The 57,671-nt window shown below is 62.7% G+C and carries 46 protein-coding genes (2 of these 46 cut by a window edge); 19 read left to right on the forward strand and 27 right to left on the reverse strand.

Features of this window, described 5'->3' with window-relative positions; translation table 11 throughout:
- Positions 1-213 carry the start of an MFS transporter gene (locus YH3_RS13210; protein ID WP_064443558.1) on the reverse strand. It extends 1,233 nt beyond the left edge of the window, so 213 of the gene's 1,446 nt are visible here — the first part of the coding sequence; its start codon is at positions 211-213; its stop codon lies beyond the left edge, outside the window.
- A gap of 173 nt (positions 214-386) precedes the next feature.
- On the opposite strand from YH3_RS13210, the gene YH3_RS13215 reads away from it, so the two are divergent.
- The 4 genes from YH3_RS13215 (at position 387) to YH3_RS13230 (ending at position 5,089) form a co-directional block, all read left to right on the forward strand.
- Entirely contained in the window at positions 387-1,046 is a 660-nt protein-coding gene (locus YH3_RS13215) for a response regulator (protein ID WP_050654977.1), read from the forward strand.
- Entirely contained in the window at positions 1,043-2,737 is a 1,695-nt protein-coding gene (locus tag YH3_RS13220; protein WP_030536202.1) for a two-component system sensor protein, read from the forward strand. The genes YH3_RS13215 and YH3_RS13220 overlap by 4 nt, the downstream gene beginning before the upstream one ends.
- 74 nt (positions 2,738-2,811) lie before the next feature.
- On the forward strand, positions 2,812-3,489 hold the full coding sequence (locus tag YH3_RS13225) for a GAP family protein (RefSeq protein WP_039973162.1): 678 nt from the start codon (positions 2,812-2,814) through the stop codon (positions 3,487-3,489).
- A gap of 25 nt (positions 3,490-3,514) precedes the next feature.
- On the forward strand, positions 3,515-5,089 hold the full coding sequence (locus tag YH3_RS13230; protein ID WP_007730260.1) for a carboxylesterase/lipase family protein: 1,575 nt from the start codon (positions 3,515-3,517) through the stop codon (positions 5,087-5,089).
- 4 nt (positions 5,090-5,093) lie between these two features.
- Here YH3_RS13230 and YH3_RS13235 read toward each other — a convergent pair whose 3' ends face one another.
- A complete protein-coding gene (locus YH3_RS13235) occupies positions 5,094-7,052 on the reverse strand; it encodes a BTAD domain-containing putative transcriptional regulator (protein ID WP_039973148.1) in 1,959 nt (652 codons plus the stop codon).
- A 130-nt stretch (positions 7,053-7,182) separates the two neighbouring features.
- On the opposite strand from YH3_RS13235, the gene YH3_RS13240 reads away from it, so the two are divergent.
- Positions 7,183-8,061, forward strand: a complete 879-nt coding sequence (locus tag YH3_RS13240) for an alpha/beta fold hydrolase (protein ID WP_064443559.1) — start codon at positions 7,183-7,185, stop codon at positions 8,059-8,061.
- A gap of 71 nt (positions 8,062-8,132) precedes the next feature.
- Entirely contained in the window at positions 8,133-8,618 is a 486-nt protein-coding gene (locus YH3_RS13245; RefSeq protein ID WP_007730263.1) for a hypothetical protein, read from the forward strand.
- Between the two features lie 32 nt (positions 8,619-8,650).
- Here the strand turns inward: YH3_RS13245 and YH3_RS13250 are convergent, their stop codons facing one another.
- Positions 8,651-9,628, reverse strand: coding sequence for an ABC transporter substrate-binding protein (locus YH3_RS13250; protein WP_003942949.1), 978 nt, complete (start codon positions 9,626-9,628; stop codon positions 8,651-8,653).
- Positions 9,629-9,872: 244 nt separating this feature from the next.
- On the opposite strand from YH3_RS13250, the gene YH3_RS13255 reads away from it, so the two are divergent.
- The 3 genes from YH3_RS13255 to YH3_RS13265 are packed head-to-tail and all read left to right on the forward strand — an operon-like array spanning position 9,873 to position 13,771.
- On the forward strand, positions 9,873-11,426 hold the full coding sequence (locus YH3_RS13255) for an MBL fold metallo-hydrolase (RefSeq protein WP_003942885.1): 1,554 nt from the start codon (positions 9,873-9,875) through the stop codon (positions 11,424-11,426).
- Positions 11,427-11,440: 14 nt separating this feature from the next.
- Positions 11,441-12,106 (forward strand): YoaK family protein, encoded by a 666-nt coding sequence (locus tag YH3_RS13260; protein WP_054781194.1) that lies wholly within the window; start codon positions 11,441-11,443, stop codon positions 12,104-12,106.
- A gap of 39 nt (positions 12,107-12,145) precedes the next feature.
- Positions 12,146-13,771: a sodium:proton antiporter gene (locus YH3_RS13265; protein WP_064113578.1), complete on the forward strand. Its 1,626-nt coding sequence runs from the start codon at positions 12,146-12,148 to the stop codon at positions 13,769-13,771.
- On the opposite strand, the gene YH3_RS13270 is transcribed toward YH3_RS13265, so the two are convergent.
- On the reverse strand, positions 13,772-14,209 hold the full coding sequence (locus tag YH3_RS13270; RefSeq protein WP_064443560.1) for a DUF2867 domain-containing protein: 438 nt from the start codon (positions 14,207-14,209) through the stop codon (positions 13,772-13,774). It abuts the gene before it with no gap.
- Positions 14,210-14,262: 53 nt separating this feature from the next.
- Between YH3_RS13270 and YH3_RS13275 the strand changes: the two genes are divergently transcribed.
- Both YH3_RS13275 and YH3_RS37145 read left to right on the forward strand, forming a co-directional pair.
- Entirely contained in the window at positions 14,263-14,835 is a 573-nt protein-coding gene (locus YH3_RS13275; protein WP_064443561.1) for a TetR/AcrR family transcriptional regulator, read from the forward strand.
- 179 nt (positions 14,836-15,014) lie between these two features.
- Complete coding sequence (locus tag YH3_RS37145; protein WP_274522688.1) at positions 15,015-15,143, forward strand: hypothetical protein; 129 nt, start codon at positions 15,015-15,017, stop codon at positions 15,141-15,143.
- A gap of 61 nt (positions 15,144-15,204) precedes the next feature.
- Here the strand turns inward: YH3_RS37145 and YH3_RS13280 are convergent, their stop codons facing one another.
- On the reverse strand, positions 15,205-16,089 hold the full coding sequence (locus tag YH3_RS13280) for an SDR family oxidoreductase (protein WP_064443562.1): 885 nt from the start codon (positions 16,087-16,089) through the stop codon (positions 15,205-15,207).
- 56 nt (positions 16,090-16,145) lie between these two features.
- On the opposite strand from YH3_RS13280, the gene YH3_RS13285 reads away from it, so the two are divergent.
- Positions 16,146-16,472: a helix-turn-helix domain-containing protein gene (locus YH3_RS13285; protein ID WP_019745900.1), complete on the forward strand. Its 327-nt coding sequence runs from the start codon at positions 16,146-16,148 to the stop codon at positions 16,470-16,472.
- 8 nt (positions 16,473-16,480) lie between these two features.
- Here the strand turns inward: YH3_RS13285 and YH3_RS13290 are convergent, their stop codons facing one another.
- The 6 genes from YH3_RS13290 to YH3_RS13315 form a co-directional block, all read right to left on the reverse strand.
- Positions 16,481-17,542 carry an alpha/beta hydrolase gene (locus YH3_RS13290; protein ID WP_082920588.1) on the reverse strand — a complete coding sequence of 354 codons (1,062 nt, stop codon included), beginning with the start codon at positions 17,540-17,542 and terminating at the stop codon, positions 16,481-16,483.
- An 83-nt stretch (positions 17,543-17,625) separates the two neighbouring features.
- Positions 17,626-19,095 (reverse strand): cellulase family glycosylhydrolase, encoded by a 1,470-nt coding sequence (locus YH3_RS13295; RefSeq protein ID WP_047272457.1) that lies wholly within the window; start codon positions 19,093-19,095, stop codon positions 17,626-17,628.
- 80 nt (positions 19,096-19,175) lie between these two features.
- Positions 19,176-21,299 carry a phosphocholine-specific phospholipase C gene (locus YH3_RS13300; protein ID WP_064443563.1) on the reverse strand — a complete coding sequence of 708 codons (2,124 nt, stop codon included), beginning with the start codon at positions 21,297-21,299 and terminating at the stop codon, positions 19,176-19,178.
- A 104-nt stretch (positions 21,300-21,403) separates the two neighbouring features.
- A complete protein-coding gene (locus YH3_RS13305) occupies positions 21,404-23,182 on the reverse strand; it encodes an Ig-like domain-containing protein (protein ID WP_054188279.1) in 1,779 nt (592 codons plus the stop codon).
- Entirely contained in the window at positions 23,179-24,321 is a 1,143-nt protein-coding gene (locus YH3_RS13310) for an Ig-like domain-containing protein (RefSeq protein WP_042451633.1), read from the reverse strand. Before YH3_RS13310 ends, YH3_RS13305 begins: the two co-directional genes overlap by 4 nt.
- A gap of 269 nt (positions 24,322-24,590) precedes the next feature.
- Complete coding sequence (locus tag YH3_RS13315) at positions 24,591-26,528, reverse strand: O-acetyl-ADP-ribose deacetylase (RefSeq protein WP_064443564.1); 1,938 nt, start codon at positions 26,526-26,528, stop codon at positions 24,591-24,593.
- Between the two features lie 78 nt (positions 26,529-26,606).
- Here YH3_RS13315 and YH3_RS13320 point away from each other — a divergent pair, with 78 nt between their 5' ends.
- The 3 genes from YH3_RS13320 to YH3_RS13330 all read left to right on the forward strand — a co-directional run bounded on the left by YH3_RS13320 (position 26,607) and on the right by YH3_RS13330 (position 28,949).
- Positions 26,607-27,287, forward strand: coding sequence for an NUDIX hydrolase (locus YH3_RS13320; protein WP_064443565.1), 681 nt, complete (start codon positions 26,607-26,609; stop codon positions 27,285-27,287).
- Positions 27,288-27,348: 61 nt separating this feature from the next.
- A complete protein-coding gene (locus YH3_RS13325) occupies positions 27,349-28,473 on the forward strand; it encodes a dihydrodipicolinate reductase (protein WP_030536189.1) in 1,125 nt (374 codons plus the stop codon).
- A complete protein-coding gene (locus YH3_RS13330; protein WP_003943220.1) occupies positions 28,470-28,949 on the forward strand; it encodes a carboxymuconolactone decarboxylase family protein in 480 nt (159 codons plus the stop codon). The genes YH3_RS13325 and YH3_RS13330 overlap by 4 nt, the downstream gene beginning before the upstream one ends.
- Before the next feature lies 1 nt (position 28,950).
- On the opposite strand, the gene YH3_RS13335 is transcribed toward YH3_RS13330, so the two are convergent.
- The 6 genes from YH3_RS13335 to YH3_RS13360 are packed head-to-tail and all read right to left on the reverse strand — an operon-like array spanning position 28,951 to position 36,728.
- Positions 28,951-29,739, reverse strand: a complete 789-nt coding sequence (locus tag YH3_RS13335) for an SDR family NAD(P)-dependent oxidoreductase (RefSeq protein ID WP_030536188.1) — start codon at positions 29,737-29,739, stop codon at positions 28,951-28,953.
- Positions 29,729-31,474 carry an amidohydrolase family protein gene (locus tag YH3_RS13340; RefSeq protein WP_064443566.1) on the reverse strand — a complete coding sequence of 582 codons (1,746 nt, stop codon included), beginning with the start codon at positions 31,472-31,474 and terminating at the stop codon, positions 29,729-29,731. Before YH3_RS13340 ends, YH3_RS13335 begins: the two co-directional genes overlap by 11 nt.
- Positions 31,471-33,132, reverse strand: coding sequence for a class I adenylate-forming enzyme family protein (locus YH3_RS13345; protein ID WP_064443567.1), 1,662 nt, complete (start codon positions 33,130-33,132; stop codon positions 31,471-31,473). Before YH3_RS13345 ends, YH3_RS13340 begins: the two co-directional genes overlap by 4 nt.
- 19 nt (positions 33,133-33,151) lie before the next feature.
- A complete protein-coding gene (locus YH3_RS13350; protein ID WP_030536186.1) occupies positions 33,152-34,192 on the reverse strand; it encodes an NAD(P)-dependent alcohol dehydrogenase in 1,041 nt (346 codons plus the stop codon).
- The gene (locus tag YH3_RS13355) at positions 34,189-35,343 is read right to left on the reverse strand and encodes an EstA family serine hydrolase (protein WP_042451628.1); all 1,155 of its coding nucleotides are present in this window, start codon (positions 35,341-35,343) and stop codon (positions 34,189-34,191) included. Before YH3_RS13355 ends, YH3_RS13350 begins: the two co-directional genes overlap by 4 nt.
- Positions 35,340-36,728: an NAD(P)/FAD-dependent oxidoreductase gene (locus YH3_RS13360; RefSeq protein ID WP_178377318.1), complete on the reverse strand. Its 1,389-nt coding sequence runs from the start codon at positions 36,726-36,728 to the stop codon at positions 35,340-35,342. The genes YH3_RS13355 and YH3_RS13360 overlap by 4 nt, the downstream gene beginning before the upstream one ends.
- Before the next feature lie 167 nt (positions 36,729-36,895).
- Here YH3_RS13360 and YH3_RS13365 point away from each other — a divergent pair, with 167 nt between their 5' ends.
- Complete coding sequence (locus YH3_RS13365; protein WP_003943145.1) at positions 36,896-37,552, forward strand: TetR/AcrR family transcriptional regulator; 657 nt, start codon at positions 36,896-36,898, stop codon at positions 37,550-37,552.
- Between the two features lie 3 nt (positions 37,553-37,555).
- On the opposite strand, the gene YH3_RS13370 is transcribed toward YH3_RS13365, so the two are convergent.
- The 3 genes from YH3_RS13370 to YH3_RS13380 all read right to left on the reverse strand — a co-directional run bounded on the left by YH3_RS13370 (position 37,556) and on the right by YH3_RS13380 (position 41,021).
- Positions 37,556-38,128: a TetR/AcrR family transcriptional regulator gene (locus YH3_RS13370; RefSeq protein WP_054825073.1), complete on the reverse strand. Its 573-nt coding sequence runs from the start codon at positions 38,126-38,128 to the stop codon at positions 37,556-37,558.
- Positions 38,129-38,164: 36 nt separating this feature from the next.
- Positions 38,165-39,280 (reverse strand): agmatine/peptidylarginine deiminase, encoded by a 1,116-nt coding sequence (locus tag YH3_RS13375; RefSeq protein WP_050654997.1) that lies wholly within the window; start codon positions 39,278-39,280, stop codon positions 38,165-38,167.
- Between the two features lie 157 nt (positions 39,281-39,437).
- On the reverse strand, positions 39,438-41,021 hold the full coding sequence (locus tag YH3_RS13380) for an AraC family transcriptional regulator (RefSeq protein ID WP_064443568.1): 1,584 nt from the start codon (positions 41,019-41,021) through the stop codon (positions 39,438-39,440).
- A 172-nt stretch (positions 41,022-41,193) separates the two neighbouring features.
- Here YH3_RS13380 and YH3_RS13385 point away from each other — a divergent pair, with 172 nt between their 5' ends.
- Together YH3_RS13385 and YH3_RS13390 are read left to right on the forward strand one after the other, a co-directional pair.
- On the forward strand, positions 41,194-42,024 hold the full coding sequence (locus YH3_RS13385) for a siderophore-interacting protein (RefSeq protein WP_064443569.1): 831 nt from the start codon (positions 41,194-41,196) through the stop codon (positions 42,022-42,024).
- Positions 42,025-42,078: 54 nt separating this feature from the next.
- Complete coding sequence (locus tag YH3_RS13390) at positions 42,079-43,164, forward strand: ABC transporter substrate-binding protein (RefSeq protein WP_050655000.1); 1,086 nt, start codon at positions 42,079-42,081, stop codon at positions 43,162-43,164.
- A 96-nt stretch (positions 43,165-43,260) separates the two neighbouring features.
- Here YH3_RS13390 and YH3_RS13395 read toward each other — a convergent pair whose 3' ends face one another.
- Positions 43,261-43,641: a hypothetical protein gene (locus YH3_RS13395; RefSeq protein WP_050655001.1), complete on the reverse strand. Its 381-nt coding sequence runs from the start codon at positions 43,639-43,641 to the stop codon at positions 43,261-43,263.
- A 654-nt stretch (positions 43,642-44,295) separates the two neighbouring features.
- On the opposite strand from YH3_RS13395, the gene YH3_RS13400 reads away from it, so the two are divergent.
- Positions 44,296-45,453 carry an acetyl-CoA C-acetyltransferase gene (locus tag YH3_RS13400; protein ID WP_030536178.1) on the forward strand — a complete coding sequence of 386 codons (1,158 nt, stop codon included), beginning with the start codon at positions 44,296-44,298 and terminating at the stop codon, positions 45,451-45,453.
- Between the two features lie 72 nt (positions 45,454-45,525).
- On the opposite strand, the gene YH3_RS13405 is transcribed toward YH3_RS13400, so the two are convergent.
- From YH3_RS13405 to YH3_RS13430, 6 genes are all read right to left on the reverse strand, one after another.
- Positions 45,526-47,073 carry an ABC transporter ATP-binding protein gene (locus YH3_RS13405; RefSeq protein ID WP_064443570.1) on the reverse strand — a complete coding sequence of 516 codons (1,548 nt, stop codon included), beginning with the start codon at positions 47,071-47,073 and terminating at the stop codon, positions 45,526-45,528.
- Positions 47,073-48,704 carry an ABC transporter ATP-binding protein gene (locus tag YH3_RS13410; RefSeq protein WP_042451615.1) on the reverse strand — a complete coding sequence of 544 codons (1,632 nt, stop codon included), beginning with the start codon at positions 48,702-48,704 and terminating at the stop codon, positions 47,073-47,075. The genes YH3_RS13405 and YH3_RS13410 overlap by 1 nt, the downstream gene beginning before the upstream one ends.
- Positions 48,705-48,833: 129 nt before the next feature.
- A complete protein-coding gene (locus tag YH3_RS13415; RefSeq protein WP_042451690.1) occupies positions 48,834-49,727 on the reverse strand; it encodes a hypothetical protein in 894 nt (297 codons plus the stop codon).
- Positions 49,728-49,773: 46 nt separating this feature from the next.
- Complete coding sequence (locus YH3_RS13420; protein WP_042451613.1) at positions 49,774-51,546, reverse strand: sulfite reductase subunit alpha; 1,773 nt, start codon at positions 51,544-51,546, stop codon at positions 49,774-49,776.
- Positions 51,547-51,579: 33 nt separating this feature from the next.
- Positions 51,580-57,048 (reverse strand): glutamate synthase-related protein, encoded by a 5,469-nt coding sequence (locus YH3_RS13425; RefSeq protein ID WP_064443571.1) that lies wholly within the window; start codon positions 57,046-57,048, stop codon positions 51,580-51,582.
- 182 nt (positions 57,049-57,230) lie between these two features.
- On the reverse strand, positions 57,231-57,671 hold the final stretch of the coding sequence (locus tag YH3_RS13430) for a ParB/Srx family N-terminal domain-containing protein (RefSeq protein ID WP_007730324.1). Its footprint extends 603 nt past the window's final position; only the last 441 of its 1,044 coding nucleotides appear in the window; its start codon lies beyond the right edge, outside the window; the stop codon is at positions 57,231-57,233.

Consider the following 57,671-nt stretch of genomic DNA (forward strand, 5'->3'; position numbering starts at 1 on the left):
TCCGGCGCTGAGAACCACCGTCGCCAATGCCAGCGTGTACGCGTCGATCACCCATTGCAGGGCGCTGACTCCGGTATCGAGATCGGATGCGATCGACGGCAGGGCGGTGTTGACGACGGCGATGTCGAGCATGAGCATTGCGGTGCTCACGCATACTGCCAGCAAAGTGGCTCGTCGTACTGCGGTGTTCTTCGGGGTGATCGGTGCGGTCATGGCCCGTCCTGATGGTCGAAGGGGTGTGTACTCGGAACACCCTGCGCTCCGACGCTTGGGACATATCGGGCGAAATGCTTGGAACCCGCATGGTTGATAACTGCCGTGTTACTCGGAATCCGTCACCACCTGCTCGGTCGAATACGCACTCTCCCAACGGTTAATCTCTGGTCATGGAGACCAGCCAGTGGGTGCGACGGGTGTTGGTGGTGGAAGACCAACCACTGATGCGTGCGCTCGTCGGTGACACGCTCACACACGCCGGGTTCGTGGTCCATACGGCCGGATCGGCGGTCGAAGCGCTCACGGAGTTCGACGGATTCGATCCTGACCTCTTGGTCACGGACATCGACCTTGGCGTGCGGCCGAACGGCGTCGATCTCGCGAACATCGTCACCGTGAAGGCTCCGCATTGCGCGATCGTGTTCCTGACGAACTACCCCAACGCATCGACAGCGCCAGGTTCTGCGGGTGTGCCGCCGAAATCGCTGTTCGTGGACAAGGCGGCTGTCCAGTCGGCGGATCAGTTGATCGGCGTAGTGGAGGCCGCGTTGACGGAAACCGAGCCACCGACGCTCGGGAGTGATCCGGACTCCGCCTTGTCGAGCCTCACCAGATCACAGCTCGATCTTCTGCGTTACATCTCGCTCGGGTGGTCGAACAGCGCAATCGCAGCGCATCGTGGGTCCTCGATCCGAGGTGTGGAGAAGCTCATCGCGCGCACTCTCGAGAGCCTGGGATTGACGCACGATTCGTCCACCAATCCGCGAGTGCTTGCTGCGAGTATCTTCATCCGCCATTTCGGTGTGCCCGAAGTGACCGACTCGGTGTGAACCCGCGCGAGTGGTGGCTTCGTCTCGGTGATCGGAACATCGTCACCAAGTGGTCCTGGATTCTGACGCTGCCGTTCGCGGTGACCGTGATGGCCAACTACTACCTGTGTACCGGGGTGCGCGAAGTAGGCGTGATGGCAGTCGGCGCCTTCGCGACCCACTGCGTTGTCGGGGTGATGCTGCTGATGGCGAGGGCTGTTCTTGCAGCACACCGATCGCAGCTCGCAGCCCTGGCCCTGTTCGCAATGATCGGCGCGATCCGCCCGTTCGTCCTCGACGCGATCACCCGCTCGCTCGAACTCCCCGTCGACCCCAGACCGATGCTCGTCCGTGTGGCACTCAACGTCGTGTGCAGCGTTGTCTTCTTGTCGTTGACCGCCGTACTGGTAAGCGCTCTCCGTGACCGCCTCGCGCTGCAACGGAGTTTGAAGGTTGCCGGGGCCGCCGTCCAACTCCAACAGACCCGGGATCGATTCCGCCTCGGCCAAACCCGTGCGCAGTGTCGGCGAGAGCTCGAGCGCAGTATCGAGACGGTCATGCACGCGGTTGCTGAAACGGAACTCGAGGGAGTGCGAGGAGCAGCGCTCTTGAAGCGAATCTCGGACGACGTGGTTCGCCCGATGAGTCATCGACTGTTCCGGGAGATTCCCCCGATCGAATCACCGACGCCGACTGTGCGGCTGACGGCGAGAGATCGACTGATCGGCGTCGTACGCAGTGTTGAACCGGCGCCACTGTACGTACCGGTGTTCGCGTACACGGCACTGGTGACCGTCTACCTGCTCACGACTTACGGCGTGACGTTCACGGCGGTCCAGCTCGGCGTCGGTTTCTGGCTCTTCGTCGGTGGCAATGCGTGCGCTCGCCGAGTTGTCAGCAGCGGAGACGGCCCTCTGAGACGGATCGCGACTCTTTCTGCGGTGTACTGCTCGAGTGCGCTGATCAGCAGTACCGCCACGTGGCTGCTCCTGACGGTGTTCGGCCGTACCCCGACTTTCTATCTCTCGTCGATGGCCGTCTACCCGTTGGTTGCGCTGTCCGTCTGCCTGATCAGGGCTGCGGATACGCAGCGTCAGGACGAGGAGCGTCAACTCCGCAGTGCCCTGAGCCGGCAAGCGCTCGATGCAGCTCGTATCCATGCCGAGCTCATGCACACCCGACGTGGACTGGCCAGGTTGTTGCACTCGTCGGTGCAGGGCGAACTCGTAGCGGCCGCATGGTCTTCGGGCGCCGTTGCCGGTCGCCCAGTCGATGTTGCGGCAACCATTGCCCACATTCTCGACGGCTTGGAAAGCGACCTGTCTGCGTCATCCGATCAGCCGGCTGACTCCGATGCCCGAAAGCGTATCGATGATCTTGTCACGGTGTGGCGCTACGCAATTCCGGTCGTCAGTCACGTCGACGACGAAGTCTGGGCGGTGATCGGTTCCGGCTCCGCTCGGCTCGACAGCGTGGTGGAGATCCTGTCGGAGGGACTGACCAACGCCGTGAAACACGGTGCAGGAGGGCCCGTCTTCCTCGAGGTGACACTCGCCGATGCTCGGGCGGTAGTAGTGCGGATCAGTTCGCCGGGTCGGATGCCGGTGGCACGGGACTCAGGGATCGGGCTTGAATCGCTCGCCGGTACGGTAACGTCCCTCGAACTTGTCGAAGAGGAAGACCGGGTGGTCCTCACAGCCGTGCTTCTGTGACACCGTGAGTGGCGATGTCGTGGAGGCCGAACGTTTCGCCAATGGCCGGATTGGCCGCTTGTACGGTCGCAGAAATGGAATCGATTACTGCGCAGCTCATCCCACTCGCCACCGGCGTCGTCATCAGCCCGATTCCTCTGGTTGCGATCATCGCGATCCTGCTGTCCACTCGGGCGAAGGCAAATGCATGCGCGTACACCGCGAGCATCGTGCTGGCCGCGACAGCGATCACAGCAGCGACGGCACTTTCGACCACCGGAGTGGAATCGAAGTCCAGCGGCAGCGCGCATACCGTCCAGACGGTGTTCGCCGTCGTGTTCACTGTCGGTTTTCTGGCGCTCGCATACTCGAGTTGGCGTAGCCGTCCGAAAGACGATGCCGAGCCGGCGATGCCGTCGTGGCTGGCGCAGATCGACTCGATGCAACCGGCCAAAGCCGCGGTCCTGGGACTGTTGTTGACCGTACCCAACGCGAAGAACCTGCCGCTCGAACTCAAGGCAGGTTCGATCATCGGTGGCGGGCACCTCGGCTGGGTATCAGTGATCGCGTACTCCGTCCTGTTCGCGGTAGGGGCGTCCATCGCCTTGATCGTGCTGTCAGCATTGGCTGCCGTGCCCTCGGCGAAGGTGACCGATGCACTGAGCGCCACCAAAAGCGCTCTGATCAGCCACAATGCAGCAATCATGACCGTTTTGTTCCTGATGCTGGCAGCATTGGAACTCTCGCACGTTGTCGAAGCCCTGTCGAAGTAGCAACTTGTTTTCGAGGAGAAATCGAATGACGATCACACCCAGCGAAGCGCCGGTAGTCGAGACAACGTACGGGCCGGTTCGAGGATCGACGAAAGGCTCGGTGTCGAGTTGGAAGGGGATTCGTTACGCGGCACCTCCGGTCGGTCCGCTGCGATTTCGCGCGCCGGTTCCGCCGAAGCCATGGACCGAGGTCCAGGACGCAACAGAATTCGGACCGTGTGAGCCGCAAAGTCGACTCGCGATGATCCCGCTCGGTGAGAACGTTCCGATGGACGAAGACTGCCTGTTCCTCAACGTGTGGGCACCGGGCCCTGTCGGTTCTGATGCGCCGGGTAAACCGGTGATGGTCTGGATTCACGGCGGAGCGTATTTCCGCGGAGCGTCCAGCCAACCACTTTTCGACGCAACCACATTGGCTGAGAACGGCGACGTTGTCGTCGTCTCGATCAACTACCGCATCGGTGTGTTCGGCTTCGTCGATTTCTCGTCCTTCAATTCGAGTGAACATACCTTCGAGCCCAATGTCGCTCTCCGCGACATGATTGCAGCGCTGCAATGGGTTCAAGGCAACATCGCGGCTTTCGGTGGCGATCCCGACAAAGTGACGTTGTTCGGCGAGTCGGCAGGTGGCGGCGCGGTGACGACGCTGATGACCGTCCCGTCCGCTCGCGGCCTGTTTCATCGCGCTATTGCCGAAAGTTCGCCCGCCACTTCGGTGTACGGTAGTGAACGTGGTGAGATCGTCGCGAAGCTGTTTCTCGAGATCTTCAGCGGCGGAAGCGATCTGGGTCTGTTGCGGTCCACGTCTGCCGAAGACTTGATCGGGCCGTCAGACGAACTGTTTGCTCGCGTCCCCCAGGAGACGCCTGGCACTTTGGCGTTCGCGCCGATCGTCGACGGTGATCTGCTCCCTGACTACCCGGTGCGCGCGTTCCGTCACGGCAATGCACACCCGATTCCGCTGATCATCGGAACCAACAAGGACGAATCTTCGCTCTTCCGGATGATGAAGTCGCCGTTGATGCCGATCGATCCCGTCGTGATCACGTCGATGTTCGCGGAGATCGCCGACGAGCATCCAGGACTCGAGCTACCGGATCATTCTCAAATCGAAGGCGCGTATTCGGGACTGTCCAAGCTGGGCGCCGGTCTCGGTTTGACCCGTGATTTCGGATTCCGGCTGCCTACGTTGTGGATCGCCGAAGCGCACAGCAAGGTTGCGCCGACGTGGTTGTATCGCTTCGACTACGCGCCGCCGATGCTCAAGGCGCTGAAGATCGGTGCGACCCACGGCACCGAACTTGCCTACGTCTTCGGCAACATCAACCACGGGGCACGAGACATCACCTACAAGTTGGGTGGCTTGAGCGCGGCGCGTCATGTCTCTGAGCGCATGCAGGCGAGGTGGTTGGACTTTGCCAGAGCTGCAGGCGATTACGACGCCGGGGACGATCGCGAACTGGGTGCGGACCCGGGGTGGCCCACTTACGACACCGACACACGCTCGACACTGTTGATCGACAAACGCGATGCCGTCGTCGCTGATCTCGACCGCGAGATCCGGGAGGCGTGGGGTGAGACGGTGATTGCATTCACCTGACGGTTCAGCCCTGCTCCAATTCGGCCAGGTAGTGCGAGACGGGTCCCACGGTGAGCATTCCGCTTCCGGCGCCGGCTATTTCGGCGGCGGCAGGTAGGAGCGCCGCTCGCGCACGCTCCTTGACTCGACGGTCGCCGACTGCAGTCGCCGCTGCGGCAGTCAAGCACCACAGTGCCTCGGAGAGTAGGTCTTCGGGCGGGTCCGGCAATGCCTCGACGGCCTTCGCTGCTTCGTTCGTCTGCCCCTGTGCGATGAGCAGGTGTGGCCGGGCCCAGGGTTCGTAGGGGCCCCACTGCGTGGTCGGGTCGAAAATCGCCGGCAGTCCCCGCCATACGCGGAGGGCGAGAATTGCGAGAGGGAGTATGCCGTCCGCGAGACCCGGCATGCCGGCATCGGAAAGATTGACCGCCGCAGCTTCGTACAGCTTCTCGCAGTGCGCGGCCGCCGCGCCGGCAGCGGCAGTACGCACAGCGCGAAACCAGGTGGTGAACACCGCTGCCAACGGGCGTTCGTGACGTCCGGCCAATCGATCAACCGTCTCGGAATGTAGCTCGGCTGCATCGAATTGCCCAAGGGCGCTGAGGGCTTGCATGCGGATCAGATGGCCGAGGATCTCGAAGGTAGCCAGGCCGTGTCGAATGGCGAGGTCGACCAGTTCACGGCCGATGTCGTCGCGCTCGGAGGCCAGACCGTTAGTCCAGAACGTCTGCATGAACAATCCGTTCAGAGCGAAGGCCAGGAGCCCTGGATCGTCGAGAGCGCGACCGATCTGTACTGCGGCACGGGCACATTCGAGACCGTGATGACCGGGCAGTCCGCGCGATTCGAGTGCGATTGTCGCCAACAGTCTCGCCCGAGCGGGTTCGTTGCCGGCCGGAAGTCGATCGAGAGTGCGCTGAGCGGCCTCGACGATCTGCGTAGCCTGCCGAGGATCGTCGGATCGCGTCCAGATCCCGGGCACGTCGTAATTGCCGATGATCCGCGCGGTGAGTTCGACGTCGTCCAATTGTTCAGCGGCGCCGATGATTGTCAGTCGTTGGTTTCGGGCAGTCTCGAGTCCGCTTCCGCCCGCAACTGCCAAACTTCGGAGGAGGCCGACGGTTGACTCCAATCTCGATTTCGATCCTGCCGCTACGGTCCGGTCGTACGCTGCCGAAACCTGACTGAAGATCTGTTCTGCCCCTACAGGATCCAGGCGGGTTTCCCGGCGGAGAATGTCGGACTCGAGGTCGTTCAGTCGTGGACCAGGGTCGATGCCCAACTCTTCGGCGAGTAACTTCCGTGCGCGACGTAGGACTGCCAGAGCATCGCCTTGACGATCGGACCGGTACAGCGCCAGAGCGAGTAGTCGCCAACCCTCCTCGCGCCAAGGGTGTTCCGTCACGTGGGCATCCAGATCGGGAATCGCTTCGGCAGCTCGCCCGAGATCGAGCTGCGCGGATGCCAAGCGTTCGACGGCAGTCAGACGCAGTTCCTCCAAGCGTGATCGCTCCGTTCGGGCCCAAGGCTCGTCGGCGAACTCCGCGTAGGCCGGCCCTCTCCACAGCTGCAGCGCGGTTCGGAGCAGTTCGAGTGATTGCGCCGGCGTCGAATCTGCGGCTTCTCGCACCAGTCTTTCGAATTCCCAAGCGTCGACCGCGTCGGGTGCTGCATGAAAGGCGTAACCGGGCCCTTTGGTAACAATGACTTTCGGCTTCTTTCGCGGCGCGCGATCCGGTTCGAGCGCACGCCTCAATGCGGAAACGAACGTACGTATTGCGCTGGTAGCGCCGGACGGAGGATCGACCCAGAGGTCGTCGACAATCACGTCCACGGGAACAACACGTCCGCGGGCGACGACGAGACGAGCGAGGACCGCTCGGTGTCGTGGACCCTTCAGATCGATCTGGTGTGAAGACTCGTTCCACGCGACCACGGGTCCGAGCACTCCGAAAGCCGGGGCTTCAAATGTGTGGTCTCGCATTTCCCCACGCTATCGCGCTCATCGAACGCTCATCGACTGCGGCGAAGCTGATTGCCATCACCCCGACCTGCCATCACCCCGACCTGCCATCACCCCGACCTGCCATCACCCCGACTAACGAGAGCGATCGATGACTATCACCATTCCAGGCTTCGACTACCAGCAGATTTCCACAGCAGACGGAGTGCGGCTCAACGTCGCGGTCGGCGGAAGCGGAACACCACTCGTCCTTCTGCACGGCTTCCCTCAGACTCACCTCATGTGGCGTCACGTAGCCACTGCCTTGGCGTCGGATCACACCGTCATCTGCCCGGATCTACGCGGATACGGAGCCAGCGACAAACCGGTCGAGGAAAACCCGGACACCTACTCCAAACGAACAATGGCTGCCGACATCGTCGAGGTGGCCAGGAAATTGGGACACGAGAAGTTTGCCCTCGTCGGCCACGATCGTGGCGCACTGGTTGCCGTCAGAGCGGGACTGGATCATCCGGATGTGATCACGCAACTCGGCTCGCTGGACGTGCTCCCCACCCTGGATATGTGGGACATCCTGCATGGATCGAATGCTGCTGTGGCGTTCCATCTCTATCTCATGGCTCAGCCACCTGGTCTTCCCGAGCAGATGATCAGCGCCAGCGCCGATGCGTTCTTCGAGTACTTTCTCGACGTGTGGACGCAGAACCGCGAAGCGATTCCGGTAGACGTGCGGGCGGAATACCTGCGCGCCTCACGGGAGGCGGTGCCGTCGATCGTTGCCGATTACCGGGCGTCGGCAGGCATCGACATCGAACACGATCAGTCCGATCGGGAGGCGGGCAACCAACTGCACATGCCGGTCACGGTCATTCAGCAGGACTGGGGCTCGATGCTCGGCTACGACGCCGACGCCCTGTGGAAAGCGTGGGCGCCCGATCTCGAGCACCGCACGCTGTCCGCAGGTCACTTCATGGCAGAAGAGGCGCCTGCCGAAGTGGTCGAGGCGATCCGGACCCTACTCGAGAGGTAGTTTTGACGCTTCTCGGCTGTCGAGGTACTGGCGAGCGCATCACGTGCGTCGCGAATGGACGAGGGGGATCGATGGGTTTCTCGCTGCACTTCATGCGGGTGACGAAGGACGTGCAACTCGATGTTGATCGGGCGGCGGTCGCCGCTTTCCTCGATCAGCACGGGCTGCGCGTGGTCGAGAGCCCGTACGGAGGCGAGATCGTCGACCGTGACGACAGGGCATTGACGATCGACGGGGCCTTCTCCGACCTTCATCTCGACTCGCTCGAGCAGAGCGATCCACTCAGTGGTGGAATCTTCCACGCGACGCTGTCGCCTGCCGAGTGCGCGTTCGTCTACGACCTCTGCTCGGCGGCTGGGTTCCTGATCGTCAACCCTCAGGGTGACCCGACGTTTCTCGTTCCCCAGCGCAATCACGAGCCCGACGACGTTTCCGAGTTGGAGGACGTCGTCTGGGTCGACAGCGCCGAGGAACTGGCGCGGGCGCTCACCGGTGGTTTCCAAGCGTTCCGCGAGTTTCGGGACCGCGTGACAGGACGAGCCGCCGGTGCCGAATGATCGGGGCCCGTCGGGTTGACGAAGGTCGGGTTCTACCGCTTGACCCCGGCCGCCAAGTCGTCGACGAGAACCTTGGCGGTCAAGGCGTATCCCGCGGCCTTGTAGTAGTCGAAGGGAATCACTCGACCAGCCTGCGCGGCGGGCAGACGCTGCCACGTCGGCGAGGTGTACACGCTGCCGGAGGCGCTGCGATCCAAGGCGAAGATGACGTCGGCTTCTTCGAGACGGTTGAACTGCTCCGATCCGAGCATCACGCGAAGGTCGGGGCCTTCACGGAGCACCTCGAATCCCAGGTCCTCGGCGACGGCGGTGCGGAAATCGTTCTGGAACCACGCGATCTGATCCTCCGCGGCGGCGACGAAGGCAACCTTCTTGCCGGCCATCAGCGGTTCGACGGTCGGGCGGACCTGAGCTACATGGGCGTCGTACTCGGCGAGTACTTCTTCGGCGCGATCGCTGCGCCCGATGCCGGTGAGGAAGTCCGACATGACCTTCCGCCACTCCGGGGTGAAGTCCTTGCCGACGGGCAGGACCGGTGCGATCTGCTGCATCCGGTCGTTGCCGTACGACCCGGTGTCCCACCAGCCGGCGCTGAGGACGAGAAGGTCTGCGCCGAGAGTCGAGATGTATTCGAAGTTGGGATCGGAAGCACCTTCGGCGAAGATCTCGACACCCGTGGCATCCGGGACCTCACGGCGTAGGTGCTCGGCTGCGCCGGTCGGGTAGGCGGTCACCGGGTATCCGGCGAGGATCGACAATTCGAGGCCGTCCCGCGGGTCGAGGGCAACGACGTTCTGCGGGTCCGTCGGAATGATCAGCTTCTCGTCGCCGCGCGTGAACTCGAAGGTCTCCGCGTTCTCGGGCGTCGAACTTTCCGTGCTGCCGCAGGCGGCGAGAAACGCGGCCGCAGCGACGCCCGCGCCGACGCCGAAGAAACCGCGTCGCGTCAGGTTGTCCACGATCGCCCAGTAGTCGCGATCGGTCGTGGAGGGAGAAAGGAGTCGAGTCATGCTTGTTAGGTTAGCCTTAGGGGCTGTCTTCGGGAATGCTGAAACAGCTCCCGCGAACGCCAAGAAATACGGCGAACACGCCAGCACAGAGAGTGTTGTCCGCGTCACCGGCAGGTCTGATTCACAACCCACTTTCGACCTCTGACGTGCATGACGTCACAACCGGCCGCCTCCTCGATCGCGATTTGGCCCTGATCGCGCCGACTATGCTGAGTTGACCAGCAGTACGATTTCGGAGGTTGCAATGCAGATCACCAGCGTCGGCCACGCAGGATTTCACATCCAGACCGAGGCCGGATCCATCCTGTGTGATCCATGGGTGACCCCGACGTATTTTGCGTCCTGGGTGCCGTTCCCCGACAACACAGAGTTGGACTGGGACGCGCTGGGCAACTGCGACTACCTCTACGTCTCGCACCTGCACAAGGACCACTTCGATCCGAAGAATCTGATCGCGCACGTCAACAAGGACGCCACAGTCCTGCTCCCCGATTACCCGGTGCCGGACCTCAAGCGTGAACTCGAGAAGCTCGGCTTCCACAAGTTCTTCGAGACGGAAGACTCCGTCAAGCACACCGTCAGCGGTCCCAAGGGCGATCTCGACATCATGATCATCGCTCTGCGCGCTCCCGCGGACGGTCCGATCGGTGACTCGGGCCTCGTCGTCTCGGACGGGGAAACCACCTGTTTCAACATGAACGACGCCAGGCCCGTCGATCTGGACCCGCTGACCGACGCCTTCGGGAAGGTCGACATCCATCTGCTGCAGTACTCGGGCGCGATCTGGTACCCGATGGTCTACGACATCCCGAAGGGCACCAAGCGCAACTTCGGCAAGCAGAAGCGTCAGCGCGGCATGGACCGTTGCCGCAACTACATCTCCCAGGTCGACGCTGCCTGGGTTGTTCCGTCGGCCGGCCCGCCGGTCTTCCTCGACGACGACCTGCGTTACCTCAACGACGATCACGGCGACGAGGGAAACATCTTCCCCGACCAGATCACGTTCCTCGAGCAGATGCGCATCAACGGCAACGATCGTGGTCTGCTGATGATCCCCGGCTCGGCCGTCGAACTTCGCGGAAGCGAGAAGGTCGCGCTGACGCATCCCATCCCGGACGCAGACGTCGACAAGATCTTCTCCAACAAGGCCGAGTACATCGAGAAGATGGCGCAGAAGATGGCACCGGTCATCGCCGCGCAGAAGGCCACGTGGGCTCCGGCCGAAGGCGAGCCGCTGCTCGACGGTCTCAAGGCCAAGTTCGAGCCGATCATGGCTCAGTCCGATCTGATCTGCGACGGAATCGGCTACCCCGTCGGACTCGTGATGGGAGAGGAGACGGTCGTCCTCGACTTCCCGAAGCGGATCGTTCGTGAGCCCATCGACGGAGAAGGTAAGTACCGCTACGGCTTCCGCATCGCTCCCGAACTGGTTCGCACCGTTCTGCGCGACGACGAGCCCGACTGGGTCAACACCATCTTCCTGTCGACACGCTTCACGGCGTGGCGCATCGGTGGGTACAACGAATTCCTCTACACGTTCTTCAAGTGCCTCACCGACGAGCGCATCGCGTACGCCGACGGCTGGTTCGCCGAGGCCCACGACGACAGCGCGTCTATCGAGTTGGGCGGGTACGAGATTCAGCGTCGTTGCCCCCACCTCAAGGCTGACCTGTCGAAGTTCGGTGTCGTCGACGGCACCAACCTCACCTGCGATCTGCACGGCTGGCAGTGGGATCTCGAGACCGGCCGCTGCAAGACGTCCAAGGGCCACGAGCTGCGCACCAGCAAGCTGAGCTGAACCGAGCTCGTCGGGTGACGGGATACAGCAGGTCGCTGATCGGCCTGGCGACAGCGCTCGCCGGGTTGGCCGGTTACGTCGACGCGCTCGGATTCATCACGCTCGGTGGGCCTTTCGTTTCGTTCATGAGCGGCAACATGACGCAGGCGAGCGTCGCATTTGCCGACGGGGTGTGGTCGACCGCGCGGGTGGCCGGCGGCATCATCGTGCTCTTCCTTCTGGGAATCGCGCTGGGAACCGTCGTCACCCACTTCACGGAGCGCTATTCGGTCCGGGCCCGCAAGGTGACGGTGCTCGCGGTTGTAGCCGGGCTGCTGGCCATCGGTTCGGTGATGAGCAGCCTCGACGTCACCCCCGGCGCGATCTCGGCGATGGCTTTGGCGATGGGAGCCGTCAACTCGGTGTTCCAGCGCGACGGCGAGGTGACGATCGGTGTCACGTACATGACCGGTGCGCTGGTCAAGATGGGCCAGCGTCTGACCGGAGCCTTTCTGGGTGGCCCGAAGTGGGCGTGGCTGCAGCACTTCGGGATGTGCGCGGGGTTGATCGCGGGCGCGGTGGTCGGTGCGCTCGTTCATCGGTGGATCGGTCTTCACGCTCTGTGGCCCGCATCGGCGTTCACGGTTGTTCTGATCGCCGTCGCGTGGCGGGTCTCGCCCCCGTCTCCGGCAAAGGTGTAGAAAGAGCCAGACACAAATCCGGGGGTACAGGGGGAAGCAGTGGACGCTCTGATCATCGTGGTGCTCGGTCTGCTCGGAATCGTCGCGGCCTCGACGCTCGGAGCGCGGATCGGAGTCGCAGCACCGTTGATTCTGGTGATGGCCGGGATCGTTGTCAGCCTCTTACCATTTGTCCCAGCAGTGGACATCGACCCGGAATGGATTCTGGCAGGCGTGCTTCCGCCACTGCTGTACTCCGCCTCGGTCTCGATGCCGTCGATGGAGTTTCGGCGTGAGTTCGGTGCCATCGGTGGGCTTTCCGTTCTGCTCGTGGTCGTGAGTGCGCTTGTTCTCGGTGTGTTCTTCTCCTGGGTGATACCAGGACTCGGTATCTGGTGGGGCATTGCACTCGGTGCGATCGTGAGCCCGACGGATGCCGTCGCGACGTCCATCGTCAAGAAACTCCCGGTCTCGCCGCGGGTGGTGTCGATCCTCGAAGGCGAAAGCCTGCTCAACGACGCCACCGCTCTGGTTCTGTTGCGTACTGCCATCGCCGGGGCCGCCGCATCGGTGTCGCTGTGGAGTGTGTTGGGCAAGTTCGCTTTTGCCGTCGTCGTGGCCGCGGTCATCGGAGTTGTCGTCGGCAAGGTCAACCTGATGGTTCGCGCCCGTGTCACCGATTCGACGGTCAACACGGTCATCTCGTTCACGGTGCCGTTTCTGGCGGCGATCCCCGCCGAAGAGTTGGGTGCGTCAGGATTGGTTGCTGCAGTCGTGGCCGGGCTCGTCACCGGCTACGACGCTCCTCGGAAGCTGTCACCGCGACACCGGTTGTCCGACTCCCAGAACTGGCGCACAGTCGAATTGGTCCTCGAAGGTGCGATCTTCCTGGTGATGGGCCTCGAACTCTCGTCGATAGTCGACGATGTCCGGGTCGACCACGAGGGCATATCCACGGCGGTCTTCGTGGCGGCGGGTGCACTGTTCCTCACGATCTTGGTGCGGGCTCTGTACGTGGCCCCGCTCCTGCGAGCGCTCCAAGCGCGGGCGAATTTTCGTGAACGCATGAAACCCAGACTCTCCGACATCGCGAATCGCCTCGACAATCCCGAGGATTACCCGCCAGACGAACGACGCAGCAGGCGCCGGGCACCTTCGGCGAATCAGATGGAAAGGTTCAAGGTTCGGGTTCGGCGGACGGTTGCCGATATCGACTACTACCTTGCTGCGCCGTTGGGATGGCGTGAAGGCACGATCGTCATCTGGGCCGGCATGCGCGGGGCGGTCACTCTGGCTGCAGCGCAGACTCTGCCGGAAGACACCCCGAGTCGATCGCTCCTGATCTTGGTTGCGTTCCTGGTGGCAGCAGGCTCGTTGATCCTTCAGGGAGGAACGTTGAGGCGCGTCGTAGTGGCGACCGGTCCGGCAGCGCAGGACCTCACCGAATCCGAACTAGACGAGCATCGCAGGTTGCTCGACCTCCTCGAAGATGCTGCTGCGAGTGTCGTTCCGCCAGAGGGTCGGTCGAAGAAGAGGATCCGCCTCGACGTGATCGACGCGCAGCGTCAGGCACTGCTCGACGCACGTGACGATGGCGTGTTCGACGCACGGATGCTCGGATCGGCACTTGCCGCGCTGGATGCCGATCAGATCAGCCTCGAACTCAAGGGCGGTCCGGACGGTTGATCACGTGCACAGTCTCTTTCGAGCGGACGTCATCATTGCCCGCGTGATCACGCCGTGCAGTACCTGAACGGGTGCGAAGTAGATTCGGCCCGCGCGGTTCTTCAGCTCCACGGCGGTGACGACGTGCAGGAGGCCGGCGTCGTTGTCGGCCTGAACCGAGGCGACGAATCGTAGGTGTTTCTCGTCCGCTTCGATGAGGGCCTCGCCGTCGGCGATCTTGTCGACGGCAAAGGTGTCGGGGCGTCCCTTGGCGATGCCGAGCAGTCCGACTATCCGCTCCCTGAGCCAGAACATCGCGAGGACGGGTGCGGGGACATTCCTGACGTCGAAGACTGCCTGCGTCCACTCCTCGGATGTATGGGTCGGAACAGACGGGATGGTGATCGTGGTGGCTTCTGCCCAGTCCGGTGCAGGCATTGCCTTGAAAGCGAGTGTCATTTCGTCCTCCGTACGGTGCCGTATGGAACTTACCCATACGGTACCGTACGGAGGTGACGAATGCCCGCGCCCGACTCTCTCGCGACCAGTGGATCGATGCAGCTTTCCAGGCTCTGACAAGCCATGGGCCTGATGGAGTTGCAGTGGAAAAGGTGGCGCGCACGCTCGGATCGACCAAGGGTTCCTTTTATTGGCACTTCGCCAACCGCGACGAATTGCTGCAAGCTGCGCTCGGCCGGTGGGAAGTTTTGGCAACCGAGAGACTGATCTCCTCCGTCGAGTCCTCTGGTGAACCGGCGGAGGTGAGGTTGCGTCGTCTGGTGGATTCGGTCACGACCGGATTGGCCGGTCGCCGTGCGGAGTTGGAACTGCTTGCCGGGATCGGCCATCCTTTGGTTTCGGCGGCGGTTCGACGTGTCACCGAGCGTCGAGTTACGTACATCGTGACGTTGTTGGTCGATCTGGGGATGGGCAGGCAGAAAGCGGAACATCGTGGCGTACTTGCCTATTCGATGTACCTGGGGCAGATGCAATTGGTACACAGTGCGCCCGATGTGGTTCCTGGCAGCGGTGCGGACGCTCAGGCGCTCGCCGACGAGTTCGTGAACATGGTTCTGGCCAGGTAAGTCCGCCGTCGAACGCAGCGTGATCTGCGCATCACCCTGCGCTTTCAGGTGAGGGACCACACATTGCGCGTAACCCATAGTTACAGATACTTTGAGGTCAGCTGAAGTGGGGTGCCGGATATGTCGACATTTCCCGGAGGCGCAAAACCGTTTCACGACAGGAAGAAAGGTGACTCACCATGAGCGTTGTGCTTATTTCGTTGCTGGTCGCCGCTGGACTCACCGTGCTGGCCACCAGTGACGGTGCCGGTCTGGACTTCGGGAGTCGGCAGCTGAACCGCCAGTTGAAGACCCGCATGCACCGGTAACCCCGGAAATCGGCCGGCTCCACGCGATACTTCGCGGAGCCGGCCGATTGCGTTGCTCCGGTCAGTTCACTCCGAGATCTACCAGCCAGGCCCGGGTGCTGCGGGCGACGATGCCCAAGGCAACGGCAGAACCCGTCGCGGAGTCGAACGCGACGCTGTCGGCAGATTCGAGTCCCGTGTAGAGCTGGGAAACCCCGGCTGCTGCGCCCCCTCCGATGATCGGCGCAATCGACGCACCGAAGGCATCGGGCGTCACGGCTTCGAAAGTTACCGCGCGCGAGAAGTGTTCGGCGAATGCCTCGGCGAGTTCGATGCCGGTGATCGCCGGAATCTGTCCGATGTCGACCGCGTCCGGTGCTACGTCGAGAGTCAGGGCCGCAACGGCTGCATCAGCGACGTCGAGATGTGAACTCCATGCGACCGCGAGATCGGCACGCAGTGGGTAACGCAGGACCCCTTCGTCTTTCACCCCCGACAGCACGGTGGGCAGAAGAAGATTCTCGAGGAACAAACGCGGGGTCAGGACGGTCACCGCGATACCTTCGGCGTGGAGTCCGTCGACGAGCTCGGAGAGAACGGGTGTGTTGGGACCGGCAAGCGGCGAAGTAGCGTCGCGGGTCACCGTGCCGCTGGTAGAGATCACGAACCGCGAAGGACGTGTCACTCTTGCTGCTGCCAGAACATTGTGGGCGTAACCAGCTAGCGTCTCGGTGTCACCGGCGAGTGGCAGGTGGAAGAACACCCCGTCTACCCCGCGATAAGCATCGGCGAGAGAGTCGGCTGACGCATTGTCCGCGACGACGGTGTTCGCACCCTCGAACGTCTGGTCAGGGTTGCGGGTGATTGCTCGGACTTCGGCACCTGTAGATCCGGCGAGAGCCGCGACCAATCCCGCGAGAACGGGAGAACCCTGTGCGCCGGTGGCGCCATGCACTGTGTAAGTCATGACGCCTATAGTTCAGATTGGGAACCAGTTACTTCAAGTGAACTAATGGGGAATCGATGAGTGAATCAGGTCACGTGCTTCCGGAGTGCGGCGTCGCGCGCTTTCTGCTGGTTCTGGACGGACCGTGGGCAACGCTGATCGTTCGTGAGCTCACGCACGGCCCGATGCGCTTCACGGAACTACGACGCGCATTGCCCGGCATCAGTCCCAGGACACTTTCCGCCAGGCTCAAGCGATTCGAGGAGTTCGATCTGGTGACCCGGACTGCCTACGCCGAGGTGCCGCCGCGAGTGGAGTACGAACTCACCGCGACGGGGATGGAACTGCGCTCCGTGCTCGAAGCGATGGTCGAGTGGGCGGATCTGGCACTCCCCGTTTCGTGACCCTGCCCTCAGTGCGGGCCCGAAAGTCCAACCCGCAGAGCGCCGCAGGCCTCGAACATCGCATCTTGACCGGTATGGCCGACACCGGTGGTGTTGACGAAGGCATGGATCAATCCACTGTGACGCCTGAGTGCAACCGGGACTCCGGCCTCTCGCAGCCGGTTCGCGTATTCCTCACCCTCGTCGCGTAGTGGGTCGAAACCGGCGACGGCAACGTACGCGGACGGTAGGCCGGCCAGGTCCGGAGTGAGCAGCGGTGAGACTCGCGGGTCGAGAGCCGAAGCGCCGCCCGACAGGTAATGGGCTGCATACCAGTCGAGTTGGGCGTCGGTGAGAAAGAAGTCGGTGCCGAACATCTTGTGCGAAGGGCGCTTCGACGAAAGGTCCACCCAGGGGAAGAAGAGCAGTTGGAATACTGGTTTGACGTCGTCTTCGGTCGTGGACTGCGCGACGACGGCAGCCAAGTTCCCACCCGCGCTGTCTCCGCCTACCGCAATGGATTTCGGATCTGCACCCAGCTCTGTGGCATGCTCGACGCAGTACCGGAATGCGGCGACGGCGTCATCGACCCCGGCGGGGAACGGGAACCCCGGTGCTAACCGGTAGTCCACCGACAACACACTGACCTCGCCGTGGCGGGCCAGGAAGCGGCACACACTGTCGCCGCTCTCGAGGCTGCCGAGGACGAACCCGCCGCCGTGGAAGTACACCAAAAGTGGAGCGGGCGTTGAGACTCCGGCCGGGCGATACAGCCGAGCCGGAATCGCGTGATCCCCGGCCGGGATCTCGAGGTCACGTACCGTCTCGATGTCGATGGGCGTACCGCCGAACAGTCGCGATTCGGCGTCGATCTGAGCCCGTCCCTCTTCGACCGGAAGATGCTCGAAGCTCGTACCTTCGACCGCTGAGAGCAATCTCAGCGCAAGCTGGATCTCGGGGTGCAGAGTCTGCCCGTCGATCTCCTTCGGCTTGCCACCGAGAATGCGCTGCGCGCCGGTCGGTAAGGCGCCGACGACATCGAGCACCACCCGCGCAACACGATCTTGGACAGACATCTTCTCCGTGGACATACTCGCCTTCCGTCGGCTGATCACCCGTCGCTTGTACGTTACGAAAGAACTGGACAAATATCCAGGAATCTCGACGCTCGCGATCAGCTTGCCGGCGTCACCGTGACTGTGACGGGGCCCGCGTCGTCCGCGGTTTCCACTGTGAGAAGACGGCTTTGGGGGTTCCAGTTCACGATGTCGGCGCCCGCGACGTCGACGCCGCCGGGAAAGCCGCTTTCGGGTAGGTAGATCTCGGTCGGTGCTGTTACCGCGGGGTTCGGGGTGAACGTCAACTGAAGGCGGTCAACGGTCGAGGACCATTCGGTGGGTGTGCCCGCGACGGCACGCGGATACGGCTTGTTCAGGGTGTCGACGAGGAGTGTCTGCGATCCGTCCGGCAGGTACGGGCCCCAAGGACCTGGATCACTGGACCAGTAGGAGACACCCGCGCCGAGTTCTCGGGCGGTCGTGTAGACGCGGTCGATGTAGTCGGTTGCGCCGGGCAGTGTTGTGTCGAGCCCGAATTCGCCGAGAATGATCGGAACGCCGCCGAGTACGTTGCCTGCGATGTGTTCGACGCTGTCGCGCCAGGTGTCGATGGTCGCGTCGGTGAGTGTGCGTGAGAGACCGGAGTATCCGTCACCGAGGTCGAGGGGCAGTGGGTACAGGTGTGGGCAGTAGGCGATTCGCTGTTCGCCGGCTCGTGGGTCGTTGATCTTCGTGAGTCCGCTGGGGACACCTTGGTTGACGCCGACGGCCTGCGGGGCCACACACACCCAGCTGTCCTGATCAACTTCCCTGATGGCGTTGGTGGTTCGCTGATACAGGGCAGCGAGGGGCCCACCTTCGAAGGCGGGGCCTTGGAGGGAACCGCCCCACGGCTCGTTCATCAGGTCGTATGCCACGACGGTGTCATTGCCTGCAAAACGTTCGGCCACCGCCTGCCAGGCGTTCGCGTAGTGCTCGACCAGTTCGGGATGTTGGCCGGTGGTGTTCCAGAAGTTGTCGAATGCACGCATCACACCGGGTTGGACGTAGTACAGCTCCCAGCGGTCTTGAGGGGTGACCGGAAGGCCGTCCATGTAGGTCGCCCAGGCCGGCGCGCCGTTGCCGATGTTGCCGGCGCCGTTGCCGCTGTTGCCCTCTGGTGTGATCGCGCCGGAGTAGACGTCCTGATGCATGTCGAGCATGACCTTGTACCCGCGTTCGGCGTACCAGCTGACCCGGTCCTCGACGCGGTCCAGATATTTCTGGTCGTACTGTCCCGGCTCTGGCTCCACCGAACGCCAGGAGATCAGGAAACGCACGAAATTTGTTCCCATGTCGGCATGTTCGCGATCGAGATCGGCTTCGGTGAACTTCGGCATGCCGTCGGGTGCGCTTTTTGCGCTCGACGCCGTGTTGAACCCTCGCAGGATCAAGGAGCGCCCGGCGTCGTCGGTCAGGTACGACGGTGGCACCGACGTGCCATCGGCGCTCCCCGACGTGGGCAGGCTGCCCTGAGCCGCGGCAATTCCGCCGCCCAGTATCAGTGAGCCCGCGACTATCAGTGCTGAGAGCGGGATACGACGCACGGAAACTCCTTCTGGGTGTGTGGATGGATTGACTTGTCCGAATGGGGATTCGGCCCTGGGCTTGAACGCTCGGTGTCGATTCACGTCGGTTGGCTTACGCTGGTCCGCCCGTTTTCGATGTGTCCGACGAGCACGCGCTTGAATTCAGGATCTTCGTCGACCGTCACGGCGGCCTGATACCAGCCGTCCACCGAACGCACCGTCCACTGAGAGTGTGCACCGGCAGCGAGTTTGCGTCGGTTTCCGTCCACATTGACCGTCAGTGCACGACTTCCGGAATTGGTCGCCGTCAGTACAAGCGTGCGCGTCCCTGCGTCGACAGTTGTCGAGACGTCGAGCGAAGCTGCCGCACTGTCTGTAGCTCCGCTGAACTCGCGCCTGAAACCGTTGGGACCCAACAGGGTCAGGCTGTAGACGCGATCCCTGAGCGCAACGGTGTCGTCGACCTCGCCGACGACGTCGTAATGCCGTGGCTCGTCGAACTCACCTGCGTACGGGTACATGGCCAGGTGCGTTGATGCGGCGCCGGTATTGACCAGATGGACCGCCAACGAGCCGGTTTCCGGGTTCACCGTCGTGTAGGCGTCGGGTTGATAGGGAAGTGCCCGTGCTGGTCTAGTGCCGTTCTCCTGCAGAGGCATTCTCTGTTCGGTGGGCGGGGTCGGTGTCCACCGCGGTTCCAGCGGCGGAGTGGGTTGCGGGCGCGCCAAAGTCGGTCGACTACGCGGGTTGGCGAAGTCGAACGCCGACGTCAGGTCGCCACTCACCGTGCGTCGCCACGGGTCGATTTCCGGTTGCGTGATTCCGAACCGCGTCTCCAGGAACTGCGTGACGGACGTGTGGTCGAACACTTGTGAACAAACGAAACCGCCAACAGTCCACGGCGAGATGATCGTCATAGGCACCCGCGGGCCGAGACCGAGCGGCTGATTACCGACCCATTCGGCTTCGACCGAGCACGGCGGTCGAGGTGGCGGTACATGGTCGAAGTACCCGTCGTTCTCGTCGAAGTTGACGATCACGGCCGTCTTCGCCCACAGATCCGGATCGGACGCGATGGCGTCGAGTACTTGATAGAGCAGTGTTGCGCTCGCTGCCGGTGACGAACCCGATGGGTGCTCCGAATCCACCTCGGACGGAACGAGATAGCTGACTTGCTGCAGTCGACCGGACTCGACGTCTTTCCTGAACTCGGCAGCCAGTGTGCCGGGCCGGGATCGGTACAGCGCGCGATCGTAGAGTTGGCGATCAGCAGGCGACAGTTGGTCTGCGGCATTCGCGAGGGCCAGTACCGCTGCGTCCTGGACCGGCGCCGGCATCGACGGCAGGGCGAGATAGAACCCGGCCAAGGTCTGGATTTCGTAGGGGAGCAGGCTTGGCCGACCAAGCAGCCCTGCCGCCACTTTCTTGAAGGCAGTGAAGTATTCGAGGTTGTTGTCTCCGAAGTTGTCCCACTCCTGGTAGGTCTTCCAGGAAATGCCGGCGGACTGCAACCGCTCGGGAACCGTCGTCCATCCGTAGCCGGCGTGCCAGGGGTTGTAGGCCGCATTGGTTACAGCTCTTCCCTCGGGGCCGGGCGGATCCGAAGGCAGGACCGACTCGGTCGGATTAGGCGAAAGTGGCTCGTATCCGGTGTATCCAGAGACCCAATAGTTCCGGTTGGGGCTCGTCGATGTCGGTACGGAGCAGTGGTAGGCGTCGCAGATCGTGAACGCGTCCGCCAGTTCGTAATGGAACGGGATGTCTTGCCGGTCGTAGTACGCCATTGTCGTACTGGTTTTTGCCGCGATCCAACCGTCGTGCCAGCCGTCGGCGAGTGCGGCATGTCCGCCCGCCCAGCTGTGGTCGAGTCCGGTCACGTTCTGGGTGTCCATGCGTTGTGCCGCAGCGGAATCGCGGATGGGGAAGGGGAGCACAGGACCGGTAGGACCGGGTTGTTCGAAGACGCTGTTGCCGCTGCGTAGACGCAACGCATTCGGATCACCGAAGCCGCGAACACCCCTCAGCGCGCCGTAGTAGTGGTCGAAAGATCGGTTCTCCTGCATGACGAGGACTACATGCTCGATCGAATCGAGCCCGCCGGAGTTTGCGGGTGTCGCCAGTACACGTTGAAGCGACGGCGGCAGAAGGGAAGTAGCGGCGACTGCAGTTGCACCGACCCCGGCGGCGAGAAACGACCGTCGAGAAAGAGAATTCCTGGACACTTGTGCTCCATCGATAAATCAATCAGTTCTATGACCACGGCCGCAACAGGCTGCTGCCGCTGCTCCGAATCGGTGCAGCGGCAACAGCGTCGAGAAGAATTCGATCAGGAACCGAAGAGACCGCCCAGTGAACCGAGGCTGCCCGAACCGCCGTTCCCGCCGTCGTCAGGCGCAGCAGAAACCTTGACGACGGATTCGTCCGACGCGGACTGTGTGAATCCACTTCGCCCGGCGTATGCCGCCTTGATCCGATGATCGCCCGTCGATGCGAAAGTGTGCGTCAGTCGCGCCACTCCATCGACTCCGACGACAACGGGCTGTCCGATGGGTTGGTCGCCGTCGTAGAACTGAACCGAGCCCCCGCCGGGGTTGGGGGTGACAGTCGCGGACAGTTCTGCCGCGACATTCTGCTTGGTCGTCGCGGGAGCTGCCAGTGAGGTCGAGGTGGTGACATCGGACGGTGCGGGATCAGACACGGTGACCGTTTGAGCGGATGCCATCGACGGCATGAATCCTGTTGCGCCGGAGTAGTAGGCCGAGACGGCATGAGATCCAGCCGAGGTGAAGGCATGTTCCAGAGTGGCTTTGCCGTCAGCGCCCACCGGGATCGGAGCGCCGATATCTGCAGCGCCGTCCTTGAACTGGAGAGTGCCACCGGCGGGTGTCGGCGTGACCTGCGCCCTCAGCGACACCGATATGCCCGTCTTCGCATCGGTAGGAACGTTCACGGCAGTGTCGGTCTGCTTGACGACAGGTGCGGCAGTCACCGTGACCATTGCCTCGGTCGAGTTGGAACTCTGGAATCCGTTGACGCCCTGGAACGTTGCGGAGACCCGCGCGGTTCCGGCGGTGAAGAAGGTATGCGGTAGCCGGGCAGTGCCGTCGGCACCGGGCGTGACCGGTGTACCGACGTCGGCGCCGTCCACCCTGAACTGCACGTTTCCGTTGACCGGAGCCGGATCCACCTTTGCGACAAGCTCGGTCGGTGTGCTGGCTTGGATCGAGCCGGGCATCTGGATCGTGGTGGTTGTCGGTTGGCTGACGTAGATGGTGGTCAGGGCCTGCCCACCGGCGTTAAGGCCGGAGTTCCTGTTGTCCCGCGGGGAGCAGTTGTAGCGCTCCCAGTAGTTGACTGTGAAGACATCCTTTTCGCGCTGGACGAATGTGAGCGCATTTCGGTCGTCGTCGTAGTTGGCGGAACCGGGATCGGAAACCCTCAGCGAAGGCTTGATCTCGGTACCGGCCGCACCAGCTTTGACCGTGACGTCGACTGCGGGGAGTCGGAACTTGGTGTTGGCACCGACGATGATGCCGTCACTCGATCGAACTGCGGAGGACGGACCGTTTCCGGTGGTCCGATTCGATCCGGAGATACGCAGGTGCGTACCGGATGCCGATGGATTACCGCCGTCGTCGATCCGTGTGACTGTCGGAGTGGCACTGTCGGATCCGAGGCCGTACGCACTGTCCGCCACAAGCTGGGAACTCACGAATTCGACGCCGGACGGGATGTCGAAGTCGTACTTGATCCGGGCCCAATGCACGACTCCACGGCTGGCATGGCCGCCGCTGTTTGTCTTCATCTCGTTCGGCTGCACGCGGTAGGTGACGGTCTCACCTGGTGCCGCGGTGGTCGGCGCGGTGATGGTGACTCCCGAGCCGAGTGTCTCGTTGAACGTGATCGGGCTTGCCACACCGTCCATCTCGCGCACATGGCATGCAGTTGTGAAGGCCACGCTCTTGGTCTCGGGGGCAGCAGAGGCGATCCCGCCGCCGACGATGGAGAACAAGCCGCCGGCCAGTACCGAGATGGTTGCAATCGCAGAGCCGCGTAGGAGTTTCGAGTTCGTCGTCGAATCCTGGTTTCTGTTCACAGTTTTCACGACCCGAATCCGGGGGTACCAAGGCTGCCGAGGCTACCGGTGCCAGGCTCGGGCTCGGACGGTTCGACGACGTTGATCGTCACGGCGCCCGACATCGACTCCATGAAACCGGCCGATCCCGTGTAGTACGCCGTGATGTTGTGGTCGCCCGCTGTTGTCATCGTGCGGTTGGCCTTCGCGACGCCGTTGACGACGGCCACCGGAGCGCCGAGGTCGACCCCTCCGTCACGGAACTGCACTGTTCCTCCCGACGGCCACGGAGTGACCGTTGCCGTCAGTTCCACGGAGTCACCGACGACGGCCTTACCGGGTGCGTCGATTCGCGTCTGTGTCTGAGCGAGGCTGGAGTCGACGTTGATCACGGCGAGCGGCCGGCCGCCGGCGTTCAATCCGGCCGAACGATTGTCGCGTGGTGAGCAATTGGTGGTCAGCCAGTATTTGACGCCGCCGAGCAGGGTCTCCTGCTGCAGGAAGGTCAGGTAGTTGGCGGCACTGTCGTAGGAACCCGAGTTAGAGTCGGACACGCGCAGCATGGGCTTGATCTGGGTGCCGACAGCCCCTGACGTGACGGTGACGTCGACTGCCGGGAGCTGGAACGTCTTTCCTCCACCGACCTCGATTCCGCCGCCGCCGTTGTCGTCGGTGTTGGGTCCGTTGCCCGCCGTGATGTTGTTGCCGGAGATACGAAGATGCGTCCCATTCGGATCGGGTGAACCGGCATCGTTCACCCGCGTGATCGTCGGGGCGACCCCACCCAGATTCGAGCTGGTGCCGGCCACGATCTGCGCCCCCACGTAGGAGGTGCCTGCGGGGATGTCGAAATCGAACTTGAGACGCGTCCAGTTCACGACGGACCTGAGGTCGTAACCGTCCTTGGGGACCGTCATCGGCTTGGGCGCGAGGCGGTATGTGAAGGTGGAGTTCGGCGGGACCACGGCCGGCGCACTGATCGTGACGCCGGAATCACGCGTCTCGTTGTGCGTGATCGGTCCGGGGAACTGCCACCCGTGGCACGATGCCGTGAACGGAAGGTCCACATCAGCGGCGGACGAGACTCCGGTTCCGCCGATCACGAGGGCAACGCATCCGGTCAACGACGCGGCCACCCCCACTCCTCGGCGCATCAACGTCGACACCATTCACATTCTCCTTGAGTAGCGCTCGACAAGATCGAGCTCTCGGCTTGAAGCCGGGTCCGGGAACCGGCCTCGAGCTGACAGAGAATCGAATACGTCTCGTCGTTTGCTCACCACCAGCTCAAACCCTGGAGAGGAGTAGAACACAGAGCGAGCCGCAAAATATGCGATTCGGACAAATTGTTGGACAAACGTCCAACCGGTGAAATTTCTCCACTTCAACGACCGCTCTGCACTGCTTTAACGTGGCGTGAAGTGGGCCCGGTAAACGGTCAGGCGATCGCGCGGCGCATCAGGTCTGCCGTCTCCTTGTTGAATGCGACCAGTGTGACCGTCTCGACCTCGGTCTTCGCCGCGCGAATCGCTGAAACGGCCTGTCGGACGGCATCTTCCTTCGGCCAGCCGTAGACCCCTGCCGAGATCAACGGAAAGGCGACGGTACGGGCGCCGATCGAGTCGGCCACGGCGAGGCTGCGGGTGTACGCCGACCGAAGCAGACCGGAACGGTCCTCGGAGCGCGAATACCTCGGGCCGACGGTGTGAATCACGGCCTTGGCGTGCAGCTTTCCGGCGGTGGTGGCTACGGCCGCACCCACCGGCAGGCCGTCGGGAAGGCTGGTGTTGCGCAATACCTCGCAAGCCTTCAGGATCTCCGGTCCCCCGGCACGGTGGATCGCGCCGTCGACACCGCCGCCGCCGAGGAGCCTGGAGTTGGCCGCATTGACGATGGCGTCGACGGTCAGCGTCGTGATGTCACCTTCGACGACTGTAATAGCGGGCATGGATCCTCCTGTGTATCCGACGGCTGTGTGTCCGACGGACGCGTTTCCGACTGCCGTGTTCCAGAGTTCACGCTTCGGGCGAGCCCACGGCATAGCCGAGCGTACGTCGTAGGGATCACGTCCGATCAACATCGAGTATCGCGCTGCAACCGACGGCGTGCGACTGTGCGCCTGAACGCAATGGAGGAGTACGCGCTTTCCCTCGGCCCGCAACGCCTGGACGGTGCGCGCTGCGTCGTCGAGAACGAACTCGAGGTTGGCGTTGGAATCGTGACCGTCGTCGACCAACCAGAACTCGACGTGATCAGGGGCGACCTGTCGTGTTCCCATGCGGCACAGGCTGACCACGGCGTCGTAGTCTGCAGTGGACACCGCATCGACGCCGCCGAGCATGACGCCGTCGTCGTGCGGGTGCGTCGTCAGGTGGTGGGTTCCGCGAAACCTCGAGTAGTCGAGTTCTGCCGTCGACGGCCATCCGTTCTTGTCGTCGGTACCGCCGCGAGCAGTCTTTATTGCCAGGCGAATCAGATCGGAGGAACGGTATCCCGGCCAGCCATGCATGATTCGGCGCCAACGGGCGGGAACCGCCGACGCTCCCCAGCGGGCGCCGAGGAGGCCACCCGCGATGGCCGCCGTCGTGTCGGTGTCCCCGCCGGCTCTTACTGCCGCTTCCAATGCGTACTGGAGGTGGCGAGCATCGCCATTGTCCGTGGAAGTGATTGCCCACCAAGCAGTCTGAAGTGCATGCACCACCCAACCGTTCTTGGAGAAGTCCTGCGGGTTCCCGGTTTCGGCCTGATCGAGCAGCGGGCCCCAGTATTCGGCGACGTCCTGATCGGCAACGGAGAGGAAGCCTCGAACACCGTCGAAGTTGCCGGCGACAACGGCATGGCGGATGGCATGGGTCCACAACTCGCACGCCTGTCCGGCACGCGGGTCGTCGTGCGTGAGTGAACTGATCCGGTGCGCTGCCGACCTGGCACCTTCTGCATCGTCCAAGTAGGAGAGGGCGACGGGAGCAGTCCGCATGAGCGAGCCGTTGCCGGCTTTGCGGCCGCTGATCGCCCGCGCACGATCCGCCATCGCCGCTGCGCTTTCGGAGCGGACGGACAACACTGCTCGCGTCTGGTTGCCGATGTCCGCGGGCTTCGAGTCGTACCACCGGATGAACTGTGCTGCAATGGCATCGAGACCGTCAGAGCTTCCGATGTCGATTCCGGTCGCGGCCACCTCGGCGATCGCAACTGCCATCGAGGTGTCGTCGGTCCATTCTCCCGGCGCCCAGTCGAACGGGCCGCCACCGATCATGTCGATCGTGACCTCGGCCTTCGGGTAGGTGAATTCGTAGCCGGCGCCGAGCGCGTCTCCTGCTGCGGTGCCGAGCAGAACGCCGGCCGCTCGATCGGACTGCTGTGCGGTGAGTTTCATGGCTACCTCTTCGGTTCGCGATGATCGTTTGATCAACTTTGCGCTAACCATAGATCATGTTTGAGATAACATGCAAGGGTGAATAAATGGACAGACACGAGCGGCAAGGGATTGACGGACTATCCGCGTCCGTCTGTGGCAGTGGACGTCGCGGTGCTGACGTACAGCGGTGGATCTCTGAAAGTTCTGGTGGTTCGGCACCGTCTCGGTGCGCTGGCGCTACCGGGAACATTTCTGCACGAACGCGAATTGCTCACGGCCGCAGCCGATCGTGCCCTGTCGGTCAAGGCAGAGTTGGCCCAGACGAGCTTCCGCCAGTTGGCGATCTTCGACCGACCGGACCGCGACGACCGTGGATGGGTTTTGTCGGTCGCACACACGGCTTGCCTACCGGAATCGGCACTGCCCGATTCGGCGCTTCTCGTCGATGTGTACGACGACGAGGCAGTGAGCGGACTCGCATTCGATCACGCCGACATGGTGCGACTCGCGGTCACGGACCTACGCACGAGGTATGCGTCGCACGTGGATCCGGACAAATTGTCGGGCGGGACGTTCACCGTCGCCGAACTTCGGGGACTCTACGAGGTGATCTTCGATCGTCCGTTCCAGAAGGACAGCTTCCGCCGGCAGGTGTTCGACGCGCTCGAAAGTACCGGCGAGATGAGCAGACCAGGTAACGGCCGACCCGCCGAGACGTACCGGAGGCGGGGTGACGGCGCACTGACTGCGCAGGCAATGGCATTTTTGACCGGATGAAGTGAAACGAATTCTTGCAGTTCTGCTGACCTGACGCGCTGAGCTGGGTAATGTCCGATTGATGGGTGCAGTTTCGAATGAAGCCGAGTCCAAGATTCCGACTGTCGTGTGGGGTACCGGCAACGTCGGGCGTGCATCGATTCGCGCTGTGACAGCCAATCCGGCCCTCGAACTTGTCGGCGTCATCGTTGCGAACCCCGAGAAGGTCGGGCGAGACGCCGGTGACCTCGCCGATCTGGGAGTGCACCTGGGCGTCGCGGCTACCGACGACGCCGATGCCGTGCTCGCAGCGTCTCCCGGCGCGGTGGTCTACGCGGCGTCCGGCGACATTCGGCCCGACGACGCGGTTGCCGACATCACGCGGGCACTGGCCGCCGGAGCTGTGGTGGTCACGCCGTCGGTATATGCGCTGTACGACCCGAAATCTGCGCCTCCCGAACTTCGTGATCCCGTCGAAGCTGCTGCCAAGGCGGGCGGCGGCGCTCTGTTCGTCTCCGGTATCGACCCAGGCTGGGGCAACGACATCCTGCCGATTCTCGTCAGCGGGCTCGCGGGGACAATCGACCAGATCCGGTGTCAGGAAATCTTCGACTACACGACCTACGAACAGCCGGATTCTGTCCGCTACCTGATCGGGATGGGTCAGCCGATGGACTACGAACCTCCCATGGTCGCGCCGACCGTACCCACCATGGTCTGGGGCGGGCAGATTCGGCTCATCGCGCGGGCACTCGGGGTGGAACTCGACGAGATCCGCGAGACCTTGCTGCGCCGCCCGCTCGAGGAAACCGTGTCGACCGAACATATGGGGGAGTTCGCGGCCGGCACCCAAGGCGCACTGCGATTCGAGGTTCAGGGAATCGTCGGCGGGGAACCCCTGATCGTGATCGAACACGTCACGCGTATTCATCCGTCTTGTGCCCGCGACTGGCCGCTCCCGCCCGACGGCGGCGACGGCGCGCACAAGGTGATCGTCGAAGGACGACCACGAATCGAGATCAACGTCGAAGCCACCGATGAAGGTGGAAATCGCGCGGCCGGTGGAAATGCCACGGCCGTAGGACGTCTCGTCAACGCAATTCCCTGGCTACGTCAGGCTGAACCCGGTCTCTACGACGCGCTGGACGTTCCGCTCACACCCGGCGTCGGCAAGCTCGGTGCCCGAAACTCGGAGGTACTCACATGAATATCGACATACCCGAAGGCAAGAATCCGATCGGCTACGTGTGGGGAGAGATGGTCCCCGGCATCGGACCCGCGGCCGCCGGGTTCTCCCAAAAGGTCTACACGGACGGCACTCTCGGACTCCGCGAGTTCGAGGCGGCCAGGCTTCGGATCGCTCAGATCAACGGGTGCATCTTCTGTCAGGACTGGCGCACCGAGCGTGACGGCGAGACTGTGGAGTCGACGTTCGATCAGTCTGTCACCGACTGGCGCACCACCGATGCCTTCGACGACAGGACGCGCCTCGCTGCCGAATACGCCGAGAGATACGCCCTCGACCACCACGGGCTCGACGACGAGTTCTGGGAACGCATGACAGCTCACTACTCCCAGCGAGAAATCGTCGAGTTGAGCATGTGCCTCGGATCGTGGTTGGCCTTCGGCAGGCTCAACCACGTCCTCGGCCTCGATACTCAATGTGTGTTGCCCGGCAACTGAACTAGTTGCCCAGCGTCGTCAGATCCGGGTAGTTCGAGACCTCCCAGCCGCCGTCGACGACCAGACTGGTTCCGGTGATGTACGAGGCGTCGTCGCTGGCGAGATAGAGGCAGGGGCCCGCGATCTCGTCGGGAGTTGCTGCTCGGGACATGGGGATTCGGCTGAGAAACATGTCGCGGGCGGGTTCGTAGTTCATGACCGGCGCGACCAGTGGCGTGTCGACCAGGCCGGGTAGAACGGCATTGACCCGGATCCCCGACGCAGCCAGTTCGATCGCGGCATTCTTGCTGAACATCTCGACTCCGGCTTTGCCTGTCGCGTATGCGCTCCCGTAGGGGCTCGGCACGTGCGCGTTCAATGAGGACACGTTGACTATCGCACCACCGCGACCATGCTCTCGGATATGCCGCGCTTCATGTTTGGTGCAGAGGAAGACGCCCTTCTGCACCAGGTCGATGGTGAAGTCCCAGTCGGCCTCGTCGAGGTCGACGATCTGCCCCACCCTCGACGCACCGGCAACGTTGAAAGCCAGATCGATACCGCCGAATTCCGCCGCCGCCGCGGCAAGGGCCTCGGCAACATCGGATTCCTTGGTGACGTCAGTGGGAACGGCGAGGAAGGCCCCGCCGTGCTGGGAGGCTATCTCTTTCAAACCCTCTGCAGCGATGTCGATTCCAGCTACCTGTGCGCCTTCGTCGATAAGCCTTAGTGCGATGGCTGCACCGATACCTGATGCTGCTCCAGTGACGACTGCTGTTTTCCCGGCAAATCTGGACGTGTTAATGGGCATCTGCTTTCAAGAACTTTCCGGTTCGGCGGTTGCCGAGAACGGGTGCTGCTTCTCCGTCGCCGAAGACGTACTCGCCGCCGACGAACACTGCGGTGACGGTCTGGTCGTTGCGATTGACCATGCGGGAGAGGTTGTCGTACTCCACAACCGGGCTTTCCGCGTACGCGTCGAGCGAATCGTCGAGATGAGCGGGATCGATCACAACCAGGTCGGCGCGATCACCTAATCGAAGGTGCCCGGCATCGACGTCGTACCACTCGGCGAGTTCACCGGTGAGACGATGCACCGCTGCCTCGACGGTCATGAACGGACGGCCGACCTTTTGGGCATCGTAGACACGTCGTAGTAGGCGTAAGCCGAAGTTGTAGAACGCCATGTTGCGCAAATGCGCTCCGGCGTCGGAGAACCCGAGTTGGACGCCATTGTCCTGGGCGAACTTGTCCAGAACCTCCGGCCGGTGGTTCGAGATGGTTGTGCGCCAACGCACTTTCGTGCCGTGTTCGAGGACCAGATCCAGGAATGCATCGACAGGGTGGAGGCCGCCACGTTCGACGCCGACCTGCCCGAAGCTCTTGCCGACCAGGGATTCGTCGGGGCAGGACACGATCTCGGCGTCGAAGAAATCGCGATGCCAAACTTTGACACCGAACTTCTGGTCGTAGTCCTTGCGGAATTGTCGACGGTAATCCTCGCTCTGCATGAGGACGTTGCGTTCCATCTCGTCGGTCAGATGCAGTGCTGCAGCGCCGGATCCGAACTCCTCGAAGACAACCAGGTCGATGCCGTCGGCATATACCTCGAAGGGAACTGGCAGGTGCTGCCAGCGCAGGTCGCCGCCGAGTCGATTGACCAAGTGTGCCAGTGGGCCGAGTATCACCACGGCCAACTTGTTGGACTTGATGTCGGCCGCCGAAAGCATGCTCGTCTTGAGTCGCTTACGCCAGATACCCGCGCTGGAGAACGCCATCGCTCCGGTACTCATCGGGTTGGAGAGGTCAGGTCCGGCCTGAAATACCCGTCCCCGACGGCGCAGGATCGCATTGAGTCGGCGTCGTTCTTTCGTGGTTGCATACGTCGACGGCAGCGTGCGTGAGCGGCAGGTCTCGCCGTCGAGTTTGTCGAACAACAATTGCTGACTGGACATCCCGACGAATCCTGCGTCGAGAGCTTCGGTCAACTGTGCTTCCATCGACGCGAGTTCGGCGTCTGTGGGATGGACGTCCTTCCTGGTAGCACGATCCAGTCCCATCTCGGCGGCCCGCATATCGGAGTGTCCGATGAAGGCTGCAACGTTGGGACCTAGCGGAAGCGCCTCTAGTGCAGCAACATACTCGCTCGCAGAGTTCCAGGTCTTGGCACGGTTGAGTGCGTCGACGACGTGCTTACGCGGAATTGCCTCTACTCTGCCGAAGAGATCACCCGCGTCGGAGGGGCTGGCGTGAATGGTGGACAGGGAACACGATCCGACAAAGATCGACGTGACCCCGTGTCTGAGAGATTCGCTCAGCGCCGGGCCTTCGAGGATCTCGACGTCGTAGTGAGTGTGGATGTCCACGATGCCCGGGATCACCCACTTGCGCCTCGCGTCGATGACACGGGGACAGTCGGTTTCGTCGAGTGGATCGAGGGAGATGGCAGTAACCAACCCATCGCGGATACCCAGATTGCGGACAGCTGGTTTGGCCCCGGTGCCGTCGAACCACAGACCGTTGTTGATCACGGCGTCGTAGGTCATGAGAGAACCACCTTTGCACGTATCGTTTTTCCGGTTGCATTGCGGGGCAGAGGAGTTGTGCTCAGTTTCCACTTCACCGGCACCTTGAAGTAAGCCAGTCGTTCGGCGACGTAGTCGCGTAGTTCTTCTTCGCCGGCGGCTCCCTCACTCCGCAAAACGACGACGGCTGCAACTTCTTGGCCGAGGTCTGCCGAATCAATGCCGATCACAGCGCATTCGAGTACGGCGGGATGCTCGTCGATGGTCTGCTCGATTTCGAGAGGGTAGACGTTCTCGCCGCCGCGCAGGATCAGGTCGGATCGGCGACCCGTCAGGCGGAGTCGGCCGTCCTCGAATACTCCGAAGTCGCCGGTTCGGAGCCATCGATCAGGACCGATAGCGGCTGCAGTCGCGGTCTCGTCGTTCCAGTACCCCAACATCACATAGGCGCTGCGCGCACAGATCTCACCTTCCTCGCCGTCGGGGACTGCAACACCGAAGGGGTCGCGCACCTCCACGCTCACCCCGATGATCGGCCGGCCGAGAGTTCCGGGGAACGCGGCAAGTTCCGGTGGTGTGGCAACTGAAATGCCGGTGGAGGATTCGGTGAGCCCGTAGCTGTCGACCAAGGTGTGCTGCGCAAAAGGCAGTCGTGCGCGCAGTCGGTCCTGCAAGGCCGGAGATGACGGCGCAGACGCGAGCGCAAAGGCGCTCAGTGAGGTCAGGTCGTACTTCTCGAGACTGCCGTACTCGAGGAGACGGGTTGCCATGGTGGGGACCACCGCCCAGTTTGTGACCTTCTCGCGTTCGACGAGGGAAAGGACTTCGTCGACGTCGAAGGCGCCCTGATGGATGACCACCGCTCCGCCCGTCGCGAGTCGTGGGATCGCCAGGTTATGCAGGCTTGCAATGTGAAACAGCGGCGCGGTCAGCAGATACCGCAAGTCACTCGGTCGGCCGTCGCTGGGTTTGCCGGTGAACGCCGCAGCGAGGCGATCGCTGTAGCGGTGGTAGTCGATGACGGCCAACACGTTTCGGTGACTGTGAACAGCCCCCTTGGGGCGGCCGCTGGTTCCGCTCGTGTACAGGATGACGGCCGGATCGTCCTCGTTGACGGAAGTACGGGGCAGTGTCGATCCCGAATACTTCTCCATCAAGGTAGGTAGATCTTCTTCCATCGTGAGTACGGGAACATCGGTGTTCAGTTCGGAAAGAATCTGCGCGCGTTTGGCGTCGGCGATCACCACTGTGGGGGTGGTGTGATCGATGCCGTACGCCACCTCGCGGGCCACCCACCACGAGTTGAATCCGACGGCGATGGCACCGAGGGACTGAGCCGCCCAGAAGGTCATCACCCATTCCGGCGTATTGGCAGCAAGTATGCCGACCCGATCACCCTTGCGGACGCCGTACCGCTCGCGCAGCGCCGTCGCCAATGCTGCTACGGCCTCGCCGTGCTCGAGGTAGCTGAAGCGTCGGTCCTTGGTCACCAGATAGTCGCGTGATCCGAAGTCGAAGGATGCAGCGAGCACGTCGCCGAGTGCCTTGTCGCGGTTCTTCATGACGGGCATCGAACTGCCCAGTACATCCTCGACCTGCATCTCGAAAGGACCACCGGGGCCGGTCAGCCCGGCCATGACGGACGCGATGAATGCTTGTGTATCAGCGGAAGTAGTCACGTGAAGTGCCTTTCGAAGATTAGGGTACGAGCACTGCGCGTCCGGTGACCTTGCCGTGTTCGAGACGGTCGAGTGCGTCGCGGGCATCAGCGAGGTCGAAGCGGGCTACTTCTACCGTTACCAGACCGGCCTGTGCCAGGGCGATGGAATCGACGAGGTCGTTTCTGGTGCCGCCGTACGACTTCCGGATCGATGCGCCCCACGGCCAGCCTGGTCCGCCGGCAGCTTCGGCAGTGATTCCGGGGTTTCCGCCTCCGAGACCTACCATGCGATACGCGCCGTTCGGCGCAACCGCTTGAACAGACATCTGTGCAGTTGCGTCGATACCGACGAAGTCGAAGATGACTTCTGCGCCTCTGGCCGACGTGAGGTCGAGGATGTGCTGCGCGGTGTCCGGTCCCGATTCGAGCGTGATGTCGGCGCCGCAACGTTTGGCGAGATCGAGTTGATCCTGTCCGACATCGACGGCGATGATGCGCACGGCACTGATTGCGCGAAGTATCTGTACTGCAACGTGACCGAGTCCGCCGACGCCGATCACGACGGCGGTGGCACCGGGCTGGAGATGTTCGCGGGCACCGCGAATGGCGTGGTAGCTCGTCAGTGCCGCATCGGCGAGAGGTGCGGCCTGCAGGAAGTCGAGGTCTCCGATGGGTACGAATGAGCGAGCCGGGATCTTGACGTACTCGGCCATCCCGCCTTCGGGACCAAGCCCGGGGCAGGGCGGCATCGCGGTGCGTCCAGCGGCGAGGCACATATTCTCGTTGCCGCTCATGCATTCTCGGCACTGTCCACATGACCAACAGAGGTAGACGACGCCACGCTCTCCGACGGAACGGCCGTCGACGCCACTCCCGACGGCTTCGATCGTGCCGGCAATTTCGTGGCCGATAGTCAGCGGTTCTTCGCGCATCTTGTACGGAAAGTGCAGGAGATGGAGATCGGAGTGGCAGATTCCCGCTGCGCCAACTCGAATCAGTAGTTCCGACGGGCCGATCTCCGGGACCGGCACGTCGTTGATTTCCAGGAGCCCGGGCCCCATGAGCTGGGCTGCCTTCATGAACTGACCTCGCTGACCTCGGAGTTGTATGCGGCGCTCAGGTAGGCGTTGCTGCGGTCGGATCCGATCAGACCCGGTGCCATCTTGTTCATGACGTAGGCGAAGGTCATCCGTCGGTCCAGATCGTTGACCAGCATCGAGCCGCCGATACCTGCCCACCAGCAGGCGCGTCCGTCGGGAATCAGTGGCGCGGTAACCGGATGTGGCAGTCCGTAGCCGATGCCGAACTTGAGTGGTGTCATGATCCCGAGATCGATACCGTCGGCTTGGATCTCGAAGATCAGGTCGATGGTGCTCTGCGAGAGCAGCTTCCGGCCGTCGAGCACACCACCGTTCGAGATCAGGGATTGGACCCGAGCGATAGAACGTGCGTTGCCGTGGCCGTTGACTGCGCCGATCTCGGCTTCCCGCCAGGGTGCGGTGTTGACCTCGGGGTAGTCGAGCAGTGGGCAGGTCAGGGTCTTGATGAAGATGCTGTCCTGGTCGAGCGTGGACAGGTCGAACTCCAACGCGGGCGGCGGAACCATGGTGGCGATTCGACCGAAATGCTCTGCGGACGTGCCGATATGGAAGTCGGCTCCCAGTGGACCGGAAAGCTCTTCGGCAAAGAACCTGCCGAGAGTTCGCCCGTCGATGCGACGAATGACCTCACCGACGAGATGGCCGTAGTTGATCGCGTGATAGCCCGACGCCGTACCCGGGGTCCACCAAGGCTTCTGGGTAGCGAGGCGAGCGGTGGACGCCTCGAGGTCGTAGATGTCCGTCAGTTCGATCGGGCGCTCCCAACCGGAGACGCCAGACGTATGCGACAGGAGGTGGCGAACTTCGATGTCTTCCTTACCGTTTGCCGCAAATTCGGGCCAGTAGTGAGCAACTTTCTGGTACACGTCCAATTGGCCGCGTTCGACCAGCAGGAGCGCACACAGGGCCGTCATGGTCTTGGTGATGGAGAACGTGTTGACGATGGTGTCGCTGCCCCATGGAGTGGTACGGGATTCGTCGGCGTACCCGCCCCAGAGATCGACCACGGATTCTCCGTCGACGGTGATGGCAACGGAGCCGCCGAGTTCTTCACCGGATTCGAGTTGAGCCTCGAAAGCCGCTCGGACGGCGTCGAACTCGTTGTCGCAGTGACCGTTCACCAGACTCATGCGCGATCCGCCTTCTCGAGTTCGTGTGCTGCTGCACGCGCGGCAACAGGTAGCTTGTTTCCGGAGGCCGCAGCACGCTTGGTGCCCTTGGCGATTTCCTTGTTCATGTTGCGGACGTAGGGATCGAACTCGAGCTGAATCGTGTGGCGTGGTGACTTGTAATAGGGGGCGAGGAAGTACGCCTCGTCGGCTTTGGTGATCTCCTGCATCTCGTTCGCGGACGGCAGTTGGTATTTACCGGTGAGGTAGGCCGCGACGAGCTTGCTCTGCTGCTCGGCGAAGTTGACGAGCGTCGGCATGGGCTGCGCGAGTCCCATGAAGAAGAGGTTGTCGATTCCGGGCTTCATCATTCGTTTGAACAGTGGGAATCGGTTGTCATTGTCCGGCAGCAGATTCGGATCACTGAAGAAGGGGAAGCTGATGTTGTAGCCGGTGGCGCAGATGACCACGTCGACGTCCTCGGCGGTGCCGTCCGCGAAGTGAACCTGCTTTCCGTCGAGTTTGGTGATGGCAGGCTTGAAGGTTATGTCGCCTGACCCGGCGCGTCCGAGGAACTCGCCGCTGGCCGAGGGGTGGGCCTCGAAGGGGCGGTGGTCCGGCTTCGGCAGACCGTAGCCTTCCATCGTTCCCAGATTCTTGCCGAGGAATCGACGACTCAGGAACAGTCGTAGACCACGCGGCATCCAGGGCGGGGTGATCAGTTTGTCGCCGGGTACACCGCCGAGATATTTCGGCAGTACCCAGACTCCACGGCGAGCCGACACGATGAGCTTGTCGGCGAGGTATCTCTGGCCCAGTTCGGAGGCAATATCCAAGCCGGAGTTGCCCATTCCGACCACGACTACCTTTTTGCCGCGCATGTCGACCGGGTCGAACGGGTCGTTGTAGCTGTGGCTGTGCATGAGGACCCCGTCGAACTCACCTGGGTAGTCCGGGATGTTGGGATCCCAATGATGTCCGTTGCAGACCATCAGGACGTCGTAGGTGCGAACTTCGCCGTCCGAGCGCGTGATGGTCCACAGCCCGTCTGTATCACGCTCTGCTGCAACAACACTGGTGTTGAAGATGATCGACTCACGCAGTCCGAAGTGCTCGACGTAGTCCTTGAAGTACTGGAAGAGTTCGGAGTGGTGCGGGAAGTCGGGAAGGTCAGCGGAGACCGGGAAGTCCTCGAATGCCAAGCGCCACTTCGACGTGTCGATGTGCAGGCTCTGGTAGCAGGCCGACATCCCGTTGGGATTCTTGTAGTACCAGTTTCCGCCGACCTCGTCGGACGCTTCGTAGCAGTCGAAGGGTATTCCGAATTCCTTCATTCGCTTGGCCGTCGTGATTCCGGTGGGCCCGGCGCCGATGATGCACACGCTCGGCAAGGGGGAGGGGCTCATTCGCCATCGCTTTCTGTTCTGTCTCGGGCGTGCGAGAAGAAGAATCGAAGCCCGAGAAGTGACTTGAGTCATAGTGCGCCATTCGCTGACGTTGTGTCAATGAATGACGCAATGTTTTTTGGTGACGGCGAGTCGGTGATTTGCCAGGAGGTTGAAATGCGAGCAAGGTGGGCGACGTGAGCACGACTACGGACGGCCCGAAGAACAGGCGGGGAACACTTCGCGACGAGCAGAAACGCGCGACGCGGGCCAAACTCGTGGACGCCGCACGCACTCTGTTCGAGGAACGGGGATACGCGGCTGTCACGGTCGACGACATCGCCTCGGTCGTCGGATGCAGTCGAGCCACGTTCTACGTGCATTTCGCCAGCAAGGTGGAGATGCTCAAGACGATCGGCGCGGCCGGGATGGCGGCGAGTGCGTTCGCTTTCTACATCGATCTCGATCGGGTTCTCGACACGAACTCTCGCGTGGAATTCACGGCTTGGCTGGAGCGTGCCTTCGACTGGTTCGACGAGAACAAACGCCTGCTGCCGGCGTGGGACGAGGCCGTGGCACTCGAACCGGAGTTCCGCGAGACAGCGCGAGACGGTATGACCCAACTACCGAATGCCATGCCCAAGTACCTGGGCCGTTGGCCGGCGGAACAGCACGACGAGGCACGGTTGCGCGTCGAACTGCTCGTGAGTCAGTTGGAGCGATTCTTCACACGCTGGGCCGTGCAGGGGACAATCGATGTGACGCGGATTCAGGCCGCCGAAGTTCTGACCGACATCTGGTTCCCGGCTCTGTCTCCGGAATCGAAGGGCGTCGGCGAGCGGTAGAGGCTAGCTCGGATCGATCTCCACACTGATCGCGCCGGTGAGCAGTTCTCTGGCTCGTTCGATGGGGATCGAGCCGCTCAGCCAGCGTTCGCTCAGACCCTCGACCAGGGCGGTGAGTCGCTCGGCGGCGTCGGCCGGGCTTGCCTTCGGATCAGCGAGCCCGGCATCCTGCGCTTGGCGGATCAAGGATTCAACGTCGTCTGCCCACTCTTGCGTCGTGGTGCTTAGGGGTTCGCGCAGCTCGTCGGCGAAGACTGCGCTTGCCCGGAGTTCACCCCAGGCGATGCTGTTCTCCCGAATCTTCGGGGAATTCTGAAACTCCAGCAGGAGCATCTGCTCGAGCTGCGCACGAGGGTCTGTCTCCGTGAAGGCACTTTCGGTGTACAGCGCGGCGCGATCGTTGATGTGATCGAGGGCCCGGCGCAGCACACCTGCACGGTTCTGGAAGTGGTAGTAGATGAGTGCCGTCGACACTCCGGCCTCGGCAGCGAGCGTCTCCACCCTCAGCCCGCGTACGCCATGTTGGGCAATGACGCGGACTGCTGCTTCCAAGATTTGCGTTTGGCGGTTCGACACGAGTCCGAATTCTACGAGGGTGGTCGGGACAGGTTTCTAGTCCGCGGGTTCCTGCTGGGTGGTGCAGTGAATGCCGCCACCACCCGCGGCGATGGCGTCGATGTTGATCTGCACGACACGGCGGTCGGGGAAGAGGCGCTCCAATTCACTTCTGGCGGCCTGGTCGGCCTCGGGGTCACCGAACTCGGGTGCGATGACCGCCCCATTGCATACGTAGAAGTTGATATATCCGGCTGCGAAATCGTCCGATTCGAAGTCGGGCCTGATCGCGACCGGCGCCTCGAGGACCACCACTTCCAGCTTCCGTCCCTGTGCGTCGGTCGCGTTCTGGAGAATCTCGAGGTGACGTGCGGTCACGTCGTGGTCGAACGACTCCGGGTCTGTGTCGAGGCCTGCGACCACGACACCTGGGCGTGCGAAACGGGCGTAGAAGTCCGTGTGGCCGTCCGTGATGTCCTTGCCGGCGATTCCCGGTAGCCAGATGATCTTGTCGAGACCGAGCAGGGGGCCGAGTTCGGCTTCGACGTCCGACTTCGACCATCCCGGGTTGCGGTTGTTGTTGAGTACACAGCTTTCGGTGATGATGGCTGTGCCTTCGCCGTCGACCTCGATGCCGCCGCCTTCGAGGATCAGGTCGGTAGGCAATGATTCGACTCCCGCACGGGCGGCAACGAAAGCTGCGACCTGGCCGTCCTTATCAAAATCCTGCTTCTCGCCCCAACCGTTGAAGTTGAAATCGATACCCGCTTTGGTCCCGTTGCCTTTCACGAATACAGGGCCGGTGTCGCGCATCCAGAGGTCGTCGAGAGGCGCGGCGATCAGTTCGACCGATGGGCCGACGAGGGAGCGAGCCAAGTCCAGTTCCTCGGAACGAACAAGCATCGAGACGGGCTCGAACTGCGCGATGGTCTGCGCGATAGTCGCGAGGTTGCGCTGGACTTCGGGCAGGAGGGCTGCTCCCCAGATCGCTTCGCTGGCACCGAACGCCATCCAGGTGCGCTTGTGCGGATCCCCCTCTTCCGGCATCACCCACTCGCGAAGATCGTCGTCTCCATTGCTCCCGCCCGAGGCTGAGTCGGAATCGCCGCAGCCTGCCAAAAAGAGGCCACTGAGCGCAGCGGCGCCTGCCTGAATGAACCGACGTCTTTGCATTGCGGTGACTCCTTGTGCTGTGTGCGTGCGCGCCCGGTCCGCGTCCTGCTTGCATGGAGCGTAAACCTTGACTGAAAATTTAGTCAAGGAAGTAGTGCCAGTTCGAGACCGTTTCGGCGGGCGACACGACGGATCGAAGGACTCATCCGTCGGAAGGTCACGAGTCGATGAGTCCTTCGACCGTTCCCCGCCATCCGCGGCGCTGGTAGTCCCGGGGCGACATGCCGTGGGCACCGATGAAGACCTTGGTGAATCCGGACGCGTGCGCGTAGCCGAGTCGACGGGCGGTATCTCCGGCCGAGAAGCCCTCCTCGAGATAAGCGCGGGCGAGGGTTATCCGCAACTGACCGCGCCAGCGCGGGAAGCTCTGGCCGGTGGCCGCTACGAAGCGTTTGTGGAGCAGGCCCTCGTCGACGCCGAGTCGAGCGCTCCACTCCGGCAGCGTGCGCGAATCGGTGGGGTCCGCGCGGAGTGCGGTAAGGATCGTTTCGACAGGATCGGTTCGGCCGCCGGGTGTCCGCGTCGCCGCGCTGTTTCGGATCAGCCTCGAGATCCTCGCTGGGTCATGGATTTCGGGGCGCAGAAGGGTGTAATTCGCAACGACCGTGTGTAACAGATACGCCTCCGCTTCGCGCGCGAAGTGCAGCACTCGTGGCGGCGGTGCAGTGACGGGAGAGTCGCCAGGCTGGGATCCGAGCGGAAGTAGAAGCGAACCCTCCGCGATCTCGACGCTGTTGCGTACTCCCGCGGGAAGCCACATCGCGTCGCCCCGCCTCAGATTCCAGGTTCGGTCGCCGAAAGTGACCCGGGCGGAGCCTCGGTAGATCCAGACGATGACGTGAAAGTTGTTGACCCTGGCCCACGTTCCGCTTGCGGGAATCGTCGGCGGTATCGGCGCCGAGCCTGAGTGGGCGCCTTCCTCGGACAAGAGTACGACGCTCTGTGCCAAGGTCTCGTTCTCATGGATCGGCGCTGAGCCTTGGTTTGCACGTGTGTAGTCACTGGGTGTCACACCGGTGTGTTCACGGAAGGCACGGGTGAATCCCGCGGGCGTCGCGAATCCGACCTGCCCACCCGTCCATCCGATTTCGCGGCCGGAGTTCAGGTATGCGATTGCTGCCGCGATCCGGGCCGAGGTGCGCCAACGCGCGAAAGGCAACCCCGTCTCCTCCGTGAATCGGCGCTGCAGGGTGCGGACGCCGATCTTGAGTTGCCGGGCGAACTGGGAAAGCTCCGTGTCGTCGGCTGGCGTCCGTAGAAGCGTGCGAGCGATCTCGAGGGTCTCGGCCGAGCGTGGCAAATTCGGTGGGGCGTACGACACCGAAGCGTCGGCGTCGTTGGAATGGGCCCCCGCGACAAGCTCGAGTAGTCCGGCCCCCACAGTCGCCCCACCGCGCAGAAATCCCAAGTTGTGCGCGAACTGGTGGACGAGCCAGTCCTGCCAGGCTGCCGGGATCTCGAAATCGATGATCCGGTTCAACGTGGGCGGCAGGTCGGCAGCGGGCATCGGAATGGGAAACGCGACCGCTCCCGGGTCGACTCGGATGCTGTAGGCGATTCCCGCGGGCACCCAGGTTGCCGCCCCAGCGGTCACGCTGCGGGTGCGGTCGCCGATCTGTAGTTCCGCGTGTCCGGTGTGTACCCAGAAGAGCAGTGGCTCACGTGCATTCGCGATCGAGGAGAGTCGGGACGCGGGGATCTCGGGGACTTCGCCCGCGGAGAACACCAACCGTGGTCCCACGTATGCCCTCCCGATTCAGATGCTTTCTCACGCAGCCACCGATGAGTGTAAGAAGTCGGCACGCACGGATAACCGTAACCGATTAGGGCAGGCTAGCTTTATTCAATGGCCCTCCCGCCGTGATCGAGCGTGGGTCGAACCCCCCGTCTGTGCGCTTCCGAGGAGTCTTTCCGTGCCCCGAAACACCCGTCCGACAACGGCGTACTCAGTCACCTTGCGTGAACTCGAGGTACGTCGGGTGACAGACGTGACGCCGGGCATGCGGAGAGTGACGCTCACCGGAGCGCAGCTCGACACCTTCACAAACGCCGACGGCTTTGCCGAGCCCGCCTTCGTCAGCACCGGCTTCGACGACGACCTCCGATTGTTGTTCGCCTATCCTGGCGAAACCGATCCGGTCTTGCCGGTGATAGTCGACGGCACTGTGACTTTCGCAGCGGGACGCCGTCCACTTGCCCGCGCGTACACCGTGCGCCGTTACGATCCGCGAACAAGGGAACTCGACGTCGATTTCGTCGTTCACGGCGGTGGAGTTGCTACCACCTGGGCGCGCGACGCCGGCCCGGGCGACCGAATGCACATCGCGGGTCCCTCTGTATCGCAGGGACTCCCGGAAGATTGCGAGTATCTGCTCGTCGTCGGTGACGAGACGGCGCTACCTGCGATCGCACGTCTGCTCGAGGAATTGCCTGCCGATGTCAGGGGGCATGTGTTCGTCGAAATTGCGGACTCGGCTCACATTCAATCGGTGCGCGAGTTGCCCGGGGTGAGTGTCACGTGGTTGCCACGCGAGGGGGCGGAGCCCGGCACTAATTCTTTGTTGCTCGACGCGGTCAGTGCAGTCGAATGGCCTGACGGACGCGTATTCGCTTGGCTTGCAGGCGAACAGGCGACGATTCGCTCGCTTCGGCGTCATTTGATTCGTGATCGAGGAATTGCGAAGACCGACATCGATTTCACCGGCTACTGGAAACGCAGCGACACAGTGCGCACAGATTCCTGACCCGGCTCCATCGCTCGGTAAGACCGAAGCGCTCGATAACACCGAAAGGCAGAAATGACAGTCCTGCGCACCAGACGATCACGGATCATCGGACTGATCGGGGCCGCGCTCGCCGCAGCGCTCCTTGTGTCCGGGTGCTCGGCCTCGGCCGAAAACTCGAAAACGGCGTCCACTCCCGGTTCGGAGGGGAACGCCCTTCCCGCTGCGGAAGGAACGACTACTTACCCGCTGACCCTGGAATCGCCATATGGTACAGGTATTCTCGAGAAGCGCCCGGAGCGGGTTGCCGCAATCGTCCCCAATGCCGTCGACACGGAAATGCTCCTCGCGCTCGGCGTCAAACCCGTTCTCTCCTCGTCGATGGTCAAGGAGTCGGCTTCCCAGTCGTACTTGCTGCCTTACGGCGCAGAGGATCTCGACACCTTCGAGTTCGCGATGGGCGGCACACTTCCCGTCGAAGCGATCGCCGCGAGCGAACCTGACCTCATCGTCGCCGTCGGCTGGGCCGACGGCCTGGGTGGTTTGTCGATGGGCGATTACTACGAACGTTTGTCCTCAATCGCACCGGTGGTGACGAGCCCCGACACGAAGTCGCGGATGCTCGTGCCGTGGAAGGAATCGATCCGCGTACTCGGCGAGACACTCGACCTCTCGAAGGCAGCCGAAAAGATCGTGGCGGACCATGATCGGTATTTTGCGAAGGTGCGTCAGGAGAACCCTGAACTCACCGGCCTGACCGCAACCTGGGCGATCTTCTACGGAACCGGCAATGGGCTGCAGTACCTTTCAGCGCCCGATTCGGCTCCGGCAACTTTCTTGGGCGAGCTCGGTTTTGCCGAGAACCCGCGTGCACAGGAGTTCGTCACCCAAAGCACTGTCGGCGAGGAACTTCTCGAGAACATCGATGCGGACTTCCTGCTGATCGGCCGCAGTGCCGCCGGCAGCGAGGAGGATTTCGACAAGCTGACCGGCGGGAAGCTCTTCCAAGCGCTGGGAGCGGTGTCCTCCGGTCGTTGGGTCGCTCTGCCTCCTCGCACCGCCGACGGTGGCGACGTTCTGTGGGCAATCACGAGCGGTGGCCCGATCGGAACGATGTGGGCGGCTGAACATATCGTGCCGCTCATCAGCGCGAAGCTGTAGGCGTACAACTGGAGAACGGAAAGCCCTCACCCGTCGCCACACGATTGTGTGGCGACGGGTCGTTCGTACAGCAGGTGTCCCGGGTTTGGGGGTTGCCTATGGGACGAAGAAGGTTGCGAAACCCGGGGTGACAGGTCCGGCGGCAGGCAATATGGCGACGGCAACTTGCCCGGCTCCAGTCTGCAGGGTTGCCTCTCCCGGGGTTCCTTGGTTGTCGCCAGAAAGCCGACCGGAGCCGGAGGCTCCTGTCGAGAGGTTCATCCAGCGCACTTCCGTCGAAAGCATGCAACCCCACCGCTCGTCTTTGGCGCCGGTGATCGTCACCGTGCCAGGTTGTTCGCCGACTACCGCCACACAGTGGACAGGGGGTGCATCGAAGCTGCCGTTTGGGTTCCCGAAAGGCGCCGGGTTGATTTGGAACGGAACGGTGACCGCCGCGGAGGCAACGGCTGCGGGCGCGAGAACCGAAACGGCCACTATGGATACGCAGGCAGATAATCGGCGTACGAGATTCGTCACGGTAACCTCCGGTAATCGAAGACGGTGTGGTGCCCATGCTCTACCCGGAGCGCAATTACCGCAAGGGGATCCAGTTTTCGAGCCAGCGGCGGTTCATGAATCGCTGAGTGCGTGACCGTTTGTAGAATCGTTGTCCTGCAACGCGTATCGGTTTACGAAGCCTGTATTGGGCGGTGAATAGCCCAATCGTGCTGGGCTCCACCGAAAGTACTAACTTTCCAGCCATCGGCCAGCCGGCTTGCGGTGTAGCTCGACAAAGCTGGTGTTGTTCGCAAGGCGGGCTGAACGATTTCTCAGGGAAGGCAATGGATATGGATGATGCGCTCGTTCCGCTCGAAGATGCACTCCCGCAGCTGTTCTCGCATCTTTCGCGGTTTCACGCTGGCGTGAGGGGTCTGCGGCGTGGGCAGCCAAGCCGCGTTTGGGGGTCGAGCCTCGAACTGTCGAATGATTGCGACAGCAGTGGATTTCGTTGGATAGAAGTGCGGAGACCAATCCTGTGGTGGTGGCTGCGGGTCTCGAAATCACGTTTCATCTACCAAACAAATGCTTGATCGCTAGAGTGTGTGCGACATCGAAAGCCCGACAAAGCTCGATTTCGAAGGAGTTCGTATGGTTGCACCTCAGGCTTATGTCGTCGATGCGCTCCGCACTCCGGTGGGTAAACGGCACGGCTCGCTCGCAGGAGAGCACCCAGCGGACATGGGGGCCCACGTGATCACATCGATTCTCGACCGCACTCGACTGGACCCGATGGCCGTCGACGATGTGATCTTCGGTTGTGTCGACGCTATCGGGCCGCAATCGGGCAACATTGCCCGCACCGCCTGGCTTTCAGCAGGCCTACCGTTGGACATCCCAGGAACGACAGTCGACAGACAATGCGGATCTTCACAGCAAGCCGTCCACTTCGCAGCGCAAGCGGTCATGAGCGGGACCCAAGATGTGGTGCTTGTCGGCGGTGTGCAGAACATGTCCTCGATTCCTATCTCGGCGGCAATGCGTGCCGGCAACGAGTACGGATTCGACACGCCCTTCAGCAAGTCCCGGGGGTGGGCAGCACGATTCGGCGAGGCCGAAATCTCACAGTTCGTCGGCGCCGACCTGATTGCCAAGAAATGGGGTATCAGCCGTGAAGACATGGAGGAGTGGGCACTGCAATCGCATCAGCGTGCCCGTGCTGCCATCACAGACGGCCGATTCGAGCGTGAGACAGTGTCATTGGGCCAATGCGTCGTTGACGAATGCCCACGAGAGACATCCATGGAGCAGATGGCTGCACTGCCCGCATTGAGGGATGGCTCGTTGCTGACGGCTGCTGTGGCTTCGCAGATCTGTGACGGCGCATCAGCGGCCCTGATCGTCTCCGAGAAGGCGCTCGAGGTTCATGGATTGAAGCCACGTGCGCGCATTCATCATATGAGCGTGCGCGGCGACGATCCGATGCTGCAGCTCTCGGCGCCGATACCCGCGACGAAGTATGCACTGGCGAAATCCGGCATGGCGATCGGCCAGATGGATACCGTAGAAATGAACGAGGCATTCGCTTCGGTAGTTCTGAGCTGGTTGATCGAGACGGGTGCAGATCCCTCCCGGGTCAATCCCAACGGTGGTGGAATCGCACTGGGCCACCCTCTTGGGGCCACTGGCACCAAGTTGTTCGCCACGATGTTGCACGAGTTGGACCGCATTGATGGACGGTACGGACTCCAAACCATGTGTGAGGGTGGTGGGACCGCGAACGTCACCATCATCGAGCGGCTGAGCTGAAATCGCCGACTGCGGTCATCACCTGGGTACGACGGGACCGGCAATGTATCCACGCGTGTAAGACAAGCGATGTCAGAGGGTGATCGTGCGGGTGGGCTCCCAGATGGCGGGGTCGCGGTGGGTGACGACGAAGACGGTGGCCGCCAATTCCCGCACGGCGCCGGCGATACGGCGCTCGGTGGCCTCGTCGAGGGCCGAGGTGGCTTCGTCGAGAACCAGGACGGGAGCGTCTTTGAGGAAGGCGCGAGCGATCGCCACCCGCTGACGTTCGCCACCGGAGAGAGCGGCACCCTGGTGTCCGATGTCCTGATGAATGCCGAGCGTCGAGCGGTCGAGAACGGCGCCGAGGGCAGCGCGCCTTGCGGCGTCCTCGATCTCGGTTTCGGTAGCGCCCGGTCTTCCAAGTCCGATGTTCTCCCCGAGGGTGCCAGAGAACACGAGTGGGTCCTGCGGCACGTAGCCGATATGTGCCGCCAGAGCGTCGTAGGGCAAGTCGCGCAATGAAACTCCGCCCAGAGTGACGCCGCCTTGGTCAGGATCGTCGAAGCGCATGAGCAGCCCGAGAAGTGTGCTTTTCCCCGTACCCGAGCGTCCTGTGACGAGAACTCGCTCACCCGCGGGGATCTCAGCGGTGATGCCGCGCAGAACCGGAGCGTGGTCTACCCCGGCGACCTCGATGTCAGTTCCAACAGGGCGCGCGGCGTCCCGGGGTGCTGGCTCGGCCAGTGCGGGAGCCGAAGTCGCTGTGCGGTAGTCGCGAACCGTTGCGCGCAGCTCGTTGACTCCGATTCCGGCCAGGGCGAGTTCGTCGAGCGGCGCAGCGGCGCGGGCGGTGAGGATGACAAGCGCGAGAGCGGCTGCGGGATCGTCGAATCCGGTGGCGGCGAGGAAAATCACCGCACCTGCCAGCGGCACAATGGTGGCGATCGCCGAGATGAATGTCGCTGGTGCCGCGGCGAGATTTGTCCGTGCAAGCGCGGCTTCCTGATTCCGCCAGCTTCGCTCGATTCGTTCGACGGAACGTGTGGGACCGGCTGCCGTACGCAGTAATTCGAGGTGGTCGGTGAGCTCGAGTGTCGACTGAGTTGCTGCGAGCTCGGCTTCGTGTCGGCGCTCGTCCGCTCGGCTGAGCGCACGTTGGGCCAGCGTCTGAGCGACGAGCGACACGGCGAGCAGTCCACCGACGAGCAGCATGACGCCTGGCCCCGCGACGACCGCGATCCCAGGAAGCAGGAGCAGCGGGATCAGCGGTGCAACCAGGAAGGTCTGAAGTTGGTGCGCGGGAACACTCATCAGCGACGGGATACCGCGCCCGGCGACGGTGGCGAGCAGTGCCCGGTTGTCGTCGGTGAACCAGGACAGTTTCGCACGGGCGAAGGCGTCGCCGAGAGCGTCGTAGAGATCGCCGACGAGTCGAGCCCCGGTGAAGTAACCGCCCCGCGAGACCAGGACGGTCACGAAGAGAGCAATGGTGGCCGTGGCCAGGACGAGAACCGGCGACCGGTGATCAGCGATCGAGAGCGCGAGGGTGGTGTACGCGATCGCCTCGAGGACAGCGACGGACACCCAACCGAGTCCGATGGTGATCAAGCGTCGTCGGGCTACATTGGCGCTGTTCATTATTCGGCTCCAGTCAGGGCTGCACTGTGCGAGGCAGCGTCGTTCACGTTTCGACCGCCGAGGTCGAGTCGATCGTCGGCATCGTCTGCAAGAGCGGGGTCGTGGGTGACGATCACAATCGTCTTTCCTTCGTCATGTGCGAGGTGTCGCAATTCCTTCAGCAGTTCGGCGGCCGTGCGATCGTCGAGTGCACTGGTCGGCTCGTCGAGCAGCAGTACTGCTGCGGGCGAGAGGAACACCCGAGCAAGCCCGACGCGCTGACGTTCTCCTCCGGAGAGTGAAGTGGCGTGGGCGTCGAGGCTGACGTCGATCTGTGCCCGGCGTAGTGCGGCGGTGTATTCCGCGTCCGTTGCATCGGGGGCGGCCAGCGCGATGTTCTCGCGCACCGTGGCAGGTAACACGTCTGCGCCCTGGGGTGTGAGCAGAACGGACTGTGGCCGCAGGTTCTCGTCGATCGCGGTGATGCTACGACCTGCGTAGCGGACGGTACCCAGTTCCGGGATCTCGAAGCCGGCCAATGTTTTCAGGAGCGTCGTCTTGCCTGCTCCACTCGGTCCCGTGATCGCAGTGATCGTGGCTGGGCGGAATGCATGCGTGACGTCGTCGACGACTCTGCGGTCCGCGATCGTGACAGTCAGGTTGACGATCTCCAGTCGATCGGAGGGACTCGAGGCCGGAACGGTTGGCGCTTCACCGGCAGGGAGGGTGGGTTCGTCCAGGGCAGCGGCGAGCCGGCCCGCAGCAGAGCGTCCAGCAGCGACGTAGTCGAGGCCGTGCCCGAGCCGCAGGGCCGGTGTCACGATTGCGAGGCTGAAGAGAATGGTGGCGGCCAACGTCGTTGCATCCCAGTGAAATCCGACGGCATAGGCGATCGCGAACGTCGCCGTCGCCTGCATGAGGGCAACGGCGACGGCCGCAGGGGTAGCCACGAGTCGAACGCGCTCCTGCATTCCCCGGGTGAACCGTGCTGTCGATTCTGCATAGTCGGCGGCAGCGCCGGTCTGCGCACCGTAGATCCGGCAGACGCGGATGCCGCGGGCATAGTCGTCCACGGCAGTCACGATGTCGCCCATGACATCCGCGCTTTCAGCGCTGTGCCGAGCGGCCATTCGGGGGATCACGACCAGGTAGAACAGAGCTGCCACGATGCCGGGAGCCAGAGCGAGAAGCGCCACGGGGCCGGCTGAGGCAACCAACGCCGCGATCGTGACCGCGGGGACCACGATGAGTGTGGCGAACTCTGCCGGTAGGTGCGCAGTCATATGGTGCAGCGCCGAGATGTCGTCCGAAACGAGCCTCCGCAGTGCGTCTCCGCTGTAGCGGGACAGCGTGCTTGCCGGTAGGCGAACGAGGTGGGCTGCGAGTTGGCGGCGAGCCCTTGCCTCGAAAAGCGATTCCGCGTGGTGCGAGAGCCACGACGATGTGGCAGCGAGCGCGACGCCCACGAGCCATAGCGCACATGCCCACCCGGCCCAGCTCATCGACGGTTCACCGATGAGTTGCACGACGCACCAGAGCGCCCCGAGCATCGCGACCCCCGACGCTGCGGCCGCGACGACCCCGGCAGCCAATGCAGGCAGCGCCGGGCGCAAGGCCGGGACCAGCGACGGTTCGACGAGAGGGCGGGGCATGGATAACTCCTTGAATCAGCGCCAGGGTGCAGGCACGACAAATGACCGAGACCTAAGGTTAGGGGTCGATGGCTCCATATGGTTATCGCCGTACGCCGATTTCTTACACTCGCACAGCATCTGTCGGTGTCAGGATGCGGCCGAGATGGAACTCATGACGTCTTCCCACACGCCCATGACTGCGGGTTCGGTTGGACCCGTTTGGGTGAAGACTGCCACGCATTTGCGGCGGAAGTCGTACATCTCGATCGAGCTGGTCAGGCCGTGAACGCCGTGGGTGCGAGTCAGCCAGCACTCCGAGACACCATTCAGGTCGATCATCGTCCGGCAGGTGTCGGACGCCAAAGTCAGCGTCCCCCCGAACATGGCTGCGGCGTCGAGGTCACCACGGTGGATCTGCAGGCATCCGTTCCCGGCGACGACGGTCGTGACGGGAAGTTGGTGGTAGGACAGGTGCTCCATCCCGGCAGCCACGAGGTGAGGATCGACTCGCCGGTAACCGAGGGCGCCCAGAGCGACCAGGCCGCTACGACGTTCGCTGCCGCCGTCCGCGAGGATGAAGTCGAGCTGTGTCAGCTGATCGGCTTCGGCCCAGAATGCGGGCGTATTCGACGTCTGGATGGGAGGGCTTGTTTCCCTCGCAGTGCTCGGCGCAGTTCGCATCGCTTCGAAGGCGAGACGATCCGAGGCCGGGGTCAAATACGTGGTGTGTGAACTTGATCCGTGGATGTCGAACATGCGGAGCGTCGGCGGTATGTGCTGCTCTGCTTCCGTGGTCACCACCGAGCCGAGGGAGGCAACGTTCAAACGCAGAGAGACGAGCCCGGGCGTGCAGACCAACGGATCTCCGGGAACTGTCGGAACGGAGTACTTGCCCGAGTCGTTGACAGCCACCGGGCCTGCGACGGTGATTGCTACGGTGTCGTCCAAGAGCGGCAACATTTCGCCGACTACGTCAGGTGCGGTGTCGATCAGTCCACCACGGAACCCCGGACGCGCAAGCAGTGCGTCCAGGTCCGACATGCGTGCCAAAGCTGCGCAACGACATTCGCCACGGTGCGGGCACATCTCAGTAGACATCCCTTAGGTACCGCTTCGATCGTTTGAGGTTGTTGACGTAATCCTCGGCGGCGTCCGCATCCAATCCGCCGTGCTCGGCGACGACCTCGTGCAATGCGTCGTCGACGTCCTTTGCCATCCGAGTGGCGTCGCCGCAGACGTACACGTGCGCACCGTTTTCGAGCCAGTCGAACAAGTCTCGGCCCTGCTCGCGCATACGAGTCTGGACGTAGATCTTCTCGGACTGATCGCGCGAGAAGGCCAGATCGAGGCGAGTCAGGACACCGTCACGGGTCAGCCCGTTCAACTCGTCCTCGTAGATGAAGTCGCTCGACTGATGCTGATCGCCGAAGAAGAGCCAATTCTGCCCCGACGCGTTGCGCGCGCGACGCTCGTGCAGGAAAGCGCGGAAGGGTGCGATACCGGTGCCGGGTCCGATCATCACGACGGGAGTAGTGTCATCGGCAGGTAGGCGGAACGAATTGTTCTTGGAGACAAAAACTCCGACCCGATCTCCCTCGCCGACGCGGTCCGCCAGGTACGTCGAGCAGACGCCGCCGCGGTCCCGCTCGCCCGAGCGGTAGCGCACACTCGCTACCGTCAGATGGACGGTGCCGTCGTGGGCCAGCGGGCTGGAGGAGATCGAATAGACCCGATGTTGCAGCGGGCGAAGAAGTGTAAGCAGATCCTCGGGATTCAGGCGAATGCTGTTGTCCAACTGGAGGAGATCGAGAACGTCCTTGCCCCACAGCCACGCATCGAGCGCTTCCCGATCTTCCGTGTCGAGAATATGCTGCAGTTCGGCGTCGCCGCTGCGTCGGGCGATGTCTTCGATCAAATCGCGCGAGGGAATGGAGATCTCGTAGTCGCTGGTCAACACCTGGTCCAACGGTGCGGACGAGCCGTCTTTCGCGGTAACCACGTAATCGCCGCTGACACCGAGCTGATGGATGATCGCCTCGACGAGGGCGGGGTCGTTGATCGGGCGGATGCCCAATCCATCTCCGGCCTCGTAGTCCAGACCGTCCTCGCCGAGCGCAAAGGTGAAGTGGCGGACTTCCTTGGCTGAGTCCTCGCCGGACAACAGCCGGTTGGCGAGGACGGTTGCAGGATAGGGGTTCTTGCGAGTCCACTGGGACTTGGTCTTCGTCTGAGCGGGCGCAACCGGCGAGGCAGCGGCCCCCGCATCACCGTCGACACCGGCCACCGCAGCGACGGCCCGAACGATCCACTCGGCCGCCGGATCCTCGTAGTCGACGTCGCAATCGGTGCGGTCGACAACCCGGGTCCCGCCGAGCGCTTCGAAGCGGGCGTCGATGTTCTTTCCCGACTGGCAGTACCCGTCGTAGCTGGTGTCACCGAGTGCGAGTACTCCGAAGTAGAGACCCTCCAGCCGGGGCGCACTCTCGGATTCGACTGCATCCCAGAACAGCTGCGCGTTGTCGGGCATCTCGCCCTCGCCGTAGGTGGAGGTGATGACGAGCACCCGGCGCATGGCGGAAAGTGCATTGATATCCACGGTGTCCAGACTCGCGACAAGTGGTTCGAGACCGTGGGCACGAGCAGCTGCGGCTACGTCTTCAGCCACGGACTCCGCGTTGCCGGTCTGACTTCCGTAAAGGATGTGCACGGCTGCGCCGGCAGCTCTCTCCACTGTCGCTGTTGCAGTACCGGTTTGACCGGACATGACAGTTCGCGAGTGTAGACCGGCCAGGAATCCGGAAAGCCACGCGCGCTGGTCGCCGGTGAACGGTGCGTATTCGGGGATGTACGGGATTTCCATGATTTGAAGCTCACCTACTTTCGGGGGAGGAGGTCAGGACACCAGGTCGGGGATCGTGCGCGAAGCGAACAGTTCGTCGAAGTTCGGCAGTGATCCGAGCTTGTCCCGATTCTTGTTGTCTTGAAACAGAATCCACCCGTACGTCGCCGGGCTGTCCATGGCCAACACGTTGCGTAGGCTCAGCGCCTGCTTGTAGTCGTCGACCCGCTTGGCTGCAATCAGCGCAGCCAACTGTTCGTCGTCGTAGTCGGCCAGAATCTCTTTCGAGTACTTGACCAAGTGCTGGACGAGGGCGAAGTCCTCGGTCAGCACCAGGTTTCGGGCCGCTTTCTGCACTGCTGGATCGTCGGGTCCGGACGCACCCGGCGTGCGGGCGGTGGCGAGTTGTTGCGCGAAGTGAAGCACGGTGTACTCACTGAGCAGCGCATACATCGTCGCCGTATCGGTCTCGCCGTAGGCAGGGACTGCTCCGTTCAGTGCGGGGCGCCCGTCGCGCACTGCGAGTTTGAAGGTGCGGACCTGACGTGCTGCGATGGCGGACGCCAATTCTTCGAGGAGCTCTTTGTGCGACTTCGCAGCCAGGATTGCATCACTGTCCTGGTAGAGCATCAGTGCCTTGGGCATCGCGTAGACGAACGAGTGCTGTTCGACTTCCCAGTTCTCGAGCAGTCGGGTGCCGAGCGCGGATCCCGTTGCCTCCACATGCAGTTCGAGCAGGAGTTGTACTGCGTGGTTGTGGACGGCGGCAAGAGGGTCGGTCGCAGCGGTGATCGAACCCAGCAGTACGGAATCGGTACTTGCTCGCAGTGCCAATTCGCCACGAGGGTCGTACTGGTAGAAGAAGCCACCACTCATGCCGTTGCCGACACCCTTGCCGAACTCGCCGAGATTCACGACAGCACCGTTAGTCATGTACTCGCCGGCGAAGTCTCCGACACCTTCGACGACAGCACTGGCGCCGGAGTTGCGAACTGCGAAGCGATCGCCTGCTTCACCTTCGACGAACACTCGTCCACCGGTGGCGCCGAAGAGCGCGAAGTTGCCGATCAACACGTTTCCACCGGCGTCACTGGAGCCGCCGCCTGGGCTGCGCACGGCAATCACGCCGCCGCTCATGCTCTTTCCTACGCCGTCGTTACATGTCCCGGTGTGTTCCAGGTGCATGCCGTCGTTGCAGAATGCGCCGAACGACAGGCCCGCAGATCCGGTCGTCAGGACGCGCACGCTGCCCGGCGCCAGGTAGCGTCGCCCACGCTCGTCGGTCAGTACTCCCGGAGCGAGAAGGCCGGCCGCTCCGTAGTTGAGTTCGCGTTCGAGGTCGATCGCCAACTGACCACCGACGCTCTTGTTCCGGTTACCCAGGTGCAGTGCACCTTCGGCGAATTCAGGTCCGGACACGGCGACCGAGGCCTCGCCACGGTTGAAGAACACCGTACGAACCTCGTCCATGATCTTCTCGTCGAGCGCGTACTCACGTTCGAGGTACACAGGATTGTCGATGGTGATGTCCGGGGCGGACTCGAACATCGCGTCCAGCTTCAGATTGCCGACAATAGACGGGTGATCGAGCAGATGCAGGAGATCCGTTCGACCCCGCGCTTCCTGAAGGGACCGCATTCCCAGATTCGCGAGCAGTTCCCGAGTTTCGTGAGCGATGTTGAGAAGGTACTGCGCCATCGCGCGGGGATCGCCGTCGAACAGTTCCGGGTTGGTGGTCAGACCGGCGGGGCACTTGATGTTGCAGTTCTTGGCCATGACGCAGCCCATCATCATCAGCGCCGACGTACCGAACTCGAAGCTGTCTGCGCCGAGTAGGGCGGAAGTGATGATGTCGCTGCCGGTCTGATGCGCGCCCGAGCATCGCAGAACGACTTTCTGGCGAAGTCCGTTGGCACACAGAGCTTGATGGACCTCCGCGATACCGACCTCGGCCGCACGACCCGCGTATTTGAGGCTGGTCACCGAAGCTGCGCCGGTGCCACCGGTATTTCCGGCGACGTTGATGACGTCGGCGCCGGCCTTGGCGACACCGACGGCGATGGTGCCGATTCCTTCCGAGGACACCAACTTCACGATCACCCGAATGCGAGCTGCCTTGCAGTCGTGGATGAGCTGAGCGAGGTCCTCGATGGAGTACGTGTCGTGGTGAGGCGGCGGCGAAACCAGTTCGACGCCGGGCGTTCCGCCGCGGGCGGCAGCGATGTCGACGGTGACCTTGGCGGCCGGAAGCTGCCCGCCCTCACCGGGTTTTGCGCCTTGGCCGAGTTTGATCTCGATCTCTTCGAGCATCGGATCGGCGAGGTAGCCCGCCCAGATTCCGAAGCGTCCGGATGCAAACTGCTTGATGCGCGATGCACGAATCGTGTTGTAGCGCGAAAGGTGTTCGCCGCCTTCGCCGCTGTTGGACATCGCACCGACCATGTTCGTGCCGTGCGCGACGGCTTCGTGCGCCGGAGCGTTCAGTGCGCCATGGCTCATGGCACCCGACGCCAACTTCGGGGTGATGTCGCTTGCACTCTGTACCTCGGAGAGAGGTACACCTGCCGGTGCGACCCTCAGCTTGGACAGGAACTCTGCCGCAATACCGGTTGCATTCAGCACCAGATCCGGGTCGGTGGCCTCGATGGTGACGTCGTCGGCAAAGGCGACGGAAAGAGCATCGCCGAGTGCTACCACCCGAGCGGTGTCGTCGGCCAGTGGACCGTCCAGGCTAAGTGTGTACCGGCCGTCCGCGGCAGATTCACACCGGATTCCACGCATCACGATCGTCTTATTGCCGCGCACCGAGAATCGGCTGATCTGGTCGGTGAACTCGGCTGTCGTCACCGCAAATGTGACATCACCGGGCACGGAGATGACATCGCGCAACGCGGCGGGACGACGCGATCGTTCCGCAGCCATGACAGTGGAAAAGTCCCGGTACCCGGCGGTGATGTCGAAGTCGTCGATCTGCTCGGTGGTCAACCGGTCGAAGCTCGTCGCCCGGTATGCCCCGGCGTCGAGGCGGAAGGCGTCGTCGAGCCGTCCGAGCGGCAGTAGACGTAGAGCCTCGAATTGTTCTGTTCCGGAGGGACTGTCGAATGCGATCTTCTCTTCGGTGAGTTCGACGTACTTACGGACCGCGGTGGTACCGAACGAATGCCCTGCGCCGTCTGCACGCTCCTTGAACAGGCCGAGCAGTGGCAGATCCTTCTCGCCCCCGACTGCGCTCGCACGCTCGTGCCACTGCTTCGAGGTCACCGCGACGGTCTCGAAACCGACGCCACCCACCGGTGACTTCATGTTGGGGAGCCACTGGCGCAGAACAGGGTCGGACGTATCGAGGAAGTTGGGTTCGAAAAATTCTCCGCCGATGTAGCTTTCGACGGTGCACAGACCGACGCGTCCCATCGTCTTCATCAGGGACTTCTCGGCGGCCTTCGCGAAGCGTCGGAACGCGGCATCCGGGTCAGCGGCGAACTTCTCCTCGGCTCGCAACTGAACGGACAGCGGGTAGACGGCGGAAGCGCCGAAACCGAGTGCGGCCGCAACGTGGTGGGAGGACTCGATCTGGCCGCTCTCCACGATGAGAGAGACGCGCAATCGCAGGCCCGCGTCGATGAGGCGTTGGTTCAATGCTCCGACGACCATGATCGCGGGAAGTGTTGCGCGCTCGTGAGATACGTGGCGGTCGGTCAGGACTGCGATTCCGCCCTGTTCGGCCGCGAAGGCTACAACAGCGTCGCCGAGCGCGGTCATCGCGTCGACCATTGCCTGCGCGTCACCCTCGGCGGGGTAGAGCATTTCGAAGCGGCGGTGCGGAGTGTGGTTCTGTTCGCGGATCTTGAGCATGTCCAGGTGCCCGAGGATCGGCGAGGCGATGACGATCTGCTTGCCCTGTCCGGGAGACATCTTCGCACCCAATGCGACCCGGAGAGTCATACCGTCCGCTTCACGGATGCTGTCGAGCGGAGGGTTGGTGACCTGGGCGAATCGCTGCGAAAAGTAACGAGCCACGCCGCCTTCGCGGTCGCTGAATGCGTTGATGGCGTTGCCGTAACCCATGGCGGAGACCTTTTCGGCTCCGTGCGTGAGCATCGGATCCATCAGGAATTTGAAACTTTCCTGATCCAGGGAGTACGCCATGTAGCGCTGATGAACCTCGAAGGTGCCGTTGTAGCGGGTCGGGGAGCTGACCTTCTCCGCTGGCACGGCGGGAATGTCTTCGATCAGGATTCGCGATTGCTCCAGCAACGACTGGTAGTCGCGCTGAGCGGCAATCTTTTCCAGAGCTTCGCGGGCAGTGTAGGTATGGCGATCGCGATGATCGAAGTACAACATTCCGCCGGCCTCGACGCGGCCACGGTGAATCACCGTCTCGGGTGCGAACGCGATCTGTCCGGCTTCGGAGAATGCGCACACGTAGTCGTGTGTCTCGATCGTGCGTAGTGGACGCAGACCGAGGCGATCCAGGCGCGCACCGATGATGGTGCCGTCGCCGAACACCAGCGCTGCCGGTCCGTCGTTCTTCTCCTCGTACAGCGAGAAGTACTCGAACATCGCACGCACTGCGGGGGAGAGGGTGGTGTCGTTTTCCCAGGCCGGCGGCATCATCGAGACCACAGCCGTCACCAGGTCGACACTGTCCTCGATGACGCGTGCTTCCAGGGTCTGATCGAGTCGGCAACTGTCGGACTGGCCGGGCGGACGGACGATCGCACGTCGTTTTGCACTGGCGACAGCAGCTTCGGAGAGCCGATTCTTCTTGTCCGTGTTCAGTTCTCCGTTGTGAGCCATGAACCGGAACGGCTGCGCCATCGTGGGATGCGGGTCCGTGTTGGTCGAGAACCGCGTATGGAAGTACATCGTGTGCACGGCGTGATCGGGGTCGACCAGGTCGCGGAAGTACGGGATCACTTCGTCGGAGTTCAAGCGACCCTTGAGAACCTGAGTTCGCGCGCTCAGCGAGAGTGGGTACAACCCGCGCAGTGCAGGGGTGTTGTACGCGATGGCTTCGATGGCGAGCAGAGCTTCGTGCACGAGGCGATCGACTACCGCAGGCTCGGTGCGAGGAGTGGGCACCTCGAAAATCCACTGCCTGACCGGAAGTTGATGCGCGATCGCGGCCGGCCGAATCGCCGAGTTGTCGACCGGGACGTCGCGCACTGCGAGAGTGGTGAAACCGCGATCGAGAAGTTCACGTTCGACCAGGGCGGCAGCGCGAGCGTGCTGGGCGTCGTCGTCCGGAAGGAAGAAGTTGCCGACGCAGAAGCGTCCGGCGCGAAGGTCGGAGCGCCCGGTTACCTTGCGGAAGAACCGGAGGGAGAGGTCCACCGAGACGCCGCCGCCGTCGCCGACGCCCTCGGAGGACATACCGCCGCGGTGCGGAACCGAGCAGAGCGCTTCGCGGCCCTTGATCAGGACATCGTGGGTCTGCACGCCGTCCTTGCGCGTGATGAACCCGACCCCGCAACTGCTCTTGTCATCTGCGGGGTCGTACAAACCGACGATGGACGTGCTCACTGCAGCAACCTTCTCCCTGTCCTGGTTGCCCGGAGATTGTTCGACCGGGCAGATACGACGGCATGTATTCCGTCAGGGCAGGGCGTCGCTGCTTCGATGAAGCGGCACCCGAATGGGTTCAGACTACTGAGTAGAGGCTTACCTTAGTCAAGTCTGCTTGGTGTGACTTGGATCTGAGCAGGTCAGAGGGTTGCTTTGTAGGCAAGTGCGTAGGCGATCTTGCCCGGCTTGTCGTCTGTGTACGGCTTGGACAGCTTTGCGAACTCGCCCTTGGACTCGGCTTTGCCGTCGTTCCAGGCCGACAGGACGCCAAGATCGGTGGCAGTGAATCCGCTGTCGACGACGGCATCGCCCGTCAACGCTGTCTGTGCTTTGGTCACCGACTTCACGGTGCCCAGGTAGCTGGAGAGATCATCGCGATTCCAGTTGGTGAGGTCGACGGGCGCGGTGTCGCGGACCCAGGCGCCCCAGTAGAACTCCTGGAACGGAATCGTGCCTGCGGCGAATCCGATGTCGCGGGAGAAGTACATCAAGCTGCGGTACTTGTCGTCGGCGAAGTTGGCCAGGCCGACGCTCTTCGGCAGAGCCTGGACCGGTACCTGGTTTCCGTCGACGTCACGCGA

The organism is Rhodococcus sp. YH3-3 (assembly GCF_001653035.1).
Taxonomy (GTDB): domain Bacteria; phylum Actinomycetota; class Actinomycetes; order Mycobacteriales; family Mycobacteriaceae; genus Rhodococcus_F; species Rhodococcus_F qingshengii.

Coding starts and splice junctions, on each gene's coding strand:
- YH3_RS13215 (WP_050654977.1), top strand. CDS start 387: ATGGAGACCAGCCAGTGGGTGCGACGGGTGTTGGTGGTGGAAGACCAA.
- YH3_RS13225 (WP_039973162.1), top strand. CDS start 2,812: ATGGAATCGATTACTGCGCAGCTCATCCCACTCGCCACCGGCGTCGTC.
- YH3_RS13230 (WP_007730260.1), top strand. CDS start 3,515: ATGACGATCACACCCAGCGAAGCGCCGGTAGTCGAGACAACGTACGGG.
- YH3_RS13235 (WP_039973148.1), bottom strand. CDS start 7,052: ATGCGAGACCACACATTTGAAGCCCCGGCTTTCGGAGTGCTCGGACCC.
- YH3_RS13240 (WP_064443559.1), top strand. CDS start 7,183: ATGACTATCACCATTCCAGGCTTCGACTACCAGCAGATTTCCACAGCA.
- YH3_RS13245 (WP_007730263.1), top strand. CDS start 8,133: ATGGGTTTCTCGCTGCACTTCATGCGGGTGACGAAGGACGTGCAACTC.
- YH3_RS13250 (WP_003942949.1), bottom strand. CDS start 9,628: ATGACTCGACTCCTTTCTCCCTCCACGACCGATCGCGACTACTGGGCG.
- YH3_RS13255 (WP_003942885.1), top strand. CDS start 9,873: ATGCAGATCACCAGCGTCGGCCACGCAGGATTTCACATCCAGACCGAG.
- YH3_RS13270 (WP_064443560.1), bottom strand. CDS start 14,209: ATGACACTCGCTTTCAAGGCAATGCCTGCACCGGACTGGGCAGAAGCC.
- YH3_RS37145 (WP_274522688.1), top strand. CDS start 15,015: ATGAGCGTTGTGCTTATTTCGTTGCTGGTCGCCGCTGGACTCACCGTG.
- YH3_RS13280 (WP_064443562.1), bottom strand. CDS start 16,089: ATGACTTACACAGTGCATGGCGCCACCGGCGCACAGGGTTCTCCCGTT.
- YH3_RS13285 (WP_019745900.1), top strand. CDS start 16,146: ATGAGTGAATCAGGTCACGTGCTTCCGGAGTGCGGCGTCGCGCGCTTT.
- YH3_RS13290 (WP_082920588.1), bottom strand. CDS start 17,542: ATGTCCACGGAGAAGATGTCTGTCCAAGATCGTGTTGCGCGGGTGGTG.
- YH3_RS13310 (WP_042451633.1), bottom strand. CDS start 24,321: ATGGTGTCGACGTTGATGCGCCGAGGAGTGGGGGTGGCCGCGTCGTTG.
- YH3_RS13315 (WP_064443564.1), bottom strand. CDS start 26,528: ATGAAACTCACCGCACAGCAGTCCGATCGAGCGGCCGGCGTTCTGCTC.
- YH3_RS13325 (WP_030536189.1), top strand. CDS start 27,349: ATGGGTGCAGTTTCGAATGAAGCCGAGTCCAAGATTCCGACTGTCGTG.
- YH3_RS13330 (WP_003943220.1), top strand. CDS start 28,470: ATGAATATCGACATACCCGAAGGCAAGAATCCGATCGGCTACGTGTGG.
- YH3_RS13335 (WP_030536188.1), bottom strand. CDS start 29,739: ATGCCCATTAACACGTCCAGATTTGCCGGGAAAACAGCAGTCGTCACT.
- YH3_RS13340 (WP_064443566.1), bottom strand. CDS start 31,474: ATGACCTACGACGCCGTGATCAACAACGGTCTGTGGTTCGACGGCACC.
- YH3_RS13350 (WP_030536186.1), bottom strand. CDS start 34,192: ATGAAGGCAGCCCAGCTCATGGGGCCCGGGCTCCTGGAAATCAACGAC.
- YH3_RS13355 (WP_042451628.1), bottom strand. CDS start 35,343: ATGAGTCTGGTGAACGGTCACTGCGACAACGAGTTCGACGCCGTCCGA.
- YH3_RS13360 (WP_178377318.1), bottom strand. CDS start 36,728: ATGAGCCCCTCCCCCTTGCCGAGCGTGTGCATCATCGGCGCCGGGCCC.
- YH3_RS13375 (WP_050654997.1), bottom strand. CDS start 39,280: ATGCAAAGACGTCGGTTCATTCAGGCAGGCGCCGCTGCGCTCAGTGGC.
- YH3_RS13390 (WP_050655000.1), top strand. CDS start 42,079: ATGACAGTCCTGCGCACCAGACGATCACGGATCATCGGACTGATCGGG.
- YH3_RS13400 (WP_030536178.1), top strand. CDS start 44,296: ATGGTTGCACCTCAGGCTTATGTCGTCGATGCGCTCCGCACTCCGGTG.
- YH3_RS13405 (WP_064443570.1), bottom strand. CDS start 47,073: ATGAACAGCGCCAATGTAGCCCGACGACGCTTGATCACCATCGGACTC.
- YH3_RS13410 (WP_042451615.1), bottom strand. CDS start 48,704: ATGCCCCGCCCTCTCGTCGAACCGTCGCTGGTCCCGGCCTTGCGCCCG.
- YH3_RS13415 (WP_042451690.1), bottom strand. CDS start 49,727: ATGTCGGACCTGGACGCACTGCTTGCGCGTCCGGGGTTCCGTGGTGGA.
- YH3_RS13420 (WP_042451613.1), bottom strand. CDS start 51,546: ATGGAAATCCCGTACATCCCCGAATACGCACCGTTCACCGGCGACCAG.